The sequence below is a fragment of the Flavobacterium chungangensis genome (assembly GCF_042654045.1).
Lineage (GTDB): Bacteria > Bacteroidota > Bacteroidia > Flavobacteriales > Flavobacteriaceae > Flavobacterium > Flavobacterium chungangensis.
The window spans coordinates 1-51,064 of record NZ_JBHSFY010000024.1; the positions used below are offsets into that span (position 1 = coordinate 1).

At 34.0% G+C, this 51,064-nt stretch carries 48 protein-coding genes and 1 tRNA gene; 17 read left to right on the forward strand and 32 right to left on the reverse strand.

All coding sequences use genetic code 11. The features are described from left to right. Positions 1-154: 154 nt before the first annotated feature. From ACFO3N_RS24220 to ACFO3N_RS24230, 3 genes are all read right to left on the reverse strand, one after another. Positions 155-1,015, reverse strand: coding sequence for an alpha/beta fold hydrolase (locus tag ACFO3N_RS24220; RefSeq protein WP_379801411.1), 861 nt, complete (start codon positions 1,013-1,015; stop codon positions 155-157). A gap of 186 nt (positions 1,016-1,201) precedes the next feature. Beyond that, a complete protein-coding gene (locus ACFO3N_RS24225; protein ID WP_095929412.1) occupies positions 1,202-1,981 on the reverse strand; it encodes a zinc ribbon domain-containing protein in 780 nt (259 codons plus the stop codon). A gap of 3 nt (positions 1,982-1,984) precedes the next feature. Further along, positions 1,985-3,079, reverse strand: coding sequence for a Nif3-like dinuclear metal center hexameric protein (locus tag ACFO3N_RS24230; protein WP_379801412.1), 1,095 nt, complete (start codon positions 3,077-3,079; stop codon positions 1,985-1,987). A 193-nt stretch (positions 3,080-3,272) separates the two neighbouring features. On the opposite strand from ACFO3N_RS24230, the gene ACFO3N_RS24235 reads away from it, so the two are divergent. The 3 genes from ACFO3N_RS24235 to lpxK are packed head-to-tail and all read left to right on the forward strand — an operon-like array spanning position 3,273 to position 4,799. Then, positions 3,273-3,515 (forward strand): DUF2683 family protein, encoded by a 243-nt coding sequence (locus ACFO3N_RS24235; protein WP_379801413.1) that lies wholly within the window; start codon positions 3,273-3,275, stop codon positions 3,513-3,515. Then, positions 3,491-3,772 carry a Txe/YoeB family addiction module toxin gene (locus ACFO3N_RS24240; RefSeq protein ID WP_379801414.1) on the forward strand — a complete coding sequence of 94 codons (282 nt, stop codon included), beginning with the start codon at positions 3,491-3,493 and terminating at the stop codon, positions 3,770-3,772. Before ACFO3N_RS24235 ends, ACFO3N_RS24240 begins: the two co-directional genes overlap by 25 nt. A 4-nt stretch (positions 3,773-3,776) precedes the next feature. Continuing rightward, positions 3,777-4,799, forward strand: a complete 1,023-nt coding sequence (lpxK, locus tag ACFO3N_RS24245) for a tetraacyldisaccharide 4'-kinase (protein ID WP_379801415.1) — start codon at positions 3,777-3,779, stop codon at positions 4,797-4,799. A gap of 24 nt (positions 4,800-4,823) precedes the next feature. Here lpxK and ACFO3N_RS24250 read toward each other — a convergent pair whose 3' ends face one another. The 3 genes from ACFO3N_RS24250 to lipA form a co-directional block, all read right to left on the reverse strand. Beyond that, positions 4,824-6,995, reverse strand: coding sequence for a tetratricopeptide repeat-containing hybrid sensor histidine kinase/response regulator (locus tag ACFO3N_RS24250; RefSeq protein ID WP_379801449.1), 2,172 nt, complete (start codon positions 6,993-6,995; stop codon positions 4,824-4,826). Positions 6,996-7,024: 29 nt separating this feature from the next. Then, positions 7,025-8,023, reverse strand: a complete 999-nt coding sequence (gene gap / locus ACFO3N_RS24255; protein WP_379801416.1) for a type I glyceraldehyde-3-phosphate dehydrogenase — start codon at positions 8,021-8,023, stop codon at positions 7,025-7,027. Between the two features lie 74 nt (positions 8,024-8,097). Continuing rightward, positions 8,098-8,964 (reverse strand): lipoyl synthase, encoded by an 867-nt coding sequence (gene lipA, locus ACFO3N_RS24260; RefSeq protein WP_202005899.1) that lies wholly within the window; start codon positions 8,962-8,964, stop codon positions 8,098-8,100. A 275-nt stretch (positions 8,965-9,239) separates the two neighbouring features. On the opposite strand from lipA, the gene ACFO3N_RS24265 reads away from it, so the two are divergent. The 3 genes from ACFO3N_RS24265 (at position 9,240) to ACFO3N_RS24275 (ending at position 12,274) form a co-directional block, all read left to right on the forward strand. Beyond that, a complete protein-coding gene (locus ACFO3N_RS24265; RefSeq protein WP_379801417.1) occupies positions 9,240-10,118 on the forward strand; it encodes a M48 family metalloprotease in 879 nt (292 codons plus the stop codon). Between the two features lie 204 nt (positions 10,119-10,322). Beyond that, complete coding sequence (locus tag ACFO3N_RS24270; protein WP_379801418.1) at positions 10,323-11,204, forward strand: M48 family metalloprotease; 882 nt, start codon at positions 10,323-10,325, stop codon at positions 11,202-11,204. 239 nt (positions 11,205-11,443) lie between these two features. Further along, entirely contained in the window at positions 11,444-12,274 is an 831-nt protein-coding gene (locus tag ACFO3N_RS24275) for a hypothetical protein (RefSeq protein WP_379801419.1), read from the forward strand. 96 nt (positions 12,275-12,370) lie between these two features. Here ACFO3N_RS24275 and ACFO3N_RS24280 read toward each other — a convergent pair whose 3' ends face one another. From ACFO3N_RS24280 to recF, 11 genes are all read right to left on the reverse strand, one after another. Continuing rightward, positions 12,371-12,751, reverse strand: coding sequence for a PH domain-containing protein (locus tag ACFO3N_RS24280; protein WP_379801420.1), 381 nt, complete (start codon positions 12,749-12,751; stop codon positions 12,371-12,373). 62 nt (positions 12,752-12,813) lie between these two features. Next, on the reverse strand, positions 12,814-13,551 hold the full coding sequence (locus tag ACFO3N_RS24285; RefSeq protein WP_379801421.1) for a DUF4184 family protein: 738 nt from the start codon (positions 13,549-13,551) through the stop codon (positions 12,814-12,816). Between the two features lie 100 nt (positions 13,552-13,651). Next, positions 13,652-14,473 carry an energy transducer TonB gene (locus ACFO3N_RS24290; RefSeq protein ID WP_379801422.1) on the reverse strand — a complete coding sequence of 274 codons (822 nt, stop codon included), beginning with the start codon at positions 14,471-14,473 and terminating at the stop codon, positions 13,652-13,654. 157 nt (positions 14,474-14,630) lie between these two features. Further along, positions 14,631-15,182, reverse strand: coding sequence for an RNA polymerase sigma factor (locus tag ACFO3N_RS24295; RefSeq protein WP_095929424.1), 552 nt, complete (start codon positions 15,180-15,182; stop codon positions 14,631-14,633). Then, complete coding sequence (locus ACFO3N_RS24300; RefSeq protein WP_379801423.1) at positions 15,173-16,279, reverse strand: glycosyltransferase; 1,107 nt, start codon at positions 16,277-16,279, stop codon at positions 15,173-15,175. The genes ACFO3N_RS24295 and ACFO3N_RS24300 overlap by 10 nt, the downstream gene beginning before the upstream one ends. Before the next feature lie 85 nt (positions 16,280-16,364). Next, positions 16,365-16,979 (reverse strand): FMN-binding negative transcriptional regulator, encoded by a 615-nt coding sequence (locus tag ACFO3N_RS24305; protein WP_379801424.1) that lies wholly within the window; start codon positions 16,977-16,979, stop codon positions 16,365-16,367. A 47-nt stretch (positions 16,980-17,026) separates the two neighbouring features. After that, on the reverse strand, positions 17,027-17,536 hold the full coding sequence (locus ACFO3N_RS24310) for a hypothetical protein (protein ID WP_379801425.1): 510 nt from the start codon (positions 17,534-17,536) through the stop codon (positions 17,027-17,029). A 25-nt stretch (positions 17,537-17,561) separates the two neighbouring features. Beyond that, complete coding sequence (murB, locus tag ACFO3N_RS24315) at positions 17,562-18,575, reverse strand: UDP-N-acetylmuramate dehydrogenase (protein WP_379801426.1); 1,014 nt, start codon at positions 18,573-18,575, stop codon at positions 17,562-17,564. A 506-nt stretch (positions 18,576-19,081) separates the two neighbouring features. Then, positions 19,082-20,131 carry a glycosyltransferase gene (locus ACFO3N_RS24320; RefSeq protein WP_379801427.1) on the reverse strand — a complete coding sequence of 350 codons (1,050 nt, stop codon included), beginning with the start codon at positions 20,129-20,131 and terminating at the stop codon, positions 19,082-19,084. 99 nt (positions 20,132-20,230) lie between these two features. Continuing rightward, the gene (locus tag ACFO3N_RS24325; RefSeq protein WP_379801428.1) at positions 20,231-20,908 is read right to left on the reverse strand and encodes a DUF2461 domain-containing protein; all 678 of its coding nucleotides are present in this window, start codon (positions 20,906-20,908) and stop codon (positions 20,231-20,233) included. A 116-nt stretch (positions 20,909-21,024) separates the two neighbouring features. Then, complete coding sequence (gene recF / locus ACFO3N_RS24330) at positions 21,025-22,104, reverse strand: DNA replication/repair protein RecF (protein ID WP_379801429.1); 1,080 nt, start codon at positions 22,102-22,104, stop codon at positions 21,025-21,027. Positions 22,105-22,345: 241 nt separating this feature from the next. On the opposite strand from recF, the gene ACFO3N_RS24335 reads away from it, so the two are divergent. The 7 genes from ACFO3N_RS24335 (at position 22,346) to ACFO3N_RS24365 (ending at position 29,407) form a co-directional block, all read left to right on the forward strand. Then, positions 22,346-23,128: a tetratricopeptide repeat protein gene (locus tag ACFO3N_RS24335; protein WP_379801430.1), complete on the forward strand. Its 783-nt coding sequence runs from the start codon at positions 22,346-22,348 to the stop codon at positions 23,126-23,128. Between the two features lie 81 nt (positions 23,129-23,209). Then, on the forward strand, positions 23,210-23,782 hold the full coding sequence (gene ribH, locus ACFO3N_RS24340; protein ID WP_095929433.1) for a 6,7-dimethyl-8-ribityllumazine synthase: 573 nt from the start codon (positions 23,210-23,212) through the stop codon (positions 23,780-23,782). A 134-nt stretch (positions 23,783-23,916) separates the two neighbouring features. Then, the gene (locus ACFO3N_RS24345; RefSeq protein ID WP_379801431.1) at positions 23,917-24,600 is read left to right on the forward strand and encodes a DUF6624 domain-containing protein; all 684 of its coding nucleotides are present in this window, start codon (positions 23,917-23,919) and stop codon (positions 24,598-24,600) included. Positions 24,601-24,750: 150 nt separating this feature from the next. Further along, positions 24,751-26,691 (forward strand): DNA mismatch repair endonuclease MutL, encoded by a 1,941-nt coding sequence (gene mutL / locus ACFO3N_RS24350; RefSeq protein WP_320493109.1) that lies wholly within the window; start codon positions 24,751-24,753, stop codon positions 26,689-26,691. Continuing rightward, the gene (locus tag ACFO3N_RS24355) at positions 26,688-27,437 is read left to right on the forward strand and encodes a rhomboid family intramembrane serine protease (protein WP_379801432.1); all 750 of its coding nucleotides are present in this window, start codon (positions 26,688-26,690) and stop codon (positions 27,435-27,437) included. Before mutL ends, ACFO3N_RS24355 begins: the two co-directional genes overlap by 4 nt. A 42-nt stretch (positions 27,438-27,479) precedes the next feature. Next, complete coding sequence (locus ACFO3N_RS24360; protein ID WP_379801433.1) at positions 27,480-28,343, forward strand: rhomboid family intramembrane serine protease; 864 nt, start codon at positions 27,480-27,482, stop codon at positions 28,341-28,343. 17 nt (positions 28,344-28,360) lie between these two features. Further along, complete coding sequence (locus tag ACFO3N_RS24365) at positions 28,361-29,407, forward strand: endonuclease/exonuclease/phosphatase family protein (protein ID WP_379801434.1); 1,047 nt, start codon at positions 28,361-28,363, stop codon at positions 29,405-29,407. A gap of 89 nt (positions 29,408-29,496) precedes the next feature. Here ACFO3N_RS24365 and ACFO3N_RS24370 read toward each other — a convergent pair whose 3' ends face one another. The 7 genes from ACFO3N_RS24370 to ACFO3N_RS24400 all read right to left on the reverse strand — a co-directional run bounded on the left by ACFO3N_RS24370 (position 29,497) and on the right by ACFO3N_RS24400 (position 35,415). Continuing rightward, positions 29,497-30,111 carry a WbqC family protein gene (locus ACFO3N_RS24370; RefSeq protein ID WP_379801435.1) on the reverse strand — a complete coding sequence of 205 codons (615 nt, stop codon included), beginning with the start codon at positions 30,109-30,111 and terminating at the stop codon, positions 29,497-29,499. 91 nt (positions 30,112-30,202) lie between these two features. Continuing rightward, entirely contained in the window at positions 30,203-31,756 is a 1,554-nt protein-coding gene (gene lepB, locus ACFO3N_RS24375) for a signal peptidase I (protein WP_379801436.1), read from the reverse strand. Positions 31,757-31,812: 56 nt separating this feature from the next. Further along, entirely contained in the window at positions 31,813-32,514 is a 702-nt protein-coding gene (gene dapB / locus ACFO3N_RS24380) for a 4-hydroxy-tetrahydrodipicolinate reductase (protein WP_379801437.1), read from the reverse strand. 41 nt (positions 32,515-32,555) lie between these two features. After that, positions 32,556-33,116, reverse strand: a complete 561-nt coding sequence (locus tag ACFO3N_RS24385) for a DUF5683 domain-containing protein (RefSeq protein WP_248728129.1) — start codon at positions 33,114-33,116, stop codon at positions 32,556-32,558. Beyond that, a complete protein-coding gene (locus tag ACFO3N_RS24390; RefSeq protein WP_095929441.1) occupies positions 33,116-34,018 on the reverse strand; it encodes a ParB/RepB/Spo0J family partition protein in 903 nt (300 codons plus the stop codon). The genes ACFO3N_RS24385 and ACFO3N_RS24390 overlap by 1 nt, the downstream gene beginning before the upstream one ends. Before the next feature lie 5 nt (positions 34,019-34,023). Then, on the reverse strand, positions 34,024-34,791 hold the full coding sequence (locus ACFO3N_RS24395) for a ParA family protein (RefSeq protein WP_008464569.1): 768 nt from the start codon (positions 34,789-34,791) through the stop codon (positions 34,024-34,026). Between the two features lie 219 nt (positions 34,792-35,010). Then, positions 35,011-35,415, reverse strand: a complete 405-nt coding sequence (locus tag ACFO3N_RS24400) for a septal ring lytic transglycosylase RlpA family protein (protein WP_379801440.1) — start codon at positions 35,413-35,415, stop codon at positions 35,011-35,013. A gap of 228 nt (positions 35,416-35,643) precedes the next feature. Here ACFO3N_RS24400 and ACFO3N_RS24405 point away from each other — a divergent pair, with 228 nt between their 5' ends. Further along, positions 35,644-37,815, forward strand: coding sequence for a hypothetical protein (locus ACFO3N_RS24405; RefSeq protein ID WP_379801441.1), 2,172 nt, complete (start codon positions 35,644-35,646; stop codon positions 37,813-37,815). Positions 37,816-38,104: 289 nt separating this feature from the next. On the opposite strand, the gene ACFO3N_RS24410 is transcribed toward ACFO3N_RS24405, so the two are convergent. From ACFO3N_RS24410 to ACFO3N_RS24420, 3 genes are all read right to left on the reverse strand, one after another. Then, positions 38,105-38,356: a GIY-YIG nuclease family protein gene (locus tag ACFO3N_RS24410; RefSeq protein ID WP_379801442.1), complete on the reverse strand. Its 252-nt coding sequence runs from the start codon at positions 38,354-38,356 to the stop codon at positions 38,105-38,107. Positions 38,357-38,476: 120 nt separating this feature from the next. Continuing rightward, positions 38,477-38,767, reverse strand: coding sequence for a GIY-YIG nuclease family protein (locus tag ACFO3N_RS24415; RefSeq protein ID WP_379801443.1), 291 nt, complete (start codon positions 38,765-38,767; stop codon positions 38,477-38,479). A 16-nt stretch (positions 38,768-38,783) separates the two neighbouring features. Then, positions 38,784-38,858, reverse strand: a tRNA-Pro gene (locus ACFO3N_RS24420). A 176-nt stretch (positions 38,859-39,034) separates the two neighbouring features. Here ACFO3N_RS24420 and trxB point away from each other — a divergent pair. Then, on the forward strand, positions 39,035-39,982 hold the full coding sequence (trxB, locus tag ACFO3N_RS24425; RefSeq protein ID WP_379801444.1) for a thioredoxin-disulfide reductase: 948 nt from the start codon (positions 39,035-39,037) through the stop codon (positions 39,980-39,982). Between the two features lie 119 nt (positions 39,983-40,101). Here the strand turns inward: trxB and ACFO3N_RS24430 are convergent, their stop codons facing one another. The 5 genes from ACFO3N_RS24430 to ACFO3N_RS24450 all read right to left on the reverse strand — a co-directional run bounded on the left by ACFO3N_RS24430 (position 40,102) and on the right by ACFO3N_RS24450 (position 44,465). Further along, the gene (locus ACFO3N_RS24430) at positions 40,102-40,962 is read right to left on the reverse strand and encodes a GIN domain-containing protein (RefSeq protein WP_379801445.1); all 861 of its coding nucleotides are present in this window, start codon (positions 40,960-40,962) and stop codon (positions 40,102-40,104) included. 83 nt (positions 40,963-41,045) lie between these two features. Beyond that, positions 41,046-41,780 (reverse strand): head GIN domain-containing protein, encoded by a 735-nt coding sequence (locus tag ACFO3N_RS24435; protein ID WP_379801446.1) that lies wholly within the window; start codon positions 41,778-41,780, stop codon positions 41,046-41,048. 3 nt (positions 41,781-41,783) lie between these two features. Further along, positions 41,784-43,547: a PspC domain-containing protein gene (locus tag ACFO3N_RS24440; protein WP_379801447.1), complete on the reverse strand. Its 1,764-nt coding sequence runs from the start codon at positions 43,545-43,547 to the stop codon at positions 41,784-41,786. 3 nt (positions 43,548-43,550) lie between these two features. After that, the gene (locus ACFO3N_RS24445) at positions 43,551-43,883 is read right to left on the reverse strand and encodes a PadR family transcriptional regulator (protein WP_008464689.1); all 333 of its coding nucleotides are present in this window, start codon (positions 43,881-43,883) and stop codon (positions 43,551-43,553) included. 126 nt (positions 43,884-44,009) lie between these two features. Continuing rightward, positions 44,010-44,465, reverse strand: a complete 456-nt coding sequence (locus tag ACFO3N_RS24450; RefSeq protein WP_095929566.1) for a DUF4870 domain-containing protein — start codon at positions 44,463-44,465, stop codon at positions 44,010-44,012. Between the two features lie 232 nt (positions 44,466-44,697). Between ACFO3N_RS24450 and ACFO3N_RS24455 the strand changes: the two genes are divergently transcribed. Both ACFO3N_RS24455 and ACFO3N_RS24460 read left to right on the forward strand, forming a co-directional pair. Continuing rightward, positions 44,698-45,150, forward strand: coding sequence for a DUF4442 domain-containing protein (locus tag ACFO3N_RS24455; protein WP_250837311.1), 453 nt, complete (start codon positions 44,698-44,700; stop codon positions 45,148-45,150). Positions 45,151-45,659: 509 nt separating this feature from the next. Beyond that, on the forward strand, positions 45,660-50,903 hold the full coding sequence (locus ACFO3N_RS24460) for a T9SS type B sorting domain-containing protein (RefSeq protein WP_379801448.1): 5,244 nt from the start codon (positions 45,660-45,662) through the stop codon (positions 50,901-50,903). The last annotated feature ends 161 nt before the right edge of the window (positions 50,904-51,064 follow it).

The following is a 51,064-nucleotide window of genomic DNA, read 5'->3' on the forward strand; positions in this document are numbered from 1 at the left end:
AAAAATAAAATGAGTGTTTTAAATGCCGTGAGAAACAAAATAATCCATCGAGTTTTTGCGGTAATAAAAAACCAAACCTTTTATGAAAAAGATTTGGTTTTATCATAGAAATCAGGATGACAAAAAGAGAAACCTTTGTCCCTTTGAATCTCTGCTACTTTGAACCTTCAGAAAAAAGAAACTCAATTACCTTATCATACAATTCATCATCATGCATTCCGTGGCCTAGACCTGAGGTTTCAATAAACTGACTGTTTTTCCAGCTGTTGGCTATTTTTTTTCCTTCTTCAAAAGCTACGATTTTATCTGAAGTATCATGAGCAATAAAACCTGGAATAGTAAATTGAGAGGCAAATTTTTGTCCTGAAAAATCTTCCAGCTTAAAGTTGAAACGATTTACAAATTTAGTTTCTAGAAGAGGTAGCATTTTTCTGTTCAAACTAAGCATCGCAATATAATTGTCGATCAAGGTCTTTAAATCAGAAGGTGCACCAAGAACAACCATTTTTTTAATGCTGCTATTCGGAAACAAATACTGATGATAAACGCAGGCTGCACCGCCAATAGAATGTCCTATAATAATTTCTGGCTGGTATTTTTCTACTGCTTTATTGATAAATTCAGCATAAAGCGGCACATTAAATTCTTTTCCGCTGCTTTGTCCATGAGCTGGAGCGTCAATGGCAATAATAGTGCTTCCGGATTTTTGAAGGTGAGGTAATGTTTTTTTCCATCGCGCAGCATTGCTTTCCCAACCGTGAACTAAGAGAATTTTGGTTTGATTTCCTTTCCAGATGTAGGTTTGAAAATGATGTTCGTTATGATGAAACGTTTCTGTTTCTGTATGTCGCAAAACTTTCGGAAGTTCTTCTTTTTTCAATCGGCCAATTCGCGGTTGGCTAAAAAGAGCATAAGAAAGCTCCATTGCTTTTTGCGGACGCACATAACTCAAAAAATTAATATAAGATCCGACTGATTTTAATGTAATAAAACGAATGCCTTTTTTAATTCCCAAAACTTAAATTTTTTCTAAAGGTAAAAAATGTTTTGCCACAGATTAAAACGATTAAAAAGATTTTATTCAGCATAAGAATAATTTAATGTGTGCTATTCCTTTTATCCCGATAACTATCGAGAGTAGCAAAAGTAAAGGCAAAAGTAAAGGCAAAAAAAAAGTCCCGATTTAATCGGGACTTGATATTTAGAATTTTGCGAACAATTGTTCCATTTTTTCTTTTTCTTCTTCAGCTAACTGAGTATCAACTAAAATTCTTCCAGAGTGCTCATCAGTGATGATTTTCTTTCTTGAAGCAATTTCAACCTGAGTTTGTGGCGGAATTGTAAAGAAAGATCCAGCAGAAGCTCCTCTTTCGATAGAAACTACAGCTAATCCGTTACGAACACTGCTTCTGATTCTGTTGTAAGCTGCTAATAATCTGTCTTCGATTTGTGAAGCAAATTCAGCAGATTTTTCAGTTAAGAATGTTTCTTCTTTCTGAGTTTCAGCCATGATAGCATCTAACTCAGATTTTTTATGTTTTAAATGAGAGCTTTTAGCATCAAGTTTTTCTTTTAAATTAGAAATAACTTCTTTTTTGTGCTCGATAGAAGCTTTCATTTCTTTGATTTGCTTTTCAGCCAATTGAATTTCTAATTCTTGAAATTCAACTTCTTTTGTCAAAGAATTAAATTCTCTGTTGTTACGTACTGATTCTTGTTGTTTAGTGTACTTCTTGATAACCTCTTTATGCTCCTCAATAGCAATTTTCTTTGCTTTGATTTGCTCCTCAATCACTTCAAGTTCACCTTTCAGTTTTTCTGAACGAGTGCTCAAACCTGCAACTTCATCTTCTAAATCTTCAACCTCTAAAGGAAGTTCTCCTCTAACGTTTCTGATTTCGTCAATTCTAGAGTCAATAAGCTGTAAATCGTATATTGCTCTTAACTTGTCCTCAACACTTAATTCTTTCGTATTCGTCATATTCTATAAGTACTTAACTGGATTTGTATTTTCTTCCGATAAAATGATTGCAAAATTAAGAATTTTTTTTCGAAGATAATCAACAATATAATTTTTTGTATAGCGTTCGCTCTCAAAATGACCAATATCTGCCAAAAGTAGCTTGTTTTCAGCTTCATAAAACTGGTGATACTTCAAATCGGCAGTCAAAAAAGCGTCGGCTCCAGCCTGAATTGCATTTTTTATGGCAAAACTTCCGGATCCTCCCAAAACAGCAACTTTTTTTATTTTTTTACCTAAAAAAGCAGAATGTCGAATTCCGTCGGCAATCATTTTTTCTTTTACAGAAACAAGGAAATCTTTTTCATCCATTTCAGTTTCAAACTCGCCAATCATTCCTAAACCAATATTTTGGTGAGCATTCTTTAAATCGTAGATCTCATAAGCGACTTCTTCGTAAATATGATTCGCAAAAAGCGCTTTTAAAATTCTGTACTGAAGATGTTTTTCAAAAACTACTTCAATTTTAATTTCTTCTCCTGTATGCAGTTTTCCTTTTTCTCCAATTACAGGATTGCTGTCTTCATTTCCTTGAAAAGTAAAAAAGCCCTGCGTGTTGAAACTGCAATTGTCATAGTTCCCAATTGTTCCGGCTCCAGCTTCAAACATGGCATTTCGAACTTTATCAGCATTATCTGGAACGGTAAAAGTGACTAATTTTTGAATGAAATTTTGTTTCGGAATCAAAACCTTAGTATTTGTCAATCCTAATGCATCGCAGAAAATTTTATTTACGCCTTGCAAATGATTGTCAAGTGCGGTATGAACAGCATAAATAGCAATATCGTTTTTGATCGCTTTTAAAATAGCGCGTTCCACATAATTTTTGCCTGTAATTTTTTTAATTCCAGAAAATAATATCGGGTGAAAACAAACGACTAGATTACAGTTTTTAGCAACAGCTTCGTCAATAACACTTTCTAAGGCATCATGACAGACTAAAACTCCAGTAGATTCGGTTTCAGAATCTCCGACTAAAAGTCCAACATTGTCAAAATCTTCGGCATAAGCCAAAGGAGCCATTTCTTCAAGAGCCGATATAATATTTTTGATTTTCATTTTTAATTTTGTTTCAAGTTTCAAGTTTCAGGTTTCGTAGTGTTGTGCAAATTGAAACTTTAAAACAAATTAACGAATAAACGTATTAACCTTAAAATATTTCAGTGATATTGTGTTATGAAAATTAGTAACGCAAATAAGATCATATTACCAGTACTACTTATTTTGTATCTTTGTGTTTAAATTAAGAACTATGAAAACGCTAACTGTAAAAATAAACGAACGTACTAAGATAGGGAAAGCTTTTATCGCCATGTTTGATAGTTTTAAAGGTTTTGAGGAAATTGAAATTATTGAAACAGATTCTAAAGAGCTTAAAACGGAAAAAAGTCCCTATAATCCCGAATTTGTAAATATGGTATTAGAAGCAGACAAAAGAGGTGAATATAAAGAAGTTGATCCAAAAGATGTATGGGGAAGTTTAGGCTTAAAATAGAAAAATTAGCAGAGTTACATTTAAAAAAACATTTCAAAGCAGGTAATCAGGCAAGTATTAAAAAAATTAGTCAAATTTTAGAAGAGCTTAGCGAAACGCCTTTTGAAGGTGTTGGGAAACCAGAAGCATTAAAATATGGATTGAGCGGGTTTTGGTCTCGAGAAATAAATTCTAAAGACAGGATTATATATAAAGTTCAGGAAGATATCGTAACCGTTTTTGTAATCTCTGCAATGGGGCATTATTCAGATAAATAATTCTATGAACTTACTTCGAAAATTACTTTTCCCTTTCGCCATTTTATACGGATTCATTACTTCAATCCGTAATTTTCTTTTTGATAAAGGAATTCTAAAATCCACTTCATTCGATCTGCCAGTTATTGCTGTTGGAAATTTAAGTGTTGGCGGAACCGGTAAAACACCACAAATAGAATACTTAATTCGATTGTTGTCTGATAAATATAAAGTTGCCACTTTAAGCCGCGGTTATAAACGAAAGTCAGAGGGGTTTGTTTTGGCTAATGAAAATTCGAATGCCGAAATTTTGGGAGATGAACCTTTTCAGTTTTATCAAAAATTTCCAAATATAATGGTTGCCGTAGATACCAATCGCACAAACGGAATTCAGCAATTACTTTCTCAAAACGAAAAGCCAGAAATTGTGCTGTTGGATGATGCCTATCAGCACCGAAAAGTAAAAGCTGGTTTTTATATTTTACTGACTTCTTATGGTGATTTATATGCAGACGATTTTATGTTGCCAACAGGGAATTTGCGCGAAAGCAGGAGCGGAGCAGAAAGAGCGAGTATAGTAGTTGTTACAAAATGTCCTAAAATTTTAACAGAAGAAGAACAAACGGAGATTAGATTAAAGTTGAAGTTGAAAAGCAGTCAGAAAGTCTTTTTTACTTTTATAGATTACGATATGGTCATTTATGGTAAAAACGAAAAAATTGCCGTTAGCGAAATCAAATCTGAATCAAAATTGCTGCTGGCTGGAATTGCAAAACCAAAACCATTTTTTGACTACCTGAAAAATGAAAGTGATGAATGCTTGACTTTTCCAGATCATCATCATTTTTCTGATGCAGACTTAAATTCAATTCGAAATAAAGCAAACGGAAGAAAAATAATCACCACCGAAAAAGATTATGTAAGACTGAAAGATTCTGAGTTAGTAGATCAATTGTATTATTTGCCAATAAAAAGCTCTTTCATCAACCATCAGCAAGATTTTGATGCAACGATTTTAGAGTATGTAAAAGAAAACTCAAAATCTTAGCATCTCAGAAACTTAGTGTCTCAGTTAATCAAAAAACTTTGCAATAGTAGTATAGAAATCATCTGGAACAAAAGGTTTTGTAATGACATCATCCATTCCGAAAGAAAGAAGCATATCTCGGTTTTCGTCAAGCGAAATAGCTGTTAATGCGATAATTGGAGTCGCTTTATCAAATTCGCGAATCAATTTGGTAGCTGTCGTTCCGTTAATTCCAGGAAGATGAACATCCATTAAAATCATGTCAAAGCGTTTAACTTTTAAAAGTTCGACAGCATCTTCTCCATTGTCAACAATTTCGCAAGTGATATTTTTGTTTTCCAACATTTTGCGAGTGATCATTTGATTGATCTTGTTGTCCTCAATCAATAAAATAGATTTGTTTTTCAATTGTTTGTCATTATAGGGTTTTACTTCTTCGATTACTTCCAATGGTTCATTATTGATTTTGAAGTTTAGCTTGAAGGTAAATGTAGAACCTTTACCTACTTCACTTTTTAATTTTATTTCACCTCCTAAAAGTTCTATTAATTTTTTTACAATTGTAAGACCAAGACCTGTTCCTCCATATTTTCTGTTTACCTCGATAGAACCTTGAGAAAAGCTCTCAAAAACAGATTGAAGTTTGTCTTCAGGAATTCCGATTCCAGTGTCGACAATTTCGAAATAAACCGTTGCATTTTCTTCTTCCTGAGAGTACAGTTTTGCGATAACATTTACGTGGCCGTTCTGAGTAAATTTTAAAGCATTGTTGATTAAGTTTAATATAATCTGAGATAATTTGGTTGGGTCTCCAATTAGATTATCAGGAATGGTTTTATCTATTTCTAGATTGAAGTAATTCTTATTGGCGGTTGCCAATTCTTTTAATGAACTTTGAATGTTAAAAAGCAGTTCTTTAAGATTAAAACTGATATTTTCAACTTCGACTTTAGTCGAATCAATTTTGTTGATCTCTAAGATTTCGTTGATAAAAGTGGTCAAATAATTCCCAGAGAATTTTAAAGATTCTAAGTATTTTAATTGTTTTTTCTTCGGTTTGTCTTCCAGTAGAATATGGGTAATTCCGTTAATTGCATTCAAAGGTGTCCGGAGTTCATGGCTTACTGTAGACAAAAATTCAGATCTTGCTTTTGATGCTTTTTCTGCTTTGTTTTTGGCCAGAATCAATTCTTTATTCTTTTCCCGAAGCAATAAATTGTTCTGGTTTCTGATGATATTGTTTTTGTATAGCGCTAAACTCAAAAGGGATAAAATCGAAATCAAAGCAATTGCCAAAATACTAACCAATTTAGAATAGCGATATGTTTTAAGTTGAAATTTTTCTTCGCTTTCTTTCTTAATTGTGTTGCTTAAAGATTGATTTTTTTTGAATTTTTGAAATTCATCCAAATCAATTTTGGCATTTTTTAGTTTTAGCATATAATTTTCCAGCTGATAATGCTCGTCTAGATAGGAATATGCCAGATCATAGTTTTTATTTTGTTTGTAGTATTGGCTTATGGCTAAAACGATTTTCGATTTCTTCGGGAAATCATTGATTTTGTCATTGTAATCTAAGGCTTTGTTAAAATATATAATTGCAGAATCGTTTCTTTTAAGTTGCCCTTCAATTAAACCAAGCTGATAATAGGTATCTATTTTGGTTTTTATAATTGCATTGTTGTCTGGTTTTTTAGTGATCGCTTTAAAAGTCTTTATAGCCGATTTAAGATCGTTATTGGTTTTAAATGCTAAAGCTTTCTGATAATTTAATGTTTCTGCGTTGTCATTGATGTTCAGATTTTTGAGTAAATCTTTGGCTTTTGTGTAATAAACGTTAGCCGTTTTGTAATCACCTTTTGCGGTATTGGTTACGCCAATATAATGCAATGCCAAAACTTTTGTACAGCTTGGTTTTAAGGTGTCAAATAAAGAAACTGTTTTATGGAAGTTTTTTAAAGCATCTTCAAATTTTCTCTGGTTGTAATAGATTTTTCCGAGCTTAAAAGTCTGATTGGCCAAATTCTCTTTTTTGCCATTTTCTTCGCAGAAATTAATAGACTTTTCGGTGTAATAAACCGCCTGATCAAACTTTTTATTGTTAAGGTTGGAATTAGCCAGCTTGTTATAATAGGTAACACTATCCGTATTCTTTTTAGCTTGAGAATACAAAAATGAGTTTAAAAAACAAACAACAATAAAAAGATAGTATTTCATCATGTATGGCAACGCTATTACAATGAATCTTATTTTTTTCTTATCAGTAAAATTAAATCAATCAATCTTGATGAATAGCCAATCTCATTATCATACCAGCCTACAACTTTTACCATTTTATCGATAACCGAAGTTAGCTGTGCATCAAATAAACAAGAATGTGTGTTGCCAATTACATCAACCGAAACAATCGGATCTTCGGTATAATCTAATATCCCTTTTAAATTTGTCTTTGAGGCTTGTTGGAATGCTTTATTTATTTCTTCAATGCTTACGGCACGTTTTACATTGAAGGTTATGTCTGTTAATGAACCGTCTGGAACTGGGACTCTAATACCACAGCCACCCATTTTATTGTGCAATTTAGGAAAAATTTTTGTTAATGCCTTAGCTGCACCTGTAGTTGTTGGAACAATCGACTGGCTGGCACCTCTCGCACGGCGTAAATCCTTATGTGGCTGGTCATGAAGACTTTGGTCTGTCGTGAAAGAATGTATAGTGGTAATGTAAGCTTGCTCAATTCCGCACAATTCTTCGATAATTTTGATCATCGGAGCAGCATTATTCGTTGTACAGCTTGCATTAGAAACTATATCTTCGTTTCCATCCAAAATATGTTCGTTTACACCAAGAACTACCGTTTTGATCGTGTCAACTTCTGATGGAGCCGAAAGAATTACTTTTTTTGCTCCAGCTTCCAGATGCGCATTTAATTCTTCATGCGTTTTATATTTACCTGTCGATTCAATCACAATGTCAACCGAATGCGACTTCCAGTCTATGTTTGAAATGTTTTTTTCATGAAAAAAGAAAAAATGCCTTCCGTCTACAATGATACTATTTTCGTCATGACTTACTTCGGCCTTCAAAACACCGTGAATACTGTCATATTTAATTAAATGCGACATGGTTTTGTTGTCTGCAATGTCATTTATAGCAACGACTTCGATTTCGGGGTGATTTAAAAGCAATCGAAATAAATTTCTTCCAATTCTTCCAAATCCATTAATAGCAATTCTTGTTTTCAATTTTTTATTTATTCGTTTAACTGTTTAATCGTTTAATCGGTTTTACAATTAAACGATTAAACGATTAAACTTTTTTATAAAATATGTTTTTGAGCTTTATATGAAGAACGAACAAGAGGTCCGCTCTCAACATGTCTGAAACCTAACTCAAGACCAAATTTTTCATATCTGGCAAATTGTTCAGGTGTAATGAATTCTTTTACAGGAAGATGTTTTTTGCTTGGCTGTAAATACTGTCCAATTGTTACAACATCAACATTTGCATTTCTTAAATCTGTCATAGTCTGGAAAACTTCTTCTTCAGTTTCTCCAAGACCAAGCATAATTCCAGATTTTGTTCTGTTGATTCCTTTTTCTTTCAGATAACGAAGTACTTCTAAACTTCTGTCATATTTAGCTTGAATACGAACTTCTCGAGTCAAACGTCGTACAGTTTCCATGTTATGCGAAACAACTTCAGGATTTGCTTCTACAATACGATCAAGGTTTCTTTCAATTCCTTGAAAATCTGGGATCAAAGTTTCAAGAGTAGTTTGAGGGTTCATTCTTCTGATGGCTCTCACGGTTTCCATCCAAATGATAGAACCACCATCTTTAATATCGTCTCTGTCAACGCTAGTGATAACAGCATGTTTGATATTCATGATTTTAATAGAACGAGCTACTTTTTCAGGCTCATCCCAATCTACCGTTTCTGGTCTGCCTGTTTTTACACCGCAGAAACCGCAAGAACGCGTACAAACATTTCCTAAAATCATGAAAGTTGCCGTTCCTTCACCCCAACATTCGCCCATATTAGGGCAACTTCCAGAAGTACAAATGGTATTTAAACTATATTTATCAACTAAACCTCTAAGTTCAGTATATTTTTGTCCAATAGGTAATTTTACTTTTAACCACTTTGGTTTTGTGGTCTGTATATTTTCAGTGACTGTTTCCATATATCAATGTTCAAAGTGCAAAGATACGGAATGTAGTTTATTTGGAGATGTTTATTTGCTTTTCGTGTATGTAAAATATTATTTAAGATTGTTAAAATCAATTGGTAATGATCATTTTTAGATGATATTTAAAATTTGTCTTTTAAATCTTACCTAATCATTTTGTTTTTCTCTTTTAAATTCTACCGTATTCTATTATAAATGTAGCTATTTGGGACAATGATGTTTTTGTGTCCGAACTACTTTTGCATCTAAATTTAATTATTTAGAATAGAATGAAAAAGGTTGTTGTTTTAGGAATTTTATTAGCGATGTTCAGTTTTACAACGATGAATGCGCAAGATGATTCGAGTAAAAAAGAAATGAGCACTCTTGACAAAGCTCTTATAGGTTTAACATTTAGCGATGCAGATGCTGCAGCAATAGCGCAGCAAGCAATTGTTGAAATGGACGCCGCTAATCCAGTTGCAGACCCAACGAGTGGTTATGCAATTCGATTAAATCGATTATTTGGAAAACATGTTTCAAGTGAGGGAGTTAATTTAAATTATAAAGTTTATTTGGTAAAGGATATTAATGCTTTTGCCATGGCAGATGGGAGTGTTCGCGTTTTTGCTGGACTAATGAATATTATGGATGATAATGAATTATTAGCTGTGATCGGACACGAAATTGGCCATGTTGTTAATCACGATACGAAAGATGCTGTTAAGGCGGCATATAAAAAAGATGTTTTAATAGATGTGGCTAAATCGCAGTCTGGCACAATTAATGCCTTGTCTAAAACTCAAGTAGGGAAATTAGGAAGAGCAATGATTGATAGCAAACATAGCAGAAAGCAAGAATCTCAAGCAGATTTGTTTTCATATGATTTTATGAAGAAAAATGGCTACGATGTCAATGCGGTAGAATCTTGTCTTAGAATTTTACAAAAATTAAGTGAAGGAGGAGAGTCATCTTTCCTTACTAAAATGATGAGTTCACATCCAGATTCTGGTAAAAGAGCTGATGATGCTAGGAAGCGAGCAGTAAAAGATGGGTTATATAAAGAGTATGTGCAACAGAAAATTGTAAATACTGCACCAGTAACACCTACAACTAAAACAACTACGACTAAAACAACTGCTAAAAAAACAGCAACTAAAAAAAAGTAAGTATTTTATAAAATTTTAAAAACCGATAAATTCCTAAAAGAGTTTATCGGTTTTTTGTTTGTTCTTATTCTGGATAATAGTTAGAATATTGTTATTGAGTTTGTTAAAATTTTATACCTTTAATTGATGAAAAACAAGTCTGATGTGAAATGAAATAGCATTTTTGTTATTTACATTTGTTGTTAAATTGTAATTGTAAAAAATATGAAAAAGAAATTTATAATAGCGGGACTTTTATTTGCAGCATTTGGTTTAACTAAAATGACTGCGCAGATTAATTTTGGTGATAAGGCAATTGGCGCAGTTCAGAAAGGAGTTACAGGTTTTACTTTTAGTAATGCTGATGCAGCAAAATTGTCTAAAGAAGCAGTTGATAAATTAGATGCAGAGCATGAAATTGCTGGGCCATCAGATGGTTATACTTTAAGATTAAATCGAGTTTTTGGAAAACATGCTTCTGGTGACGGATTTACTTTAAATTATAAAGTTTATAAGTTGAAAGAAGTAAATGCTTTTGCAACTGCAGATGGAAGCGTTCGCGTATATTCAGGTTTAATGGATATTATGGATGACAATGAATTAATTGCTGTAATTGGGCATGAAATCGGACACGTAGCAAACAATGATTCGAGAGATGCTATTCGCGCGGCTTACCAAAAAGAAGCTTTAATGGATGGAGTAGCTTCTCAGTCAGCAACAGTGGCGACAGTTACAGATAGTCAGCTTGGGAAAATTGGAAGCGCAATTATTGATAGTAAATACAGCCGTAAACAAGAATCTGAGGCAGATTTATTTGCTTACAATTTTATGAAGAAAAATGGTTACGATGTAAATGCTGAAGAATCTGCTTTTAGGATTTTGGCAAAAATGAGCGAAGGATCTCAAGCTTCTTTTATTGATCAAATGATGAGCTCGCATCCAGATTCACAGAAACGAGCAGATGAAGCTAAGAAAAGAGCAGAAAAAGATGGTTTGTATAAACCGTATGTGCAACAAAAGATTGTAAATACAGTTCCTGCAGCCACTACAACTAAAAAAGCAACAACAACCACAAAGAAAAAAACTACTACTGCTAAAAAGAAATAATATTATTTCTGGATAAAATAAAAACCCGATAGTTTCTTCAAACTTATCGGGTTTTTTGCTTTTCTGTAGTTGCAGAAAATTTCCGTATGAGTTTGAAAATTACCTTGATTTAACACAATAATGTCTTCTAAGGACTAAAAAAGGTTGGCCGTCTAAATACTTTTGCACTCTGATTTAAAGGCATTTCTGCTTTTAAAAAACAATAAGTAAAATATTTAATTTCAAAAAATAAGTAAAGGATGAAAAAAGTAATTTATGTGCTATTATTAGCTCAAAGCACATTTTTGATGGCACAGAAAACAGTAGTGACAACTTATGGTGAAAAAATCACGGTTAATACTGGTACAAGTAATGGTGTATCTGCCGTTGGTGGAGACGTGCAATTGGGTGGGACTTTAATTAAGCCTACAAAAATAACAACAGATGCTACAAATACATTAGAGATTAATAGTGGTGGTACTTTGGCTACGCCCATTTCTGCTATTAAAATAGTAGATGGAAATCAGGCTAAAGGGAAAGTGTTGACAAGTGATGGAAATGGTGTGGCAACTTGGCAGCCAAGTAAGTTAACCGTAATTAATGGTTATGTGCCACAGGCAGCTTTTGCAGCAACTCCAATTATGGTTGGAGGTAATGGAGGTGATCAGTTTGTTGGGTATACAGGCTGTACTATCACCTTAGCTCCAGGAAAATGGAGGTTAGAATTTGGAACCTGGATTCAGATTGGAGGTTCATCAAATCCAACAGGAAAGTTTTCGTCAATTTTTTTCTCAACAAGTAGTACAAATCCAAATGCAAAAGTTCCTCTTGCTAATGGTATAACATTAAATTCTATTATAATTCCTGATCTTTATTCGGATACTGTAATGGATAAGTATGGTACCGGTTCGGTTTTTATAGATCTGTCTGGCGCCTCTGGTAATACAACTATTTATGAATGGGCTTATTGTTATGTCGGTCTTCCTCCTAATGTTAAAGCTTCTCCCTCAACTTTCTCAATTACATCCATGAATGGATATACTGGAGCTTACGGACCTTATACTTACATTGTGGCTACGAGTGTAGATTAATTTTAAGGTTTTAGTTCTAATCTTATAATAGAATTATATTTTAAATAAAAAATCCAATAAGCTGGAATTTCCTGCTTATTGGATTTTTTTATTGTCTTATCCTAAAACGTGATGTGCTAATATTTTTTGCACTTCATAAACATTAACCGATTTAGTAAATTGTTTTACAATACTTGGATGTTGTTCGCTTGAAACCCAAATTTTCAATTCGGCATCCAGATCAAAAGTTCCAGCTGTTTCTACGCTAAAGCGAGTAATGCTTTTATATCCAATAGATTTGTATTCTGTTTTGCTTCCTGTAATTCCTTGTACATCAACTAAGATTAATCTTTTGTTGGTAAAAATAAAAGTATCGCGAATAAGTTTAAAACCCATTTCGATTTCTTCATTTGTAGTTAAAAGCTGTCCATATTTTTTAATTAAATCTTCTTGGCTTACAGCACCTGCATTGCCAAGAATTGCTGAAAATATTCCCATTATTCTGTTTTAATTTAGTTAAAATGATTTCTATTTTGAAGTAGTAAATGTAGTCGATTTTGTTATTTTTTTTGGTTGGATTTAAATTTTATTATTAACGGGACTACTGTTATTGCAATTAAAAAGGACGCTATAAAAGTGACAATTAAATTTCCAATATTTAAAGCTTTTGGATTTAATGCAAATCTCATTGATATAATTGTAGCAGTAAATAAAATAACAGCACTCCAATATAGTTTGTTAATGGCGGCTTGGGGATAAAAAACTTTTGGAAGTTTAGAGAAGGCATATACTATAACAATAATTCCAAAAAGAGTGCTTGAATGCTGAGCTATTTTCCAAAACGGAATTTCTACTCCAAATACTGATACGATGTTTTGAAAAGCATCTAATTGATTGACAAAATAACCGTGTTTGTGTGTAAAAGCATCCCAGAAAAGATGAGAAAATATTCCAATTAACAAAGAGGTTAGAACGATAAACCAATTTCTTTTAAAATAAGTATTCCAGTCAAAATCTGTAAAAATTATAATTCTGTTTTTTATAAAAAATGGCAGATTTTGAAATAAGAGATTTCGAGTTAAATTATGAAAGAGAAAAGTTAGTAAAAGAGCAAAAGGTAAATCAAACCAGAATACACCATTTAGAGTATGGCTGTAATCGCTTTTAACCTTCATGCGGAGAAAATATTCGAAATCAGGAGTAAGACTTCCGATTATTAATGCTGTTAAAGAAAACCATGATTTTGGTAAATATCTTAAAGGAAGAATTATTGCAGGGTGCGAAAATGTAAAAGGCATTAAAGTTGAATTTTAATTAGCTAGGGTTTGATTGATGAATTAAATGTAAACAAAAAAGCAGAACCTAAGTTCTGCTTTTTCACTTTTCAAAATATTTATATTATTCGACTTCTGTTTTTATTGTGATAGGAAGGTTGTATGCAGTTCTCACTTGTTTTCCGTCTAGAATTCCTGGAACCCATTTTGTTTTCAATGATTTAAGAACTCTAATCGCTTCTTTTCCCACTCCGTAACCAGGATCATTTTTTACCATAATGTCAGTAAGTGATCCGTCTTTTTCAACTACAAACGATACATACACTCTTAATGTTTTTTCTACATCAAGTTCTGGTCTGCGGAAATTGTTTCCAACATACTTGTAAAACTGTGCGATTCCACCTGGGAATTCTGGAAGCTTATCCAGAACCGCAACAGAAACAGGATCGTTGGTTGGCGGCGCAACCGAAGCAACATCTCCATTTCCTCCAGAAGAAGGCATTGCATTAATTGCAGGCCCATTTCCAGTTGTATTATTGTCTGTAGCAGGCACATTTTCTGTATTTGCTGCAATATTTTCAACTGCATCTTGTGTTCTCGTAACTACAGGATTTGTTAGCTGTATTGCATCTGTTTTTGGAGCTGAACTCTGTTCAACCACAGGTGCAGGCGGAGCTGGCGGTGGCGGCACAACAATTGGATCAACATGTACAATCGTTGGTTCGTAGATCTTAGGTTCTGGCTCAACTTCGACAGTTGAAGTTGTAATTTTGCTAATAAGTACCGGTGCACTTCCTAAAGCCGTTATTAACAATAAACCCATAAAGAGAGCTGTAACAGAGTTTTTGGAATTCTCCTGACGTAGCTGATAAGCACCGTATTCTTTGTTTTTGTTCTCGAAAACAAGATCGGTCCACTTGTTTTCATAAATGCTTAATTTAGACATAATTTTTGGGTTTTAAGGTTAAGTAACTTTAAATCATACGCAGAAAAGGTTTAGGTTTGAGCTAACAACGTAAAAGTTGCAGTTTTAGTATTATGGAAATCTGTTTATTTTAAGAATAAAACGAGTAATTGTTTATTCTTTATTTAAAGATAATAAATTATCTGTTACGTTCGATAATTTCGGCTAATAATTTTTTAGCTCGCAAAAGTTTCACTTTAACGCTACTTAAGGGTTCGTTTATCTTAACGGCAATTTCCTGATAAGACATTTCCTGAAAATAACGAAGCTGAATTACTTCTTGGTAGTGTGGTTTAAGCTCTTTGATGCATAGAAGCAGACGAGAAAGATTCTGTTCTTTAATTAAAGCATCTTCTGCAGATGGAGTAGGGTCGGCAATATTATATGCCTGTTGGTCTTCATTGTCTGTGATTTCTATAAAAAGATTGGTTTTCTTTTTTCGAAGCAAATCAATATAGACATTTTTTGCAATTGCAATAAGCCAGGTGTTAAACTGAAATTCTGAATTATAAGAAGCTATTTTGTCAAAAGCTTTAGAGAAGGTTTCTATGGTAATATCTTCTGCGGTGGTTTCGTTTTCGGTTCGTTTGAGCATAAACGAATACACCTCATTCCAATAATGATCTAATAAAAAAGTAAAGGCGATCTGATCGCCTTTTTTTGCTTTTTCTATTTTAGAATTTATTTCCAATATACGGGTTTTGAAAAGATATTAGTTATAAAGATATTAATTTGCGTTAATATAAGCGCTATCTCAACAACTGGAAACCAAATTTTAATATCTTTTTCTTTTAATTTTCCTGCTGAAAATCCAATTACGGTCCATACAACCGTATAGCGTGTTGCTAAAATTGCTAATACGGCAATCCATTGGAATTGAAATGCTAATAATACAATAACTAATAAAAAGAAAAATAATTGTGAAATGAAGAATAATCCTAACTGCATTTTATCAAAGAACTTATAATGTTCTGCGGTAGAAATATGTCTTCTTTTCTGAGTAAACCATTCCTTGTAAGTGGTCTTAGGTTTTGAATAGGTAAAACTTTCAGGTGTATAAGAAATAGTCGTATTTGTTTTATTTGCGGCCTGATTGATGAATAAATCGTCATCGCCAGAACGAATCTGAATGTGGTCAATAAAACCATTTACATTAAAAAACTCTTCTTTTTTATAAGCAAGATTTCTGCCAACTCCCATATAAGGAAGTCCCATTTTTGCCCAAGAAAAATATTGTATTGCAGTTAAAACTGTTTCAAAGCGAATAATTTTATTTAAAAATGAACGCTCTACTTTTTCATAACCTCCATATCCTAAAACTATTGTTTTGTTCATGGTAAAATGAGAAGTCATAGAAGTAATCCAGTCTTTTGAACTTGGGAAACAATCTGCATCTGTAAAAAGCAAATAATCTTTCTTTGCCGCTTTTATTCCAAGCGTTAAAGCGTATTTTTTATTTCCCCAGAAAGCCTCGTTATTTTCGACTTTTACCAAACGGATATTAGAGAATTCTTTTTCAAATTCTTCAAAAACTTCAAGAGTTTCGTCGCTAGAGGCGTCGTCAATTAAGACAATTTCAAAATCTGGATAATCTTGCTGTGCCAAAATCGGAACGTATTTTTTTACATTCTCTTCTTCGTTTTTAGCGCAAACAATTACAGAAACTGGAAGATTTTTAGGCTTAATTTGCTGCGGCTTAGCAAAAGCAAATTTCCCAAAAACTCCTAAATAATAAAATAATTGAACTACGACAATAGCAATAAAAAAGTAAAATATGTATATAAGCATCTGATTTATTTGATTCTATTAATTTTCACGTTCTGCGACTGCAAATGTACTTATCAATTCGATAATTTCAATGACCAAAACCGATTTACTTTCGGCATTTTGACATTTCTTTTGCAACAGCAATAGACTGAGGGTTTTCGGTTTTTTCCAATTCCGAAATTATGTTTTTGTAATTATGATCGTCGCGGTTTTGAGAGAGTTTTTTTGTGGCTTGAATTTCGTCAATTTCGATTTCAAAACCAAAAATCCCTCTGGCTTCGCGCATTGTTTTTTCAGATAAATCTTCAACTCGTACTGGATTTTTAGAATTTGCTTCGTATTTATCTACAAGTTTTTTCAGTTGTTCTACAGAAGTTTCGTAATCCACAATTTTGATTCTTCCGTAAACATGTACAGCTATGTAATTCCAAGTTGGCACATTTTCATGATCATACCAAGAAGAAGAAATGTAACTGTGCGGACCTGTAAAAACGGCCAAAATCTCATCGTTTTCTTTAAAGCCTTCCGCTTGTGGATTCAGTTTTGAAATATGTCCTTGCAAGATTTCTTTTCCGTCAGCATTCACTTCCAATTCTATCGGAATATGAGTAGCGCATAATTTTCCGTTGGTCTGATTAATCAGGATTCCAAAACTATTTTCTTTCAAAAAAGCTCTGATTTCCTCAGGATTTTCATTTTTGTATAAATTGGGTGTATACATCTTTATTTTGTTTTATGTCAGAGAATTTAAGGAAGTATTTTAATGATTTAATGATCAGTCTCTTCTTTTTTTAAATTAAATAATTTCGAATTGACGCTAAAGTAAATAATAGCAACGCCAATAAGTGTAAAAATAATTCCTTCGATTAAGCATTGTGTAGCAAAATCATCTGAAAGCAAAACTCTAAGTGGTCGAAAAAGATGTGAAAATATTTCTCTTCTAAAAAATTTTAGTCTCAAAAGAACATATAAAGCTATTGCTAATAGAATAGTATTGATAGACGAAAGTTTACTTTTCCAATTTAGAAAGGTAACATAGAAAATTCCAATTAATAAACCGAAAAATATCCAAATGTAGATACTTGGCCAGAAATTTAGAACATCTTTATTTGTAGGGAATAATGAATCCCAGTTTTCTGATTTTTGAAATTGAAATTGATTTTTTATACAAATAACTTTTTCGGCGGCCGTATATAATCGCAATTGGTAAATGCCGTTAATTAGGAAGATCATTCCTAAGAATTGAATAAGAAGAATTCCTAAATTTAGTTTTTTCATTAAAAAATTTTAATTAATGAAGTTTTCAAATCACATTTACTTCTGCTTCAATTTGAATGCCAAAAGTTTCAAAAACGGTTTTCTGAACTTCTTTTGAAACAGCTAAAATTTCCTGTCCTGTTGCGTTTCCGTAATTTACTAAAACTAAAGCTTGGTTTTTATGAACTCCAGCATCTCCAAAACGTTTTCCTTTAAAACCTGCTTGTTCAATCAGCCAGCCGGCAGGAACTTTTACTTCGGTTTCTGAAACTTCGTAAAACTTCATTTCTGGGAATTTTTGGTGGATTTTCTCAAAATCAGATTTCAATAAAATCGGATTTTTGAAGAAACTTCCACTATTTCCGAGTTCTTTCGGATCTGGCAATTTACTTTGTCTAATAGCGATTACAGCATTGCTTACATCTTTTAATGTTGGTTCTGTAATGTTGGCTTTAGCCAATTCAGCCAAAATATCTCCGTAAGAGGTGTTGATTTTATGATTGCGTTTGGTCAATTTAAAAATAACCGAAGTAATAATATATTGGTCTTTTACTTCATGTTTGAAAATGCTTTCGCGGTAGCCAAAATTACATTCAGCATTGTTGAAAGTTCTCATTTCCTGAGTTTCAATATTCATGGCTTCGCAAGAAACGAAAGTGTCTTTAATTTCCGTTCCATAAGCGCCAATATTCTGAACTGGCGTTGTACCGACATTTCCAGGAATAAGAGACATATTTTCTAATCCGCCAAAATTATTGTCGATTGTATAAAGTACGAAATCGTGCCAAGTTTCACCGGCCTGACTTTCAACCCAAACAAAATCGTCGTCTTCTTTAATTGTTTTTTTTCCTTTTAAATCAATATGAATAACCAAAGCATCAATATCTTTTGTTAAAAGCATATTGCTTCCACCTCCTAAAATGAACTTTTTCTCGTTTTGGTTTGCTGCTAAAACTGTTTTTAATTCAGCAATAGAATGAACGGCAACAAATTGTTTGGCATTGGCTTCAATGCCGAAAGTATTATATTTTTTTAAAGAAAAATTGGATTGGATTTCCATAAATAAAAGGCTTTTTAATATAGTTCAAAAGTATGAAATTACAAAGTTATAAAAGCCTTTAGATTAATTTTTCAGCAAAATTAAATGTTTAAGTGAATTTAGGTCGAAAATTAATGGAATGAATATAGATATTAATTTAATTATTATCCCAATAATAGAATCAAATATATTCATGCCATTTTTACCTCTTTGAGGCCAGCTACCTCGTGTTACAATAATGATGTCCCGATTGTATAATATGTGGAAAAAAGGATTGAATAATTTGATTAGAAGAATAAATAGTAATGGACCAAAATAAGATAATTGTATTGTACTTGTGTATAGTTTGACTATTCCTAAAATTGTAAAAAAAAAGGCAAAAGCTAAGTGCTTTATTAATTTATTTCTATTAAATAAATCATTATATCTAAAGCTTTTTGGATTATTGTTTTTTCCCGATAAAAGATAAATCCAATATGCAAGAGTGATTAAAAGAATTAAAATAAAGAGAAAAGTTTCCATATATGCTACTTTGTTCTAAAATTGAGCAAGTTATGATATTTGTAGGAAATAATTTTCATATTTATATTGTAATTCGCATTTTCCTCCACAAATTTTCTATTTCGAGTAATAGCTTCATTTCGCAATTGGGGATTTTCAAAAGACCAGATTAATTCATTGGCTAACATTTCAGTGTCATCAATTGTAATTAATTGACCATTTTCTCGGTGTGTAATCCAGCTTTGGTTTCCAGGAATATCAGAAACAACAGGAAAACAATTGGAAGCCATTGCCTCAAACAAAGAGGCTGAAACACCTTCGGTAATTGGCATGCTAATATAAATATTTGATTGCTGTAGTAATTTCGGAAGTTCTGTGTTTGGGATTCTTCCTGTAAAAATTACTTTGTTTTCGATTTGCAGCTTTCTCGCCAAATCTTTTAAATATTGCAGTCTTGTTCCGTCTCCAACAATCGTTAATGAAAAATCAATTCCTTTTTGGTTTAAAATTCCGAAAGCTTTTAAAATAGAATCGTGTCGGTATTCTGGCTGAAGCGAGCGCGTAACAATCGCTTCAATTTTGTTCGAATTATTTGTTGATGGAGTAAAAAGTGATAAGTCAATTCCTTTTGGAAGAACCAGAACCTTGTTCATGTCAACTCCAGATGCTTTCATATGAATTGCCATGACAGGTCCCCAAGCATGAATTAAATGCGCTTTTTTGAAAGCATATTTTTGAATGAATTTCTTAAAAGGATACAATTTAGATTCTTCTGGCCATAAGTCGGTTCGCCCTTGCTGTGCGATTGCAATGGTTTTAGAGCCAGAAATCGCTGCAAGAAAGCCATAACTCGTAGTTCTTTCAGCAATTACCATGTCTGGTTTTTCTTTCTGGATTGTTTTTCGAATAGAAAGAGGAGAAAAGAAATACTCTAAAATACGTTTGAATCTATGGTTGTTAGAAGTTTGAAGTTCCCAAGTAATAATTTCAAAATCACCAAATTCTTTCAGGCCTTTCATCCAAGTGATGGCATCAGCGCGATAAGATTCTCCAAGAAAAAGTATTTTCCTTTTCATTCTGTTGTTGTTTTTTGCCACAGATTAAAAAGATTAAAATGATTTTGCAATTGCGAAAAATTAATCTGTGAGAGTCTGTGAAATCTGTGGCAAATAAAACTAAAATTCTTCAGTATCCAAAGCGCGGTTGATGAATTCGTTTAGAGGTTTTAAAGCGATGAGTTTTTGGCTCATTTTTTTTACGAAATCTTTTTCCATCACTTCAGAAACATTATAAACCTGAGTTGCGGTGAAACTTTTTAATTTTAAAAACTCAATTGCAGGATGGTCTTTTTCGTAACCGCGAGGCATGCTTTTAAGTGAATTGTTTTCGTTGATGTCTAAACTTCCAAATTCTTTCTTGAAGTTTTTGTCGTTTAAAATTTCCTGTAAATCTTCGTAGAAAAAAGCGATTTCTTTACGGACTTTCTTTAAGTCTTCCGCTTCAGGCGAATAAAATCCGCCGGCAATAAAACTCGCACCTTTTTCTATATGAACATAATATCCGGAACGATTTGCGCCTTTTGCGCCAGCCGACATCCAAACGCCCAAATGTGCTTTATAAGGAGATTTGTCTTTAGAAAAACGAATGTCACGGTTTATTCTGAAAGTGCAGTTTTTAACTTCCAATAATTCCAATGAAGGATCAAGCGGTTTCATGGCATCCAGAAAATCACTTACCAATTGATGGTAATCTTTCTTAAAAACTTCATATCGCTTTTTATTTTCCTGAAACCATTCGCGGTTATTGTTCTTTTTTAAATCGTCTAAAAATTGCAATGATTCTTTCGTTAACATAATCCTTATATATTTTATTGCAGTTGTTTTTAAGTTTTTTTGTTCAGGCTAATTTACTGATTTCTATTTTGTGATTACTTCTGAAAACTGATACAAATTGTACCAAATTTCCCGAATTACAAATTGAATATCTTGTAAGTCTGATGTGTCGATTTTACAATCGCTTCGGTTCTTTCTGGATGCGTGTCCGAAATAAAAAGCTGTCCAAAGGTTTCACTGTTTACCATTTCTATAATTTTGGCAACACGCGTTTCGTCTAGTTTATCAAAAATATCATCAAACAAAAGAATAGGTTTTACCCCGCTTTGTTTTTTCAAAAACTCGAATTGCGCCAATTTTAAAGCAATTAGAAAAGATTTCTGCTGACCTTGAGATCCGAATTTTTTTATCGGATGCAAATCAATTTCAAAAGACAAATCATCTTTATGGATTCCAACAGAAGTATAATGCAGCGCTCGATCTTTATTGATGTTTTCCTGCAAAAGTGTTAAAAGGTCTTTTTCGAACAAATGACTTTCGTAAACCAATTGCACACTTTCTTCAGATCCCGTTATTGCCTGATGGTGTCTATTAAATATAGGTATAAACTGTTCTAGAAAATCTTTTCGTTTTTCAAAAATCGATTTTCCGTAGCCTTGCAGCTGTTCGTTATATATAGATAAGGTATCATTGTCAAAAACATGATTCAAAGCAAAATATTTTAAAAGTGCATTTCGCTGTGTGATTACCTTTTGATATTGTATTAATTCGTGTAGATAAGTAGCGTCTAATTGCGAAATCACACTGTCCATAAATTTACGGCGCGTTTCGCTTCCTTCAACGATCAAATCTCTATCTGCCGGCGAAATAATAACTAGCGGAATAAAGCCAATATGATCTGAGAATTTGTCGTATGCTTTTCCATTTCGCTTTAGAACTTTTTTCTGTCCTTTTTTTAAACTGCAAACAATCTGCTCGGTTCTCTCATTTTTTTCGAGTTCGGCATCAATCACAAAAAACTCTTCTCCATGTTTGATGTTTTGAACAGCAAGCGGATTAAAATAACTTTTTCCGTATGCCAAATGATAAATAGCATCGAGCACATTAGTTTTTCCAATGCCATTTTTTCCAACAAAACAGTTTATTTTGATGTCAAAATCAAAACTTGCTTCAGAAAAGTTCTTATAATTAAATAATGAGATTTTGTTTAAATGCATTTGTAAGTACTCCAAGTGTAATATTTACGGCTTTTGAGCAGTAAAAATTTGAGGCTGCAAATTACCGAAAATTATCGATATAATTGGCTTTAGCCCTTTCTTAGGCTTATTTATTTTACCGCTTTTGCGAAAGGATAAGTGAATCGTGAAAATATTTCTTTTAAAATAGTGATAAAATTGAAATTTTTTACCTCAGTTTCAATAAAAATTTTATTTTTGCCGTTCACTAAATAAATTTTAAATGGCAACTTACAATAAAAGAGGATATAAGACACCAAAAGAAAAGGAAGTAAAAGAAGTGGTTACTGAAGAGCAACAAGTAGTTATTGACGAAAAAGACAGCACAACAGCTGGAGTTTTCTCAAAATTAGACGAAACAGCTTCAAGAACTGAGGATTGGGTGGCTAAAAATCAAAAAATCATTATTGGTTTAGTTGCTGGTATCGCGGTTGCTACAATTGGATATTTGGCTTACCAAAAATTTATAGCAACTCCGAAACAAGAAGAGGCTGCAAGTGAAATGTTTGTTGCACAACAAAACTTTGAAAAAGCTGTAAACGGTGTTTCTAGCGATTCATTATTCAAATTATCATTAAACGGTTCAGAAGGTAAATTCGGATTTATTAAAATCGCTGACGAATATTCTGGAACAAATGCTGGAAATTTGGCAAATTACTATGCTGGTATCGCTTACTTAAATACTGGTAAATTTGATGAGGCAATTAAATATTTAGGTGAATTCAAATCAGAAGATGTAGTTTTAAGTGCTTTAGCTAAAGGTGCTACAGGAGATGCTTATTCTCAAAAAAATCAGCAAAAAGAAGCTTTAGATTTTTATGTAAAAGCTGCTGAGTCTAACAAAAACGATTTTACAACACCTCGTTTCTTGTTAAAAGCTGGAAAAACTGCTTTAGCTTTAGGGCAAAAAGAAGATGCTTTGAAATACTTTAATGATATTAAAGATAATTACGACAATACTCCAGAAGCAGCTTCTGTTGATGCTTTGATTGGATTAGCACAATAAAAATTTTAGACTTTAGATTTAAGATTGTAGATTTGTAGTTACGAATCTAAATTCTAAAATAAAAAATCTAAAATATTACAGATGGCTACTGAAAATAAAAATCTATCAGAATACGATAAAAACACAATCCCAAACGCGAAAGACTTTCGGTTTGGGATTGTTGTTTCTGAATGGAATGACACTATAACAGAAGGACTTTATAATGGTGCTTTTGATGCTTTGGTGGATTGCGATGTTCCTGCCCAACAAATTATCCGTTGGAATGTTCCAGGAAGTTTTGAGCTAATCTACGGCGCTAAAAAAATGCTTCAGACACAAAATGTTGATGCGGTTATTGTAATTGGATGCGTAATTCAAGGAGAAACGAAACATTTTGATTTTGTTTGTGAAGGCGTTACACAAGGAATTAAAGATTTGAATGTTCAAACTGATGTTCCAGTTATTTTCTGTGTTTTAACAGATAATAATATGCAACAATCTATTGACAGAAGTGGAGGAGTTCACGGAAACAAAGGAACTGAAGCGGCAATTGCGGCAATAAAAATGGCTTATATTCGTCAGCAGGCTTCAATAGCTCACGTTTATAATCAGCCATTATTAGCTTCGGGAGCCATTCAAATTGAAGATTCTCCGAAAAAAATAGAAAACGAATAAGCACTTTTGTTTTAAAAAATATTAAAACCTATACTGTTAAAGTATAGGTTTTTTTATGCTTTTTTTGTGATTGTGTTAGGTCGCATCGAATTTGGAATTATATTATATTTGAGTTGATATCAAATTTTGGAATTATGAAAAGACCTTTCCTTCTTATTTTATTGTTATTATTTTTTGAGGTTATTTTGGCTCAAAATAAAATCAATCAAAGTTTAAAAATAGAATTGGATTCGATTATGAAATCAGATCAGATTCTTAGAGAATATCTAGATTCTGAAACAACAGAAATTAGAAAAAAAGAAATTTTAAAGGAAATCGGTAAGGAGGACGATAATAATTTCAAAAATAATATATGGATGTATATGAATGCGCAGGATTCTGTGAATATGAAGAAGGTTGAAAAAATTATTCTGGATTATGGTTATCCCGGGAAAAGCTTAGTAGGCGAACCAACAAATGAATCTGCATGGTATGTTATTCAGCATAGTAAAGAAATATCAAAATATTTGCCTTTGATTGAAGTTGCTGCTAAAAAAGGAGAAATTGCGTTTACTCGTTTTGCAATGATGGAAGATCGTTATCTGACTCAGCAAGGTAAAGAGCAGATTTACGGAACTCAAGGGCAAGGAAAATTAATTACAAATAAACAGACCGGAAAGAAAGAATTTTTTAATTACGTTTCTCCAATTCAAAATCCAAAAAAAGTTAATAAACTGCGAAAAGAAGCTGGTTTTGCTACAACAGTTGAGGAAAATGCAAAGAGAATGGGGATTGAATATAAAGTTTATACACTTGATGAAATTGCAAAAATGAATTAATATAAATTGCAATTCTTCTGTTTTGTAGACTGTTGTAGTTTTTGTTTTTTTTATGATTATTCTTATTCTAAAAGCCAATCAAAATTCACTAAATTTGTACTTCTTGGTTTATAAAAAACCTAATCTAAACTTTAAAATTATTTTTGCTTAATGTCGAGTATTATTCAATTGCTTCCTGATCACGTTGCTAACCAAATTGCTGCTGGAGAAGTGGTTCAAAGACCAGCTTCAGTTGTAAAAGAATTGTTAGAAAATGCTGTTGACGCCAAAGCAACTGATATAAAATTAATTATAAAAGATGCTGGTAAATCACTAGTTCAGGTAATTGATAATGGTGTTGGAATGACTGTTACAGATGCCCGTTTGTGTTTTGCCCGTCATGCTACTTCCAAAATCCGCCAGGCAGAAGACTTATTTTCGCTTGGAACAAAAGGTTTCCGTGGAGAGGCTTTGGCTTCTATCGCAGCGATTGCGCACATGGAAATGAAAACCAAACAAGATCAGGATGAACTTGGAACGCATATTGTAATTGAGGGAAGTAAATTTGTTTCGCAAGAAGTGGCTGTTTTACCAAAAGGAACTTCATTTGCGGTTAAAAACTTGTTTTTTAATATTCCGGCTCGCCGTAATTTCTTAAAGTCCGATACGGTTGAATTTCGTCATGTGATGGATGAGTTCCAGCGTGTAGCATTGGCACATCCAAATATTCATTTTAGTTTTTATCATAACGGAAGCGAAATGTACAATCTTCCTGCAGCAGGATATCGCCAGCGAATTGTTGGTATTATGGCAGGAAAAACTAATGAAAAATTGGTTCCTGTAAACGAGGATACCGAAATTATAAACGTTCAAGGTTTTGTATGCAAACCTGAATTTGCTAAGAAAAATAGGGGTGAGCAGTTCTTTTTTGTAAACGATCGATTTATAAAAAGCAGCTTTTTGCACCACGCTGTAATGTCTGCATACGACGGATTGCTGAAAGATGGTTCTCAGCCAAGTTATTTCTTGTATCTGCAGGTTCCGCCAAATACCATAGATATTAATATACATCCAACTAAAACAGAAATTAAGTTTGATGACGAGCAGGCCTTGTATGCTATCTTAAGAGCGTCTATCAAACATAGTTTAGGGCAGTTTAATGTTGCTCCTGTTTTAGATTTTGACAGAGATGCCAATTTAGATACGCCATACCATTATAAAGATATGGAGGTGGGAATTCCAACGATTCAGGTAGATGGAACTTTTAATCCTTTTACTGATGATAAAACCAATCAGCATTATAGTAAAGCCGCTTCGGGATCATCAGGATATAGTTCGGGGTCTTCTTTTTCATCTTCGTCGGGATCATCTTCTTCTGGCGCATCGTATTCGGGTTATTCCAAAAGGGTAGAACCAACCACAAGCTGGGAAAGTTTATATGTTGGTTTAGATGTCGAAAATCCGGAAAGCATAGAAAGTTCGCCATTTACATTCGAAAATGAAGAAGTGACTTCTTCTTTGTTTAATGATGAAGATGTAGAACAAGCTACTCAGAAAACGTATCAAATTCATAAAAAATATATTGTATCGCCTATAAAATCAGGAATGATTATTGTGGATCAGCAGCGTGCACATCAGCGAATTTTGTACGAACAATTTTTGCTGAATATGACCGTTAATCAAGCTTCGAGCCAGCAGTTGCTTTTTCCTTTAGATTTGTTTTATTCAGCATCTGAAATGGAATTAATTGAAGAATTAAAACCTTCTTTAGAAACTACTGGATTTGTTTTTGACGAAAGCAAAACCGATCATGTTGTAATTTCTGGAATCCCTGTAAATATTACAGAAAGTGAAGTCTCGCAGGTAATCGAACAACTATTAAGTGATTTGCAAGACGGAATCCCGGCAAATAGTTACAGTCAGAACGATACAATTGCCAAGTCAATGGCCAAAAGTTTAGCGGTTAAAACAGGATCTTATTTAACCGAAAAAGAACAAGATAATTTGGTAAACGGATTGTTTGCTTGTAAAGATCCGAATATTTCACCTTTTCAAAAACCTACCTTCATCACCATGCGTGTTGAAGATATAGATAAAAAGTTTGCTTTATGATGAATATGACTCCAGTAGTTAAACAACTGCTTATTATTAATATTATATTTTTTATTGGTTCTCAGTTAGTGCCAATGTCTTACGAGTATTTTGCGATGTTCTTTCCAGAAAATCCAAGTTTCCGAGTATGGCAGCCTATTACGCATATGTTTATGCATGGCGGGATTATGCATATTGCGTTTAACATGTTTGCATTGGTTTCTTTTGGATCTGCTTTAGAGCATTTTTGGGGAGGTAAAAAGTTTTTATTTTTTTACATCTCTTGTGGCTTAGGTTCAGCATTGCTTCATACAGCGGTAAATTATTACTTTTTTGAGGATACAATTAATGTATTGACAGCAAACGGGTTTCATAAAGCGGATATCTTAAATATTTTAAGTCAGGGAAAAATCGATACGAGATGGCAAAGCTTAGTAAGTTCAGCTCAATTTGACGGATTTACAAGTGCTTACATTGGAACTGTTGTTGGGGCTTCAGGTGCTATTTACGGTTTGCTGACTGCTTTTGCTTTTATGTTTCCTAATGCAGAATTGGCACTTTTGTTTATTCCAGTTCCAATCAAAGCTAAATACTTTGTTCCTGGGCTTTTATTAATGGATTTGTTTTTAGGTGTTAAAGGTACTTCTCTGTTTGGGGGTGGCGGTACAGGTATAGCGCATTTTGCCCACGTTGGAGGTGCAATTACTGGTTTTTTAATGATGTGGTACTGGAAAAAAAATCAGTTTAATAACAACCGTTGGAATTAATTTTTAACTTTAAAGTACAAATTCTAAAACAAAAGAGTTTCTATGAATATTTTAGACGATTTAAAATTACAATATAGATTAGGAGGTATTGCCATGCGTGTCATGTACTGGAATATAGCATGTTTTATTGTATCGCTTATTTTCTTCTATAACTATTCAAATGGTTTTTTTAATTTTCCGAGTTGGATCGCTTTGTCTTCAGATCCTCAGGTTTTTATGTTTAAACCATGGACTTTTTTAACGTACGCTTTCTTTCATGATGGATTTTTGCATTTGTTGTTTAATATGATGGTGCTTAATTTTGCCAGCTCTTTGTTTCTCACGTATTTTACTCAAAAGCAATATTTAGGATTGTATCTTTTAAGCGCTCTTTTTGCAGGAGTGGCTTTTGCGTTGAGTTTTTATCTGTCTAATATTGGTGGTTCCATTGTTGGAGCGTCTGCTGCCATCATGGCAATTTTGGTCGCTACAACAACTTATTCTCCGCTAATGAATGTTCGCTTGTTTCTATTTGGAAATGTAAAACTTTGGCATATTACTGCTGTTATTATAATTTTAGATTTGATGCAGTTTCGTCTTGGAAACATGGGCGGGCATATTTCTCATCTAGCTGGTGCCTTCTTCGGATTTGTTTATATTAAATTGCTGCAAAATGGTACCGATTTAAGTACTATCGTTTCTAAAACTTTAGATTTCTTTGCGAATCTTTTTAAAAAATCTCCTACGACCCCATTTACAAAAGTTCATAAAAATTACAGAAAACCTACAGAAAAAACCACATCAAGAATTGTTACTAAAGATAAAACGCAACAACAGATTGATGAAATTTTAGACAAAATAAGTCAGTCAGGATACGACTGCTTAACAAAAGAAGAAAAAGAGTTTTTATTTAAAGCTGGAAAATAAACTTGTAGGAGATAAATATGAAAAACCTTTCTTGGTTTAATAAAATAATGTTCTTTTTGAACATAGTGCTGACTGTGCTTACATTTAGCGTCTATGTTTTACCTTTTTTAGCACCTAAAAGTTTTCCGCTTTTATCGGTGCTTACTTTGTTTATGCCAGCCTTTTTTGTGGCCAATATATTGTTTTTTATCTATTGGGGAATTCAGTTTAAAAAACGTCTTATTTTGTCTGGTTTGGTTTTGCTAACAGGAATTACATTCATTAGTAAGTTTTATAAGTTTTCTGGGAAAGAGTATGTGAAAGACGAAAAGGATTTCTCTGTAATGAGTTATAATGTTCGTCTGTTTAATGTTTTTAAGTGGCTGGACCGTGATGATATTCCGGCCAATATTAAATCTTTTATCGACGAAAAAGACCCTGACATTTTGTGTATTCAAGAATATTCAAATTCTGCACATTTAGATTTAAAAGTATATCCGCACCGTTATATTTTTATTGATGGTAAAAAAATTAAAACGGGACAGGCTATTTTTTCTAAATTTCCTATTATAGACGAAGGAAAGATTGTTTTTCCGAAATCAGATAATAATGTTGTTTATGCTGATATTAAGCGCGGAAAAGATATTATTCGTGTCTATAATATGCACTTGCAATCCATTAAGATATCTCCAGATGTAAGCGAGATTTCTGATGATATTGATAATGTAAATCAGAAAAAATCACAGCGTATTTATGCTAGAATCAGTAAAGGATTTACACAGCAGCAAGAACAGGCTGAAATTTTTAAAGAGCATATTAAGAAATGCAATTATCCGATTATTATTTGTGGCGACATGAATAATAGTCCGTTTTCTTATGTTTATAGAAGTATTAAAGGCAAGCTAAAGGATGCCTTTGAAGAAGCGGGAGAAGGTTTTGGAGCTACTTATAAGTTTAAATATTATCCTGCAAGAATTGACTATATTTTTACAGACAGTAAAATGAAAGTAAAGCAATTTGAAAGTTTCTCTGATTTCGAAAACTCAGATCATTATCCTATAATGACAAGGCTTTTGGTGGAATGATTTATTAGCAGAAAGTGAAAAGTGAAAAGTTAAGAAGATATGAGAATTCATAGCTCATGACTTTTAACTCATAACTCATAAATCATAGCTTATATGATTTTCTGTGTTTTTAGATAATCCATTGCAAACTTACCTTCATTAAAAAGTAAATCCAAAACACTTAAATTGTTGATGAAGCCATGTTTGTCGTCAAAAACCTGAGTGTATTTTTCGAAAGAATTTGCATCTTTTTTACCATTTGCCAAATATCTGAAATCGGTAAAATCATTTACTTCATGAAAATATTCTGTTGTTTTTCCAAATTCTAATTTCATTCTAAGACATTTCGTAACAATGTCTAAAACCTCGAAGTTTAAATCCATCAAAAAATGGTGTTTTTTCTCAAAAATAGGGGCAATATCGTCTTCAAAGTACTCGAAGAACGGAGAGCTTCTATATGCCGCTTCAAGCGATTTAAAATGCTGTTTCTGCCAATCAAATTCGTTTTCGATCAAAACGTCTTTTGTTTTCTGATGTGTCGCTTTAGAATGCTTAACAGGAACGTTTAATAATTGAATTCCATTAGGACTATAGATGTAAGTTCTATTTCTATTAGTTTGTTTCTGAAAATTATCTTCCATTTCAAAAGTGATGCTGTCAGATTGCGCAATTACGGCAAAATGACTGATAGATGGAAAATAAGTTGGAAGTATTAAGGAATTCATTTCGTTTTGTTTCAAGTTTAAAAGTATCAGGTTTCAAGTTGACGTAAAAACGTGAAACTTGAAACCTGGTACAAAAATAACTTTTTTTTAATTATGCTTTATTCTCTCTTCTTTTTTTCCAAATAAAATCTCCTACAAAATAGATAGCTAAAAGGATTAAGAAGTATTTGAAATAAGATTGAGGCTGACCTTTACCATCTACAGTTGTAAATACTCGGCTCCAGCGAACTTTATTGATGCCTTTTCCGTTAGTATCCCAGCTCATCCAAATGAAAACTGGTTTTCCTACAATATGATCTTCTGGAACATAACCCCAGTAACGGCTATCTTCTGAGTTATGACGGTTGTCTCCCATCATCCAATAATAGTTTTGTTTGAAGGTATATGTTGTTGCAGGTTTCCCATTAATTATAAATTTTGAACCTTGCAATTCTAATGTATTTCCTTCATAATTGGTGATGATCTCTTTATAGAAAGGAAGAGATTCGTTTGTTAGAGCAACTGTTTTTCCTGCTTCAGGAATGTAAATAGGCCCCATGTTATCTTGGTTCCATTTGTTGATATGAGGGAAAATGTCATTGTTGTTTCCTGTATCAACTTTTCTAATTACAGCAGTAACGCCTGGAGTGTGTTTAAACCTTTCTGCTCCAGCTTCTGTTAATGCGCCTAAATAAAGAGTGTCTCTTTTTTCAGTTCTAAAACCTGCTGGATCTGTAATATCTAATTCTTTGAAAATAGTTTCAAAGTCAATAGGTGTTTTTCCGTCTAAAGCTACAGCGTATGAGTATTGAGGTTTTGCTCTTTCAGGTAAAACTAATTTTTTTCCGTTAATAAAAACGTAACCGTCTTTTATTGATAAGCTGTCTCCAGGAATACCAACACATCTTTTTACATAGTTTGATTTTTTATCAATTGGCTTGATGACACCTGGTCTTCCTTTTGGTTCAAAGAAATAGTGAACTGTATCGACGGGCCAGTTGAAGACGACAATGTCGCATCGGTTTATTTTCTGAATAGCTGGTAATCTAAAATAAGGTAATTGTGGCCAGCTTAAATAAGATTTACTTTTAGTTAAAGGAATAGAGTCATGAACCATTGGTAATGCAACAGTTGTCATTGGAACTCTAGGGCCATAGTTTAATTTGCTTACAAATAAGAAATCACCAATCAATAAAGATTTTTCTAAAGATGATGTTGGAATTGTATAAGGCTGTACAACATAAGTATGCACTAAAGTTGCGACTATAATGGCGAACAATAAAGAGCTAACAGTATCTGCCGTTTTATTTTCAGGAGTTAATTTACGGTCTTTATGGTATTCTAATTTTTGAGTATAATTAACAACATAGATGTAAAAACCGAATGTGAAAAGTCCTAAAATAGTGTCTAAGGTTGATTTTTTGCCAAAGGTTCTTAGTGTTTCCACCCAAATAACTGGAAACATAATCAAGTTGATAATCGGGATGAAAAGTAGTAATGTCCACCATGTTGGGCGCCCGATAATCTTCATTAAAACGATAGAATTGTATACCGGAATTGCTGCTTCCCAGCTTTTTCTTCCTGCTGCCTGATACAATTTCCATGTTCCAAGAAAATGAATAATTTGAACGGCTAAGAAAAATACGAACCAAGAGTAAAGTGTCATAATATTGTATTTTAAGTTTCAAATTCAAGTATTTAATAATCCTGAATTTTGGTCAATTATTGTAAGTTTAGTACATCTTTCATAGAGAAAATTCCCTGTTTTCCTGCTAGCCATTCTGCTGCAACGACAGCGCCAAGGGCAAAACCTTCGCGGTTATGAGCAGTATGTTTAATTTCGATGCTGTCAATAGCAGAATCGTAATTTACAGTGTGTGTTCCAGGTACTTCTCCAATTCTTTTTGCTTCAATATGAATTTCATTCTTTTTTGCTTCATCCATAGTCCAACTTGCATAGTCGCTGTTTTGAATAACGCCTTGAGCTAAAGAAATAGCTGTTCCGCTTGGAGCGTCTAATTTATGGATGTGGTGAATTTCTTCCATCGAAACTTTATAAGAATCGAATTGCTTCATGATTTTAGCTAAATATTCATTAAGTCCGAAGAAAATATTTACTCCCAAACTGAAGTTCGAGCTTGAAATAAATCCTCCTTTTTTCTCATTGCAAAGTGCAATCATTTCGTCATAATGCTCTAGCCATCCTGTTGTTCCAGATACAACAGGGACATTAGCGTTAAAAGATGCAGAAATATTGCTCACCGCTGCTGATGGAACACTGAAATCGATGGCAACATCGGCTGTTGAAAGCCCGTCATAGGTGTTAAATTCATCTTTTCTTAAAACTATTTCATGACCTCTTTCTAAAGCAATTCTTTCAATTACTTTACCCATTTTTCCGTATCCTAAAAGCGCAATTTTCATTATGATTTATTTTTTTGATTTTTTAAATAGAATTCAATCTATTAAAACTTATAATTAAAAGTTAGACCGACGTTTGGTTTGAATGTTACATCGGCAGGATAAATTTCTGGACGCATCGAAAGTCTCTCGTTTACGTTAAATTGTATCAACGCGGCGTCAACATTGGCGTCGATTATATTTAAAACATAAAATCCGACAACGAATAAAGCAGATAAGTCTCTATTTCTTTGGTAGAATTTTTGTCCAGCAATAAGTCGGCTGTCATCCAGATATTTGTAATTGTCATCGTTATAGCCCTCTAATCTTCGTTTGTAGGCGTCACGATAGTCGTGGTATTTTTTATTATTGTCTATGTAGAAATACAAACTTGTTCCGATTGCTCCGTAAACCAATGGGATTTTCCAGTATTTTTTGTTGTATGCTTGACCTAAACCAGGTAAAACTGCAGAGTAAAAAGCTGCTTTTGCTGGTGTAAGCGGGTCTATTTCTTCTAATGATGTGGTGTCTTTTACGACCAAAACCGTGTCTTTTTTTACCTGGGCAAAAAGAGAAACGGTTCCTGTTAGAAAGAACAATAGACCAATGGGGACAATTTTATTCACTATCCGTTTATTAATTTCATAATTCTATTAAAGTCAGCTTCGGAATTAAATGGAATTGTAATTTTTCCTTTCCCGTTACCAGCGACTTTTATATCAACTTTTGAACCAAAATAATCGTTGAAAGAATTTTTTTGAGTTTCTCTAACTACGAATGCAGCATCAGCTTTTGGCTTTCCGTCTGCTTTTGGCTGTAAACCTTCGTGGTAATTTTTAACTAAAGCTTCTGTTTCGCGAACTGATAAATTTTGACTAACGATTTTTTGATAAATATCGGTTTGAACGTCTAAATCTTCAATGTTGATAATTGCTCTACCATGTCCCATACTGATAAAACCGTCACGAATACCTGTTTGGATAATCGGATCTAATTTTAAAAGACGCAAATAGTTGGCAATTGTCGAACGTTTTTTACCCACTCTTTCACTCATTTGTTCTTGAGTTAATTGAATTTCGTCGATTAAACGTTGGTATGATAAAGCAATCTCAATTGGATCTAAGTCATGACGTTGGATGTTTTCAACCAAAGCCATAACCAATGATTCGTTGTCATTTGCAATACGAATATAAGCAGGAACGTGAGTTAAGCCTACTAATTTAGACGCACGAAGACGACGCTCTCCAGAGATTAACTGGTATTTATTAAAATCTAATTTACGAACAGTAATAGGTTGAATCACACCAAGTTCTTTAATAGAAGTGGCTAACTCGCGTAATGATTCTTCATTAAAATTGCTTCTAGGCTGAAACGGATTTATTTCAATTGCACTTATTTCAAGTTCAATGATATTTCCAACAACTTTATCAGCATTTTTGTCTTCTACTGATTTAATGTCGTTTTCCGGATCTTTTAATAAGGCAGATAATCCTCTTCCTAAGGCTTGTTTTTTAATTACTTTTGTCATAAAAACTATTTACTGTTTTTCTTTATAATTTCTTGTGCTAAATGAATATAGTTTACGGCACCTTTGCTTGTTGCATCATAATTAATGATGCTTTCTCCAAAACTAGGAGCCTCACTTAGTTTTACATTTCGCTGAATTACAGTATCAAAAACCATATCGTTAAAGTGTTTTTGAACTTCTTCTACAACCTGATTTGATAAACGTAATCTTGAATCGTACATTGTTAATAATAAACCTTCAATGTCAAGATCTGGGTTGTGGATTTTTTGAATGCTTTTAATAGTGTTCAATAATTTTCCTAATCCCTCAAGTGCAAAATATTCACATTGAATAGGAATAACTACAGAATCTGCTGCTGTTAAAGCATTCAAGGTTAACAAACCTAAAGAAGGTGCACAGTCGATAATGATATAATCATATTCTTCTTTTGCTTCTTCCAATGCTTTTTTAAGCATGTATTCACGGTTTTCTTTGTCAACCAATTCAATTTCGATAGCAACAAGGTCAATGTGAGCAGGGATCACGTCAACGTTTGGAGCTGTACATTTTAAAACGGCTTCTTTTGGTGTTACAGTATGCTCAAGTATTTGGTAAGTTCCGGTTTCAACTGTTTCTACGTCAATTCCAAGACCAGATGTAGCATTGGCCTGTGGATCAGCGTCGATTAATAATACTTTTTTCTCTAAAACACCTAATGAGGCAGCAAGATTTACTGATGTAGTAGTCTTTCCAACGCCTCCTTTTTGATTAGCAATAGCAATGATTTTGCCCATTTATTTTCTGAATTTTGAACCGTAAAAATACAATTATTTATGGTTTCTGAAAATCTATTTTGTTAACATTTGTGAAAGTCTGCCTAATCGGGGTTTCATGGGTGTTTAATACAAAATAATTTTAGTTATAAATAAAATTATTAATAAGTTTTTGGGACAATTTGGTGCTATTCTTGCCTCAAAAAACCAAGAATCTAATTTTGGTACGAGAAAAACCTTTTATTTTAAAACCTCGATCGTGACATAAACTAAGCCACTTTTTTTATTAGATGCAATATCCATAAAAGCTCTTTTGCTGAGATCAATTTCTCTTCCATTAACAAAAGGTCCTCGATCCGTAATTTCTACGATTGTGAATTTATTGTTTGCCTCGTTTGTTATTTTTAGTATTGTGCCAAAAGGGAATTTTTTATGTGCAGCAGTAAGTTCGTTATTATTGAATCTTTTTCCGCTTGCTGTTTTTCTTCCATTAAATTTATCATGATAATAAGAAGCGTGGGCATTTTTTTTATATAAGACACTTTCTTTTGCTAATGAACATGAATCTATTGAAATGATGTTTTTTTCTTGCGCGATTATAGCAGTAGAAAAAACTAAAGCAATAAATAATAGAATCTTTTTCATTTTGTTTTCTTTTTTTATTTGGGGGCAAAAAAAAGCTATTAAAGAAAAAGAGATGTCTTGGATAAGGCATATTTGTGTTATAAAAAGACAAAATTTGCTGGTTTTGTAGTGTTTTTGATAAGAAAATTGCATTCAAAAACGGACTCGAAGGTTGAAGATTATTGCTATTTTGGGCTTTCTTAAAATTACAATTATTACAATCTATCAAACCACAAAATGAACATTCTTATGAGTAAAAAAGCAATTTCATTATTTACAGCATTTGCATTTATGCTGCTTTTATGCAGTTTTACTTCGTCGTTTTCGAATAACGAAAAAACAGAAGGAAATAAAAAAATTGAACGCAAAATTGTCTACAGTAAAAAGAAACATAGTATTACATTATCATGGTCGGCTTTTGGTACTTCTGGAAATTATATAATTAGTAGAGGGGGCAGCCGTTTGGCATCTGATTTTGTTTCAGTAGGATCAACTTCTAAATTGACTTTTACTGATAATAAGCCTAATGCAACTAAATATGAGAATTACTATAAAGTTACTCGCAATGATGTTACCATTATAATTTCACTCGAAAATCAGATTTTTGGAGATAATATATATATCTATGATAGAAAGCATGAAAAAGCTGAAACAGCCCGAAATGAAATTAACGCACAGTTTAGCAGTATCGGTTTAGGCGGTGCAAATGGAGAGTGGACAACAAAACGGCAAGCTTATTATTTTAAACCAAATGTGAATGGACAAACCTACGATGTTGGCGGATCGGGTTCTGCATCGTCTGCAACATCTAATGCTATCGAATTAGGATTTTATTCTCATATTGGAGGTTTAGGGAAAGTGCCTTCAGATGTTAAATTGGGAGCAATATTTACAAGACCTCATCTTTCGGGTGGAGCAAATGCGACTTGTACATTTTGGCGTTCCGTTGAAAATGTAGAAGTAATGCGTGATTTTTCATGGACGGTTTCTCAGTCAACTAGCGCCCGAAGATTACTGATTGAAAATACTTCAAAGTATATTTCGGATATTGGAGATACTAATTTCTGGGGCAGCGGAGGTTTTATTGCAGATACTCATTATACATCTGCAAGACCGAACTGGGGTGGACAGCAACAATGGTATACTAGAAATACTGTTTTTCCTTCCGGTTTTGGGGCTATGGGAGGATCGTATAATATGGTTTGGCAGGGTTGTGTAAATCCTCCAAAAGCAGATGATAGTAATTCTCCAATTTCGACAACTCCTATTATACGAGAAAAACCTTTTCTTTTTATCGATAATGACGGAGAATATAAAGTTTTTGTTCCGGCTTGGCAAAAGGATAGAGTTGGAGTTTCATGGTCGGCAACAGATATAGGAAAAGGTGAAATTCAAGATTTGATTGCAAATTGGTATGTGGCTAAAGAAGGAGATACTGATGTAGAAATTAATGCTGCATTGAAAGCGGGTAAAAATATATTTTTCACTCCGGGACATTATGCTTTAAATGCTCCGATTCAGGTAAACAGAAAAGATGCCATACTTCTGGGGGCTGGTATTGCTTCTGTGACGCTAGAGCCAACAGAAAAAAATACTTGGGGATGTATTTATGCTGATGATAAAGACGGAATTATCATTGCTGGACTTTTAATGGATTCATCGAATAGTACGACTTATCAAGTTAGAATTGGTAATGAAGGAGCAAATGCAGACCATAGTGCAGATCCTATTTTGCTTAGCGATATTACTTGCCGAGTGGGCGGGGTTCAGTCAAAAAATATTCAGATTCAGGCTTCTATTCAGATAAATAGTAACAATGTTGTAGGAGATCATTTCTGGTTGTGGCGTGCTGATCATGGTTCGCAGAAAGGTGGCGACGCACGTTGGAAAAGAGACAGATGTAAAAACGGACTTATTGTAGCGGGAAATGATGTGACGCTTTATGCCTTGTTTGTAGAGCATTATCAGGAATATGAAGTATTATGGTTAGGAGAACGTGGTCGAACTTTCTTCTTTCAAAACGAACCTCCTTACGATGCACCAAATCAAGCAAGTTGGAGCAGTCAAGGAGGAAGAGTCGATGGTTATGCTGCGTTTAAAGTAGCAAATTCGGTAAAAGAGCATCACACTATCGGAATGGGATCTTATGCGGTTTTTACAGGGACCGATGGTAATGTAAATAAGAAAAATGGTTTTGAAGCACCTAATAATCCAAATGTGAAATTGGAGAAAATGTGTATTACTCGTTTTGCAGGTTCAGGAAATATTCAGAATGTTATTAATGGTACTGGCGGAAGCACGGCAACTGGTGTAAAACGTGTGGCATCATATAGTAATGGAGAAGGCGTACAGCCTTTTGATGAAGAATTTGCTTTGCCTAGTGAAGAATCTTATCCTTCTTATATAAGTATGGAAAAATAAACTTAGATATTGATATTGATGTTTTTTGAAGATAAACCTCTAGAAATCGATTGATTTTTAGAGATTTATTTTAATATAGCCCGCGGTTTCAACCGCGGGGAACGTATTATAATCACGATGCGTATCCCGTGGTTGAAACCACGGGTTATGTTTTTAAAAGGATATTTTGAGAATGTCGAATTAAAGAAAAACAAAAAAGCCGAACATTTCTGTTCGGCTTTTGTCGGGGTGGCAGGATTCGAACCTGCGGCCTTCCCGCTTTAAGGCGGGACGCGATAATCGGGCTACGCTACAAATGATATATGAAATCTATGTCTTGTAGGTATCTTTTTGCGCCACGTTTTTTTATTTTAGTTTCTAAAATCATCGCTTCAGATCTTGAGTCAAGTTGAATTGTATAAATGATTTTCCAAGGGACGCCGTTTTTTTTAGACAAGGATTGTCCATTATTGTGTCTATTAAGTCTGTCTTCTATATCATTAGTTTGACCAATGTAGAACTTTTCTTTTTTAGCGCTGTAAAGAATATAAACGAAAAACATAAAGTGTAAAATTAAAGAAAAACAAAAAAGCCGAACATTTCTGTTCGGCTTTTGTCGGGGTGGCAGGATTCGAACCTGCGGCCTTCCCGCTTTAAGGCGGGACGCGATAACCGGGCTACGCTACAAATGATATATGAAATTTATGTCTTGTAGGTATCTTTTTGCACCACGTTTTTTTATTTTAGTTTCTAAAATCATCGCTTCAGATCTTGAGTCAAGTTGAATTGTATAAATGATTTTCCAAGGGACGCCGTTTTTTGTAGACAAGGATTGTCCATTATTGTGTCTATTAAGTCTGTCTTCCATATCATTAGTTTGACCAATGTAGAACTTTTCTTTTTTAGCGCTGTAAAGAATATAAACGAAAAACATAAAGTGTAAAATTTTAAGAAAAACAAAAAAGCCGAACATTTCTGTTCGGCTTTTGTCGGGGTGGCAGGATTCGAACCTGCGGCCTCCTGCTCCCAAAGCAGGCGCGATAACCGGGCTACGCTACACCCCGAAGATGTAATTTTGTTGTAGTGCCCGAAAGCGGATGCAAAGATATAAATAAATTTGATTTGTAAAAGAAAAAAATGAAAATAAATAAAACTTATTTCCACATAGCTATTTCAGATTTATTTTAGACGTTATTTTTTATAATAAAGTTTACATTTGCAACTCAAAAATACTATTACTATGTCAAATACAATCGAAAAAATTAAATGCCTTATTATAGGTTCTGGTCCTGCAGGTTATACTGCTGCTATTTATGCGGCTAGAGCTAACATGAATCCAGTATTATATCAAGGAATGCAGCCTGGTGGTCAATTGACAACTACTAATGAGGTTGAAAACTTTCCTGGTTATGTTGATGGAGTAACAGGACCTGAAATGATGATTCAGTTACAAGAACAAGCAAAACGTTTTGGTGCAGACATTCGTGACGGATGGGCAACAAAAGTTGATTTTTCTGGAGATATTCATAAAGTTTGGATTAACGATACAATCGAATTGCACTGTGAGACTGTAATTATTTCTACAGGTGCTTCGGCTAAATATTTAGGATTGCCATCAGAACAGCACTATTTAAATATGGGTGGTGGAGTTTCTGCTTGTGCAGTTTGCGACGGATTCTTCTACAGAAACCAAGATGTTGTTATTGTTGGAGCAGGAGATTCTGCTTGCGAAGAAGCACATTACTTATCTAAACTTTGTAAAAAAGTAACGATGTTGGTTAGAAGCGAAAAATTTAGAGCTTCTAAAATCATGGAAGAGCGTGTTCGTAAAACTGAAAATATCGAGATTTTAATGAATCATGATACAGTTGAAGTTTTAGGAGACAACAATGTTGTTCATGCTATTAAAGCTTTAAACAAAACAACTGGCGAAACAATCGAAATTCCTGCAACTGGTTTCTTCGTGGCAATTGGTCACAAGCCAAATACAGATATTTTTAAAGATTACATTGCTCTTGACGAAACAGGATATATTGTAAACACTCCAGGAACATCTAAAACAAATGTAGATGGTGTTTTCGTAGCTGGTGATGCTGCAGATAATGTATACCGTCAGGCAATTACTGCTGCGGGTACAGGATGTATGGCGGCTTTGGATGCTGAAAGATATTTGGCTTCAAAGGAGTAAGTTAAAAAGTTTCAGGTTTCAAGTTGTTGGAACTTTGAAATCTTTGTAATAAAAAATCCCAGTCTAAAATTTTAGACTGGGATTTTTTCTTTTTCATTATATTTTAAACTTTAAAAAGTTTACAATGTCGTTGTTTTTGCTTTTGTTGCGCCTGGCTTTTTAATTAGTTTTGCTTCTTCGCTAAAGCGTGTAAGGTCTATTTTGGGGTCGCCATATAATGAAATTTCAGACTTATCTCCAGCGGCTATTGCAATAGTAGTATCTGCTAGAATAGTAGCAACGGCAGAACCTTCAGTGGTAACATTTGCATCTTTCAAAGTAAATTTTGTTCCTGTAAAAACAGAATTATTGTCTAATCTAATAGTTGCTTTTTCGGCAATGCCTTCAATTGCAGCAGTCGATTTTTGATACAAATCACATTTGAATTTTACAGCAGAAACCAATGTTTTAACCACGGCATTTTTACTCAATTGTAAATTTCCGTCCTCGGCTTTTAAGTTTAACTCTGTTCTAGATTTATCATCGGCAATTAAAGTAAATTTCTTTGCATTTACATTAAGATACAATTTAGAATAATCAACGCAATTCATTGTAATATCATCTAATTGCAATTCCTGAATAGCATATACTATAGCTTCATTTTTAGTGATTACTTTATTTAATGATTTAGTATAAGTAACCTTAACAGATAATTTCTTGAATATAGAAGATTCTTTATTGGTATATAATCGAAGTGTTTTTTCTCTTAAATCCATTCCAATGATATCGTGAAGATTGTCATCGGCTTCAATTTTAATTTCGTTTTTTTCTCCTTGTTCCAAATAAACTTCAATATTATCATCGACTTCAAGGGCATCAAAACTTCCAACTTCTTTTACTGACGTTGTCACAATTTTAGAACCTTTAATTTTTTCTCTTTTTTGAGCGAAAGTCAGTGTCGTAACAAATACTAATAGGAGCAGGGCTGTACTTTTTTTCATTAATTCTAGATTTGATTTTGACAAATATAAAAAAATCATCCACTTTTGATGAATGATTTCGTTTATATTTAACAGTTGCTTTTTTAGCTTTTATTTACACTTCCGCCAGATGTTGCCGATTTTTCAATAGTTTTTGGAGTGCCGCTATAGTTAATATTTCCTCCACTAGAAGCATCTGCTTTTAAGCTTAAGATTGGTTTTACAGAAACTGTTCCTCCGCTAGAAGCATCTGCCTGAACCTCATTAGCCATTAACTTTTCGGCATCAATGCTTCCTCCGCTTGAAACAGAAGTAGTAAGGCTTAATGCTTTACCTTCAATATCGATAGAACTTCCGCTTCCAGCATCTATTGCAATTCTATCCGATTCGATTTTAACATCCATTGACGCTGCGCTTGAAGCTTCTAAAGTAATATCTTCGCCCTGAACAAGTCCTTCAGTTTCAACAGTTGAAGCACTTGAAGCTTCAATTTTATGAACAACAGGCATTTTTACCGTTACTGTTTTTGATGTAATGTTACGGAAAGAGCTGTATTTGCATTCTATAATAAGTGTTCCGTTTTCTACTTTAGTTACGATTTCTTTTTGAAGATTGTCATCAGCTTCAACGGTAATTTCTGTAGCGTCAGATTGTACAATAACCAAATCGATAGCATTGCTTACAGAGATGTTTTTAAACTCTCCTTGAACGGTTCTTTTTTCTGTTGTAACATTGCCGCTTCCTTCAATTGCATTCATGTTAAAATTACACGAAGCAAACAATAAAGCAGTTATAGTTATGATTATAAATTTCGTAATATGAATGATTATTTTTATCATGGTTTAGTTAATTTTGATTATTACTCCGTTTTTATCAGTGGTTAGTCTTCCTTTAGTTTTTTTTCCGTTAATAACTTCTTTTCCGTTAATTTTAACCGAAACTTCTCTTACCGTATCATTGGCTTCAATTTGAGCATCATTAATGGCATTATTAACTTCTTCGTTTATATTCTCGTAGTCAGTTTCATCGTTATCATTATCCTCATCAGCAGGACAGTTTAAACATTTTACTTTAGAACCGATAACTTTGTAATTGTAATCTCCGTTGTAATTTAATTCAAAGAAATTGTCATCTGAGTTATAGTAATCTCTTACAGAAGAATCTGGTTTAACTAATTGCCCTTCTGGTAAGTAAAGATAGATGTCAACTTCTTGGCCTCTAAATTTGTTTTTTACATCTGTCAGAAAATAGTTATCCAAAATTAAATGATTTCCGTTAACTTGAAACTTATAATCGATTTTTTCTGCTCTTTTTTTAGCATTTGTAAAAGAGTTTCCTCTTGCACTTTTTTCAATCTGCATAAACGGAGCTGATTCGTCTGTGTGTAATACGTGTATACGTACATCATTAGAATAAATCAGTTCTTTGTTTGCAGAATCTTGCACAAACTCAAATTCTCTATAGTGGTTTAAGCTTTTTGTGTAATAATCATTGTACTTGAACTTAATATATAAAGTATCAGTAGGTTTGATTGCCAGAACTTTTTTCTCTACTACTTTATTATCGTATGAAATTTCAGTTGCCTGTTTGATTCCAATACTAGTAAGAATTGCGATAGAAATAATCCAAAGAGCTAAAAGCGTATATTTTGTGATGTTTCCGATTGATTTTAAATTTGGAGATAACAGTTTAAATCCTAAAAGAGTTAAGAAGAAAAACGGAATTCCAACAGCAAAGAACATTAACAATCCGAATGACCAAAGCGGGTATTCTGTAAAGTTTCCAGCTTCAACAAAATTCTGCCAAGGGAAATCGATAAAAATATTAGTTCCTAAAGTAAATACGCCAATCAATAACATGATTAAGGTAGAAATCCCTGAGATAATTAGAATTACTCCTAAAAATTTAGCAAAGATTTTAAAAATCGTCATGACAAAGTCTCCAAATGAACTACTTATTCTCCCAGCTCCCGACTTTACCTGGTTTCCCATTTTGTCATAATCCGCATTTTTGAATTTCTCAGAAAGCGAATCAATTTCTTCTCTAACTTTTTTTTCGATGTTAGAAATCGTTACTGGTTCTCCTGTCATTTCCAATTTTTCAGATGTTGTAACGGCTTCAGGAGTTACAATCCAAAGAACGAAGTAAGCTAAGATTCCTGTTCCAAAACCTGCAAAAACGAAGATTAAGAATATGATTTTAATCCAAACCGCGTCAATTCCGAAATAATGTCCTAAACCTGTCGCTACACCGCCAATCATACCATTTTCTTTGTCACGATATAATTTTTTGTGTTTTCTTGCACTGTAGTTATTGAAAGATTGATTTGCATTTTCTTCGTCTTCAATTCTATAATCTTCTGGTTGACCCATTACCGCAATCACTTCGTCAACATCTTTCAGTCCAACAACATGTTTTTCGCTTTTTTGTTTTTCTGTCAACAATTCAGAAACACGCATTTCGATATCTTTAATAATTTCGTCTTGTCCAGATGAGTTGTTAAGTGATCGTTTTATAGCGTCAAAGTAGCGTGTCAATTTTAAGTATGCATCTTCATCGATGTGAAAAAACATCCCGCCTAAGTTAATATTTACTGTTTTGTTCATGACTTATTGATTTTGATTGGTGATTAGATTTACGGCGTCAGATAATTCTGTCCAGGTGCCGCTAAGTTCGTTTAAAAAAGTTTGTCCTATCTCGGTTAACCCATAATATTTTCGTGGTGGCCCAGAGGTCGATTCTTCCCAGCGATAATTAAGTAAACCGTCATTTTTTAATCTAGTTAACAACGGGTAAACGGTTCCTTCTACAACTAGTAATTTTGCGTTTTTTAAAGTGTCTAATATTTCAGATGTATATGCGTCTTTTTCTTTTAGAACTGATAAGATGCAAAACTCAAGAACACCTTTGCGCATCTGTGCTTTTGTGTTTTCAATGTTCATAATTTCATTTTGTTTTTTTTTGATTGAACAATTCGTTTTTTGATTGATGATAATTTGATTGATGATTGATTGCGAAACTTATTTGATTTGATTGATGTTTCGACTATAACTTTTAATTTTTTAGTGTCACTTTATAAAAGGAATCGTAAGCGGATATTTATATAATTCTCCGTTTGAAGCTTTTATTGAAGCATAGATCACTAAAAAGAATTCAACAAATTTTAAAACTCCAAAAAGGACCACAGCGGTAATTCCGACACTTAAAAGTCCAATGTTTGCTTGAAAGTTAAAGTTTCTAATTACAAAATCGTCGTCATTAAAAACAGCTTCTAACGGAAGATTCTGCAAAAAAACAGTAACGAAAATCGGAATAGCAATAAGCGCTAAGATCAAACTGTAAAGCAAAATGCTTAACTGAAAATTTAAAGCTTGTTTTCCGTGATGATCTGCAAATTCAGACTTGTCTTTATAGTTTGTCCAAATGATTAGCGGAAAAATATAGTTCCCAAACGGGATTATATATTGGCTTAAAGTACTCAAATGAGTAAATGATGCTGTATTCTTTTCTGATGTTTTTTCCATGATTAAAAGTATATAGTAATTTCTTATGCAAATATATGTCTAAAAGACAGTATCTTGTTTTACATAGTACCAAATATTAACAAAATATTAACAAATTTAAAACTGTTAGATAACTTTTAAAAGGCTGAAAAATCATTCCGAATCCACGTCTTTATTGGGTTTCTTTTGATATATGAATAATTTATTGTGCATGCATAGTTTTTTTGTATTTTTACAAGAAAAAACAAAGCATATGGCACTTTCGGTCTCAAAACTTAACAAATTCGTCTTATTCAAATTACCTTCTGCATACTTTTGTGGTGTGCGTGTAAAAGCAATTGATAGTGATAGTTGCATTGTAAGTGTCAAGCATCGCTGGATCAATCAGAACCCGTTTAACTCCATGTATTTTGCTGTTCAAGCTATGGCGGCAGAGCTTACAACGGGAGCTTTAGTGATTTCTCAGATTCAGCAAAGTGGAAAAAAGATTTCGATGTTAGTAGCCAACAACAAAGGAAACTTTACCAAAAAAGCGACAGGAAGAATTACTTTTGTCTGCAATGACGGACATTTAATTACAGAGGCAATAAAGAAAACCATAGAAACTGGAGAAGGGCAGACGTTCTGGATGAAATCTATTGGAACAAACGAAGAAGGAGTTCAGGTTTCTGAAATGGATTTTGAATGGAGTATTAGGGTGAAATAAATGTATACATATCAGTTAGCAAAAAAAGCAGTAATTTTTTTACTGCTTTTTTTATTGTAACTAATTTATAATCAGTATTTTTATGGTGTAAAAATAGAAGTCCTTAAATTTAAGGACTTCTATTTTTCAAAATGTGAAAGAACATGATCTTTTTGTGTTTTTTATTATAAGCCTTCCATTCTAATCTAACTTTTTTCTTTCTCGGTTGTTAGTATAACGAATTGTCCCCAATTCTTAACAATTATCTGTTACAATTAGCCTGCAAGGTTAAAATTGTTCGTGTTTTTTAGTTGCATCCACAAATATTAAATTGTCTTTATCTGTTGTTTATTAGTCTTTTAGCGGTAAAATTTTATTTCATTAAAATGAATTTTGCCCGCCCAATTTTATAAGGGGATAAATTTTAAACATAAAGAAAATTAAACTAATAAAATACGGCTAAATATCTTAAAGTCAATTGATTTATGAATATGCAAGTCTCATTATTTGTTTAATTAAAAAAACAATTTATGAAAACAAAAATTACTTCGCTTTTTATCTTTATCTCCACATTTTTACTCAGCATTAATTTGCATGCGCAAACCGTAACAGGTATTGCCAGCAATAATGGCTGTCAAAATAGCGGAATTGTAACTGCCAGCAGCACTGGTTTGGGAGCAACACCACAGTATCAGCTTTTAAGAGCAGGTGTTGTTGTTTCGCCTGTACCTGGAGATAATACGCAGTTTACTAACAATCCTGTATTTACCGGATTATCCTCAGGAACATATGTCGTAAATGGCAGGGCAACATCTGGAGGAACAGTTTTTTCAAGCGCTAATATTGCTGTTACAGACGGCTATCTAGCTCGAACAGTTACTACCCCTACAAAAGTAGCCGGTTGTGTTGGAGGAACAGCTGTATTGACTACCACAACAACTAACGGACAGCCACCCTTTACGTATACGATTGCTGCGCAGGCTGCTCCCGGAACAATTCTACAAAATAGCGGGCCAATTAGCCTCCGAACTTTTACATTTAATGTGCTTCCTAAAGATAATTATTTAGTCAGTGTTACTGATAATTGTGGACAGACTATAACGGGAGCAACTTCTATTTCTGATCCAACAGTTAGTTTGGCAGATATTAAGTTGGGAACTTTTGCTTTTCCAAGCCATTCAACTATTTTTAATTGCTCTACTCCTCTTATAATTGATAATCAGGCACTATTTCAATATATTGCAAATAGTACAACATTATCACCAGCAGATGCGGCCAATTTTACTTGGAAAGTAAAATACCAGGGGCAATTGTATGGTAAAGATATTGACGGAGATGGGTACAGCGATATAGGAGGTGATGGTTATTCTCCATTGTTTGAAAAAGTAACCATGCCTGTAACTGCGACAAGAGCAGATATGGAAGCAGATATGTTAAATATGAAAGTTGTCTTAATCGATAATTGCGGTAACACTAAGGAATTTCCGATTACTCCAATATTAGGATATATTAGACCTTTCAATTGCAGTGGTGCCGGAATTGTTTCTGTACAGGCTAACAGAATTTCCTGTTATCCAGTAAATATGACATTTACTAATATTGCTAACCCATCAGATGTTATTACAAGATCGGTATCAGATGTAATAGAAGCTATTAGTGGTTTTACTGCAGGTGCAACTTATCATGTTGATTATATTGATGCCCAAGGTTACACAACAGGTAACTTCCCCCTTCCAGCTTCACAAAACATAACAATACCTTCTAGTCCGTCAGTAACTATTAATCAACTTGTTTCAGGTGTTCAGCCAAGCTTAAATTATTTAAACTATGGCAGATTGATTCTAAATATAAACCCATTTGAAACGGGAGATACTATAAACTATACTGTAATGGCATCTACTAATCCTTTGATTCCAGTAGGATATACCGGAAGTACTGCATTAAATGCTAGTGGTAATGCATATCTGCAATTACCTGCTGGTCCTTCTGGATATTTTCCAAAAGGAAATTACACATTGCAAGTTCAAACCGATTGCGATACAAAAACATTAAATGTAGTTGTTCAAGGGTATACAGCATCTTTATCCGGTTACACGACTACCCCAGTCTGCGGAGGCTTTAATTATGTGATGAATGGAAATTTTGATGTGGCAAATGCCTATCAGGTAATTATCGTTTCGGGACCTTCAAGTGTTGGTCAGGTTAGAGATTTAGCGAGCACAACAGCTTCGCTTCCTTTCAATGGTCTTAGTTACGGCACTTATGTTTTTGGTCTCCGTATAAAAGGAGGAACTTTAAACGTTCTTACTCAGACGGTCACTTATGATGCCAGCAATGCTATTATTGTAGATAAAACTAATACCGGAGGTTATGTCTGCGCTACAGGTGCAACTAACGGAGTGCTGACCATTACGGCAGTGTCTAATTCGCCGTCGCCGGGAGATGTATTGCAATATGCTCTAAGTACGGATGGAGGCAATACATATAGTGCTTACCAAAGCGGCAATACTTTTGGCGGGCTTACAGATGCTACTTATTATTTTAAAATACAAGATGGATGCGGGAATGTTATTACCCAGTCTGTTCAGATTGGTGTAGCTGCTGCTCCGGATGCGACAGCAGATGGCTTAACAACTCCTGCCACAATATGTAATCTCACATCGGGTACTGTACAGTTAGATGTTGACATATTGGGTGCGCTTTCTTATTTATGGACAGGTCCGGGAATTAATGCCTCAAACCAAGCATTAAAAGATCCTTTAATAAATTACGCTGATCTTGCGGTTGGCGCAAATAACTATACCTGCACAGTAACGCTTGGAGCACCATGTAACAGCAATACCATTTCTAATTTAACAATAAATGTCAATCCGGCTCCTGCAATTGTTATTACAGATCCAGCTTCGGTCTGTACTCCAAATGCAATAGATATTACGGCACCTTCAGTTACAGCAGGAAGTGATGTAGGGCTTACTTACACATATTTTTCAGATGATGCCGCCACTGCTGCCATTGCAGTTCCTTCTGCAATAACTACTCGCGGAACTTACTACATAAAAGGAACCAATACTAACGGATGCAGTACAATTGTTCCCGTTAATGTGACTGTTAATGATCTGCCTACGGCATCAATATCATATTTGGACAATCCATATTGCCAGATAGGTACAGCTATACCTGAGCAGCTTGAAACAGGTGGAGGAACTTATTCTTCTGATCCAGGTTTAATTATAGATATAAATACAGGAGAAATTGACCTTGTGGCTTCTACAGCAGGAGATCATACAATCACTTATACATTTAGCGACGGCAGCTGTTCTAATACTACAACTGCTATTATAACTATAAATCCTCTTCCTGTAGCTACAATTAGTTATCCTAATGGGCCTTATTGTAATAGAGGAACTGTAACTTCTACTGAAACAGGTGTAGCGAATGGTATTTATACATCAGATACTGGGTTAAGTATTAACCAGACAACAGGAGAAATCAATCTAGAATCATCAACACCTGGAACTTATACTATTATTTATTCTTTTAGTAATGGTAGTTGTTCTGATGCTACCACTAGTACTATAACAATAAATGAAACGGTACTTCCAACGCCTCTCTCAGATGTAACGGCTGAATGCTCTATTATACCGACAGCACCAACATTAACAGATCCTTGTGCAGGAACAATCATAGGTACGACATCCACGATACTTCCAATTAATACACAGGGGAGGACAGTTATAACCTGGACTTTTGATTATGGAGATGGATTTTTACAAACTATCGATCAAAATATAATAATTGATGATATAACCCCACCAGTTGTGCCGATATTGGCGGACATAACAGGAGAATGTTCCGCAATGCCGACAGTTCCAACAGCAACAGATGCCTGTGTGGGAATTATCACAGGAACAACAGCGACAGTTTTTCCAATAACGGCACAGGGAACAACTGTTGTGGTTTGGACATTTGACGACGGAAATGGAAATATTTCAACGGCAAACCAGAATGTAATTATTGATGATGAAACACCGCCTTTGGTACCTATACTGGCGGACGTAACTGGAGAATGTTCCGCAACGCCGACAGTTCCAACAGCAACAGATGCCTGCGCGGGAATCATCACAGGAACAACAGCGACAGTTTTCCCAATTACGGCACAAGGAACAACGGTGGTAACTTGGAGTTTTGATGACGGAAATGGCAACATCTCTACGGCAGACCAGAATGTAATTATTAAGGATATAACTGCTCCTGCAGTTCCAGTTTTGGCTGACGTGACAGGCGAATGTTCGGGAGCCCCAACAGCACCGACTGCCACAGATAATTGTTCTGGTACGATAACAGGAACAACTACAACACTATTTCCAATCACAGCCCAGGGCACAACAGTTGTGACATGGAATTTTGATGATGGAAACGGAAATATTTCAACAGCGAACCAGAATGTAATTATCGATGATATCACCCCTCCAAATATCCCTATTTTGGCGGATATTACTGGACAGTGTAATGTTACACCAGTAATACCAACAACAACAGACGCGTGTGCTGGAATAATTACAGGAGTTACAACATCAGCTTTCCCAATAACAAATCCAGGAACGACAGTTATTACCTGGACATTTAATGACGGTAATGGTAATAGTGTAACGGCAAATCAGAATGTGATTATTAGCCAGATTGTTTTGGCAGGAGCAGAAACTGCGGCTTGTTCTTCTACACAGCCTGGATATAATATTACTTTATCAGTAACAGGTCAGGCGCCTTATACTGCTACTGGAACTGGAGCACCGGGAACGTGGTCGGGAAATGCGTGGACATCAGGACTTATCAGTTCGGGAACCAATTATAATGTGAACTTTCAGGATGCAAGTGCTTGTAATACAGTAAATATAGCTGGAATTTCGCCAAACTGCTGCCGTTTCAGTGTGATCTGTCCGACTTTCCAGCCAACTTCAGTACAATGTTACGAGGAGCTTCCTTCGGCAGTGAATCTGACAGAAGCACAATTCGAAGCCTTAGGAAATGGAGACGGACGTATAGCAGATACCCGATGTGGAGTGGTTGAAATTACAGCATCAAATGGAGCGGATCCAGGTTGTAATGCCAATGTAACAAGAACTTATACGATAACAGAATATGCGGATGCCAACAGCAACGGAGTTCGCGATGCAGGAGAAAATACTGTTCTGGATGCAGCAACGTGTGCACAGACGATATTAATTCATGATACTACAGCGCCAGTATTTGCAGAAACACTGCCGCAGGCAACAATAACAGCAGACTGTGATACTATTCCTCCAGCCCAAACTTTTACAGCTACGGATAATTGCGGCAGTACAACAGTAGCTTATGACGAGCAGAGAGTTGAAGGGGATTGCGCTAGCAGATATTCACTGATCAGAACTTGGACAGCATCAGATAATTGCGGAAATCAGAATTCCTTTGTACAGACAGTAAATGTCTCTTGCGTAGAAGAAGTTTACAACGCTGTATCAGTAAACGGTGACGGATTAAATGACAGTTTCTTTATAAAAGGAATTGACTGCTATCCAGACAATAAAGTGAAAATCTACAATAGATACGGAGTAATTGTCTACGAGAAAAATGGCTATGACAATGTTACCAATCCGTTTCAGGGATTCTCAGACGGACGTGCAACTGTTGCGAGAGGGAACAAACTTCCGACAGGAACTTATTTCTACACATTAGAATATGACAGCAATGGAAAAAAAGTCGAGAAAGCAGGATATCTGTATGTAAATAGCCAGTAATAAAAATATAATTCTATAAAAAAAAGACCTCAAGGAATGCACTGCCCCCAAAAAGTTAGACGCTATTTGGGGGCATTTTTATGGAAAGAAAAGTCAAGCACAGCTATGAATTCAAACTTGAGTGTGTAGAATTAGTAGTTGTTAAACATTATTCATTTGCA

Excerpts from the sequence above, each read along its gene's own strand:
- ACFO3N_RS24305 (WP_379801424.1), bottom strand. The coding sequence starts at position 16,979 with ATGTATACACCCAATTTATACAAAAATGAAAATCCTGAGGAAATCAGA.
- recF (WP_379801429.1), bottom strand. The coding sequence starts at position 22,104 with ATGCATTTAAACAAAATCTCATTATTTAATTATAAGAACTTTTCTGAA.
- ACFO3N_RS24225 (WP_095929412.1), bottom strand. The coding sequence starts at position 1,981 with ATGACGAATACGAAAGAATTAAGTGTTGAGGACAAGTTAAGAGCAATA.
- ACFO3N_RS24240 (WP_379801414.1), top strand. The coding sequence starts at position 3,491 with ATGGGGAAGTTTAGGCTTAAAATAGAAAAATTAGCAGAGTTACATTTA.
- ACFO3N_RS24285 (WP_379801421.1), bottom strand. The coding sequence starts at position 13,551 with ATGCCTTTTACATTTTCGCACCCTGCAATAATTCTTCCTTTAAGATAT.
- ACFO3N_RS24265 (WP_379801417.1), top strand. The coding sequence starts at position 9,240 with ATGAAAAAGGTTGTTGTTTTAGGAATTTTATTAGCGATGTTCAGTTTT.
- mutL (WP_320493109.1), top strand. The coding sequence starts at position 24,751 with ATGTCGAGTATTATTCAATTGCTTCCTGATCACGTTGCTAACCAAATT.
- ACFO3N_RS24460 (WP_379801448.1), top strand. The coding sequence starts at position 45,660 with ATGAAAACAAAAATTACTTCGCTTTTTATCTTTATCTCCACATTTTTA.
- ACFO3N_RS24435 (WP_379801446.1), bottom strand. The coding sequence starts at position 41,780 with ATGATAAAAATAATCATTCATATTACGAAATTTATAATCATAACTATA.
- ACFO3N_RS24345 (WP_379801431.1), top strand. The coding sequence starts at position 23,917 with ATGAAAAGACCTTTCCTTCTTATTTTATTGTTATTATTTTTTGAGGTT.
- ACFO3N_RS24455 (WP_250837311.1), top strand. The coding sequence starts at position 44,698 with ATGGCACTTTCGGTCTCAAAACTTAACAAATTCGTCTTATTCAAATTA.
- trxB (WP_379801444.1), top strand. The coding sequence starts at position 39,035 with ATGTCAAATACAATCGAAAAAATTAAATGCCTTATTATAGGTTCTGGT.
- ACFO3N_RS24290 (WP_379801422.1), bottom strand. The coding sequence starts at position 14,473 with ATGTCTAAATTAAGCATTTATGAAAACAAGTGGACCGATCTTGTTTTC.
- ACFO3N_RS24400 (WP_379801440.1), bottom strand. The coding sequence starts at position 35,415 with ATGAAAAAGATTCTATTATTTATTGCTTTAGTTTTTTCTACTGCTATA.
- ACFO3N_RS24335 (WP_379801430.1), top strand. The coding sequence starts at position 22,346 with ATGGCAACTTACAATAAAAGAGGATATAAGACACCAAAAGAAAAGGAA.
- ACFO3N_RS24370 (WP_379801435.1), bottom strand. The coding sequence starts at position 30,111 with ATGAATTCCTTAATACTTCCAACTTATTTTCCATCTATCAGTCATTTT.
- ACFO3N_RS24395 (WP_008464569.1), bottom strand. The coding sequence starts at position 34,791 with ATGGGCAAAATCATTGCTATTGCTAATCAAAAAGGAGGCGTTGGAAAG.
- ACFO3N_RS24440 (WP_379801447.1), bottom strand. The coding sequence starts at position 43,547 with ATGAACAAAACAGTAAATATTAACTTAGGCGGGATGTTTTTTCACATC.
- ribH (WP_095929433.1), top strand. The coding sequence starts at position 23,210 with ATGGCTACTGAAAATAAAAATCTATCAGAATACGATAAAAACACAATC.
- ACFO3N_RS24270 (WP_379801418.1), top strand. The coding sequence starts at position 10,323 with ATGAAAAAGAAATTTATAATAGCGGGACTTTTATTTGCAGCATTTGGT.
- ACFO3N_RS24275 (WP_379801419.1), top strand. The coding sequence starts at position 11,444 with ATGAAAAAAGTAATTTATGTGCTATTATTAGCTCAAAGCACATTTTTG.
- lpxK (WP_379801415.1), top strand. The coding sequence starts at position 3,777 with ATGAACTTACTTCGAAAATTACTTTTCCCTTTCGCCATTTTATACGGA.
- ACFO3N_RS24280 (WP_379801420.1), bottom strand. The coding sequence starts at position 12,751 with ATGGGAATATTTTCAGCAATTCTTGGCAATGCAGGTGCTGTAAGCCAA.
- ACFO3N_RS24250 (WP_379801449.1), bottom strand. The coding sequence starts at position 6,995 with ATGAAATACTATCTTTTTATTGTTGTTTGTTTTTTAAACTCATTTTTG.
- ACFO3N_RS24450 (WP_095929566.1), bottom strand. The coding sequence starts at position 44,465 with ATGGAAAAAACATCAGAAAAGAATACAGCATCATTTACTCATTTGAGT.
- ACFO3N_RS24310 (WP_379801425.1), bottom strand. The coding sequence starts at position 17,536 with ATGAAAAAACTAAATTTAGGAATTCTTCTTATTCAATTCTTAGGAATG.
- dapB (WP_379801437.1), bottom strand. The coding sequence starts at position 32,514 with ATGAAAATTGCGCTTTTAGGATACGGAAAAATGGGTAAAGTAATTGAA.
- ACFO3N_RS24235 (WP_379801413.1), top strand. The coding sequence starts at position 3,273 with ATGAAAACGCTAACTGTAAAAATAAACGAACGTACTAAGATAGGGAAA.
- ACFO3N_RS24415 (WP_379801443.1), bottom strand. The coding sequence starts at position 38,767 with ATGTTCGGCTTTTTTGTTTTTCTTAAAATTTTACACTTTATGTTTTTC.
- ACFO3N_RS24430 (WP_379801445.1), bottom strand. The coding sequence starts at position 40,962 with ATGAAAAAAAGTACAGCCCTGCTCCTATTAGTATTTGTTACGACACTG.
- ACFO3N_RS24405 (WP_379801441.1), top strand. The coding sequence starts at position 35,644 with ATGAGTAAAAAAGCAATTTCATTATTTACAGCATTTGCATTTATGCTG.
- ACFO3N_RS24445 (WP_008464689.1), bottom strand. The coding sequence starts at position 43,883 with ATGAACATTGAAAACACAAAAGCACAGATGCGCAAAGGTGTTCTTGAG.
- lipA (WP_202005899.1), bottom strand. The coding sequence starts at position 8,964 with ATGGAAACAGTCACTGAAAATATACAGACCACAAAACCAAAGTGGTTA.
- ACFO3N_RS24325 (WP_379801428.1), bottom strand. The coding sequence starts at position 20,908 with ATGTTAACGAAAGAATCATTGCAATTTTTAGACGATTTAAAAAAGAAC.
- murB (WP_379801426.1), bottom strand. The coding sequence starts at position 18,575 with ATGGAAATCCAATCCAATTTTTCTTTAAAAAAATATAATACTTTCGGC.
- ACFO3N_RS24300 (WP_379801423.1), bottom strand. The coding sequence starts at position 16,279 with ATGCTTATATACATATTTTACTTTTTTATTGCTATTGTCGTAGTTCAA.
- ACFO3N_RS24320 (WP_379801427.1), bottom strand. The coding sequence starts at position 20,131 with ATGAAAAGGAAAATACTTTTTCTTGGAGAATCTTATCGCGCTGATGCC.
- lepB (WP_379801436.1), bottom strand. The coding sequence starts at position 31,756 with ATGACACTTTACTCTTGGTTCGTATTTTTCTTAGCCGTTCAAATTATT.
- ACFO3N_RS24355 (WP_379801432.1), top strand. The coding sequence starts at position 26,688 with ATGATGAATATGACTCCAGTAGTTAAACAACTGCTTATTATTAATATT.
- ACFO3N_RS24390 (WP_095929441.1), bottom strand. The coding sequence starts at position 34,018 with ATGACAAAAGTAATTAAAAAACAAGCCTTAGGAAGAGGATTATCTGCC.
- ACFO3N_RS24365 (WP_379801434.1), top strand. The coding sequence starts at position 28,361 with ATGAAAAACCTTTCTTGGTTTAATAAAATAATGTTCTTTTTGAACATA.
- ACFO3N_RS24410 (WP_379801442.1), bottom strand. The coding sequence starts at position 38,356 with ATGTTTTTCGTTTATATTCTTTACAGCGCTAAAAAAGAAAAGTTCTAC.
- ACFO3N_RS24360 (WP_379801433.1), top strand. The coding sequence starts at position 27,480 with ATGAATATTTTAGACGATTTAAAATTACAATATAGATTAGGAGGTATT.
- ACFO3N_RS24230 (WP_379801412.1), bottom strand. The coding sequence starts at position 3,079 with ATGAAAATCAAAAATATTATATCGGCTCTTGAAGAAATGGCTCCTTTG.